This is a genomic window from Flavobacterium ovatum, assembly GCF_040703125.1.
GTDB lineage: Bacteria > Bacteroidota > Bacteroidia > Flavobacteriales > Flavobacteriaceae > Flavobacterium > Flavobacterium ovatum.
On the sequence record NZ_CP160035.1, the window covers coordinates 3,613,700 to 3,671,370 of the forward strand.

Below are 57,671 nucleotides of genomic sequence, written 5' to 3' on the forward strand. Positions count from 1 at the left end.
TAAAAAAGAATTTATGGCAACAAACCATTAGTGCCAAGATTACGAACCAAGCAGGCTTACTTAGAGAAAAAGGTATTCCCTGTCGTAAAATGGAAATTTGGGCCAAAGAAGTAAGTTCTGGAGATGCTCTCAATCACGAATCAAGAGCAGCTGTTTTCTACTGGGCTAATCTGTTTACAATTGAAAATTTCACCAGAGGTCAAAAAGAAATGGCACCCAACAACTTGCTTAACTATGGATATGCTATTCTACGAGGAATTACAGCTCGGGCATTAGTAAGCTCGGGAATGCTACCCACTCTAGGCATCTTTCATCGCAACAAGTACAATGCTTATTGCTTAGCCGATGATATAATGGAGCCCTATCGCCCGTATGTAGATTTGATTGTGAGTCATATTATCGAAAATGAAGATACTATAGAAAAACTTACTATCGATATGAAAAAACAATTATTGAGTATTGCTTCTATCGATGTTTGTATTGATGGTAAAAACAGTCCGTTGATGGTTGCGATGAGTCGAACAACAAATTCATTAAACGAATGTTTTGAAGGCTCCTCTCGAAAACTTTTATACCCTGTTTTTTAATTTAATATAAGGAATGTTAAATAACGTATTATGTATGATGAACATTACACACGTTTAAACCAATATAGAAGTTTGTGGATATTAGTATTTTTTGACCTGCCGACAGAAACCCGTAAGGAACGTAAGATAGCTTCTGGATTTAGAAAGAAACTATTGGACGATGGATTTTCTATGTTCCAATTTTCGATTTACATGCGCTTTTGTGCGAGTAGAGAAAACGCTGAAGTACATACGAAAAGAATAAAAAGCAACCTCCCCGAACATGGAAAAATTGGAGTGATGCAAATTACCGATAAACAGTTTGGAATGATGGAATTATTTTACGGGAAAAAGCCTATAGCCCCTGAGAAACCATCTCAACAATTAGAACTTTTCTAAAATAGAATTACAAAACTCCTAACCTACTCTATATCAGCAACTAAAAGCCACCCATTTTTACAATTCAAAATAAACTCATAACTCACAACATATCAAACGATTAAACCGCGGTATGTTGGGAATTATAAGCTAAAATACAATTTTGAAAGCAATTCACAACTTTATCCATTTATAGTGAAAGTCGTAAGAGGTTGGGAATTATAAGCTAAAATACAATTTTGAAAGCAATTCACAACTTATATCATGTGTTAGGGAATCGGCTTTTTGTTGGGAATTATAAGCTAAAATACAATTTTGAAAGCAATTCACAACTCAAAACCAAAATTCAATAACCAATCCTCAGTTGGGAATTATAAGCTAAAATACAATTTTGAAAGCAATTCACAACTGATACTTTATTTTTGTTTTGTTTATTTCAGTTGGGAATTATAAGCTAAAATACAATTTTGAAAGCAATTCACAACTAACGTGTCGGTTAAATCCTTTTTACATTCGTTGGGAATTATAAGCTAAAATACAATTTTGAAAGCAATTCACAACAAGCAATAGAACAACCTAAAAAGACATCAAGTTGGGAATTATAAGCTAAAATACAATTTTGAAAGCAATTCACAACAAGAGAATTGTCGATATTGCGACCTTCGAGGTTGGGAATTATAAGCTAAAATACAATTTTGAAAGCAATTCACAACAAAAAGGGCATCATCCCGCAACTTTTCAGGGTTGGGGATTATAAGCTAAAATACAATTTTGAAAGCAATTCACAACTTCACCAAAGCAATGAATTTAGAATCATCCGTTGGGAATTATAAGCTAAAATACAATTTTGAAAGCAATTCACAACCATCGATGACGTTCTTTTTGATGAACAAGGGTTGGGAATTATAAGCTAAAATACAATTTTGAAAGCAATTCACAACTCAATCTCATGGTTAATTAAAGCAGTCTTTGTTGGGAATTATAAGCTAAAATACAATTTTGAAAGCAATTCACAACTCTTGATTGTGAATAGTCCATAAATACATAGTTGGGAATTATAAGCTAAAATACAATTTTGAAAGCAATTCACAACGATACTATCAAAAGTAAACCACAAATCTTCGTTGGGAATTATAAGCTAAAATACAATTTTGAAAGCAATTCACAACTAAATTAATCGACCATCCCACAATTGAATAGTTGGGAATTATAAGCTAAAATACAATTTTGAAAGCAATTCACAACGAATAGCGTTTTTTAAAAAAGTTTGCATTGGTTGGGAATTATAAGCTAAAATACAATTTTGAAAGCAATTCACAACTAGAGTTTTTAATCAATGCAAATATTACGTGTTGGGAATTATAAGCTAAAATACAATTTTGAAAGCAATTCACAACTTCCAAATCATAATGTTTGTCGTTATAAAGGTTGGGAATTATAAGCTAAAATACAATTTTGAAAGCAATTCACAACGCTCAAATACCACAAGGCGGTTTCCCGACGTTGGGAATTATAAGCTAAAATACAATTTTGAAAGCAATTCACAACAAGGGATTTTTTTTGGCTCAAATGTTAAAGTTGGGAATTATAAGCTAAAATACAATTTTGAAAGCAATTCACAACTATTGAATACTGTTTTTGTGCAATCCAACCGTTGGGAATTATAAGCTAAAATACAATTTTGAAAGCAATTCACAACTTTTGCATCCAAAGTAAGCTCTGAGTTATTGTTGGGAATTATAAGCTAAAATACAATTTTGAAAGCAATTCACAACACCGCCACTAAATGGAATATCCCTACCCATGTTGGGAATTATAAGCTAAAATACAATTTTGAAAGCAATTCACAACTGCCCAAGTTCTAGTTTTTGATTTATTAGAGTTGGGAATTATAAGCTAAAATACAATTTTGAAAGCAATTCACAACTCTTGCCCTGTTCTTTTACAGTATCCGTTTGTTGGGAATTATAAGCTAAAATACAATTTTGAAAGCAATTCACAACATATTGATTTAACGACCTGAGCCATTACATGTTGGGAATTATAAGCTAAAATACAATTTTGAAAGCAATTCACAACACCAATGGTGAATTCAATAAATATCTTACTGTTGGGAATTATAAGCTAAAATACAATTTTGAAAGCAATTCACAACTCCCTGACGAAAATCAAACTATTATCTACAGTTGGGAATTATAAGCTAAAATACAATTTTGAAAGCAATTCACAACATTGCATAATCTTTATTTTCGAAATAATGAGTTGGGAATTATAAGCTAAAATACAATTTTGAAAGCAATTCACAACTTTCCGGAACGAAGGATTTCAACGTCTTGAGTTGGGAATTATAAGCTAAAATACAATTTTGAAAGCAATTCACAACTCAAAGAGCGGTCTTTATGACTTTTACGAAGTTGGGAATTATAAGCTAAAATACAATTTTGAAAGCAATTCACAACATGATATCATTCATAATTTTATTTATTTTGTTGGGAATTATAAGCTAAAATACAATTTTGAAAGCAATTCACAACTTATTAGATAATGTATTACGTTGTTTGGAAGTTGGGAATTATAAGCTAAAATACAATTTTGAAAGCAATTCACAACATAGTGGCCATGTTCGTGATTTGCTTGATCGTTGGGAATTATAAGCTAAAATACAATTTTGAAAGCAATTCACAACGTACTAAGTGAATAAACACCGTCAAAAACAGTTGGGAATTATAAGCTAAAATACCATTTTGAAAGCAATTCACAACGTTTTTTGGGTTTCAGCAAAAACAACTACTGTTGGGAATTATAAGCTAAAATACAATTTTGAAAGCAATTCACAACTAAAAAAGATAGTGTCCTGCTTAGTGGACACTATCTTTTTTAGTTGTGAATTGGATGTATAAGAGTTACGAAAAACAATAAACTTTATTAAAAATCTTTAGTCCTACTTCGGTGTGACTTTTCATTTTACAACTATTCTTCTTTCCACACCAATCCCCTAGCCCTGATTGCAACGGAATTCCTTATGCCATAGCCTTGAATTTTTTTCTTGACTATAAAGAGCGACTGAAAGAAGCTCCTTTAGGGTCTTAGAAAAAACAAGGCTATAAATAAGAATGGAGTGTAAAACGGGAAATAGCTTCTTTTAATTTAAAAAAGCGATACAGACTGGCGAAATTAGCTCTTGGGTCTGTTGAATAGGATGACAAAGTCCATTGATGTCAATTTTATACGTAATGGTGTCGTTTGAGTTTTGATGACAAGCAATTAAAAACTGACCGTTTGGGGTAATATTGAATTCTCGCAGTTCTTGACCTTGGGTTTGAAAACAATCTACTAAAACTAACATATTAGCCTGAATTTTAAAAATCGTAATGCCGTCAAAACCTCTATTGGCTACATATAAAAATTGTCCATTGGGATGCAATCGAATAGCGGAGGCACTAGGTAAACCGGTGTATGAATTGGGTAAAGAAGGATAAATGACTATTGTTTGCCATTGATTGGATTTGAACTCTAGGACGGTAACCTCTCCTGTTAATTCATGAATTAGATAGGCTAATAAACCTGAGCTGTTAAAAACGATATGCCTGCAACCTGCACCTGGTTGAGTAATGATATCCAATGTTGGTTTAGGATACAATAGAGCTCCGTTAAACTCATAAACTTTTACCCTATCGATTCCTAGATCGGGAACATAAACGGTTTTTCCATCTGAATGCAAGACAGCTTGATGCGCATGAGGTGCTTCTTGGCGAATCTTATTTAGACTTGAACCAGAATGCTTATGATGAGTCAAAGAAGTTAAAATCTGTCCATTATCGTTAACCGGAAATTGTAACACATTTCCAGAACCATAACAAGAAACAATAAGATTAGCATTGCAATAGGCAATATGACAAGGCAAACCCCCTTTTATAGTTTGTTTATTTAAAAAAGTTAGCGAATAATCCGCATTAATCTTGAAGGCCTTTATCACCGCATTTTCGATCGTTTCAGTAATAGCGTATAAAAAATGGTTATCATTACTCAGTGTTACATAAGCAGGGTTTTCTGAGGGCATGGTATGCAAAAGTTTAATTGCCCCAGAGTCATCTATTACTGCACTATAAATTCCTTTTCCTGCACCACCAAATGTTGGTGATATCATATTGGTATAACATCCTATAAAAAAGTGCATCCTCGTAAATATTAAGTTAAACTCCTCATTGTTGTAAATGCTAAAATACTATTTCGAAAGCTAATCGCCTTATATTTTACAACTTTTAAGAATCTTGACTTGAGCCAATTCTGAGTATTAGTTGAAGGACTCGATTTGACAAATGAGTTGTAGCTGAAATTGCCTTTTGCCTTTTGAAATTGCTTTTTTGCTTTTTGAACTGAAATATATGTACTTTTACTTTTTATAAAAAACTCACATTATATGCCTACAACTGTTTCTTTTTTATTGATTTTTATAATTGCGCTTGCAATTGGTTTTGTGATTGGCAAAATACTTTCTTCGGCGGGATTCAAGGCGGATGAGAGCAGCTTAAACGAAAGAATTTTTGGTCTCCAGTCTCAATTAGAACAAGGAAAAGAACAACTAGTTGACGAACGAGCTAATTTTGAAAAGCAACTATTATCTAACCAAACTGAGAAGGAACAATTACGAAACGAAAAAGAAAGCCTAGTCATTCAGCTATCAAAAAAGGAAGCCGACTTTGAGAACCTTTGGGAACGCAACAAGGATCAAAAAGAAGAGGTAGAGAAATTACAGGAAAAATTCACCAAGGAATTTGAAAACCTAGCCAATAAAATTCTAGACGAAAAGTCAAGTAAATTTACAGAGCAGAATAAAGAAAACATGAAAAACATCTTATCACCACTACAAGATAAAATTCAGTTGTTTGAGAAGAAAGTAGAAGATACCCATAAAGAAAGTATTGATTATCATGCGGCGCTGAGACAGCAAATTATGGGGCTACGTGAAATGAATTTACAAATGAGCAAGGAAACCTTGAACTTGACCAAAGCGTTGAAAGGCGATAGCAAAATGCAAGGAAACTGGGGCGAGTTGGTATTGGAACGTGTTTTAGAAAAATCAGGTTTGGAAAAAGGCCGTGAATATGAGGTACAACAAAGTTTTACTACTGAGGAAGGCAACCGTGTGTTTCCAGATGTTGTGATTAACCTACCTGATGGCAAAAAAATGATTGTCGATTCTAAAGTCTCCTTAACGGCTTATGAAAAATACATCAATGAGGAAGAGGATGATTTAAAAGCTAGTTATTTAAAAGAACACGTCAATTCGATCAAGCGACACGTGGAGCAATTGGGCAACAAAAACTACCAAGATTTGTACCAAATAGAGAGCCCTGACTTTGTGCTACTATTCATTCCTATTGAACCTGCTTTTGCAATGGCATTGAACGAAGACACTACGTTATACAATAAAGCATTTGAAAAGAATATTGTCATTGTTACTCCCGCTACCCTACTCGCTACCTTACGTACTATTGATAGTATGTGGACGAATCAAAAGCAACAAGAAAATGCTTTTGAAATTGCTCGTCAAGCTGGAGCTCTTTACGATAAATTTGAAGGTTTTGTTGCTGATTTAATGAAAATTGGAAAAAAACTAGAAGAAACAAAAACAGAATACAATGGTGCCATGAATAAACTGGTTGATGGAAAAGGAAATCTAATAACTAGTGTTGAAAAATTAAAAAAGATGGGGGCTAAAGCAAAGAAATCACTTCCTGAAAACATTTTGTCAAGAGCAGAAAAAGATGAAAACAAACTCCTCAACTAACTTTAATCTACTCTGTTAAAACTTAAATTTTCGAAACGTTAAAAAAGAACTAAAATTCGTATTTTTTAGTTCTTTTTTATTTTATAATCATTTAAAAAATCGTAACTTTAAGAAGATCCCAAAAGTATTTCAATCATGAAAAAATCAATACTTTATTTCTTCCTATTTTTCACAATTACTACTTATTCTCAAAAAATATTGACGGTCAAGAATGCTATTGTTTTATTTGAAGCATCAGTTCCTTTCTTCGAACCTGTAGCAGCAAAAAACGAAGTTGTTCAAGTGGCTCTAAATACAAAAAAAGGGTATATCAGTTTTGAAATTCCAATGAAAAAATTTCAATTTGAAAGAAGTTTGATGGAAGAGCATTTTAATGACAATTATTTAGAGACCAAACGGTATCCAACTGCTACTTTTAAAGGGCTGATTGAAAAATTCGACCTACAAGTTATTTTCAAAACAGCAAAGTTTTTTTTGATTAAAGGGGAAATCACAATCCATGGGAAATCTAAAAATATTACTGTCGCAGCTAATCTCAAAAAAACAAAAGAAGGAATCACACTCTTGTCTGATTTTCAACTTTATACAGATGACTATGATATTGAAATTCCATTCTTAATAAGTAATAAAATATCTAAAACAGTAAATGTTACAGTGAATGCTTTTTTTCTTACTAAATCAACTGAATTAAGTACCCTAGCTATTTCTACGAAACCTTAAAATACTCTTACCAGATTAAACCCAAAAGAAATTTCTCCTTTTGACCAATCGCCTGTGGTTTGCCCTAAGAAACCTGATTCGTGCATTGCGCGTGCATTGGTAAAATGCATTTGAAAGACATGTCCTCCCGTTTCTAAATCTACCCCTACAGAAAGTGGGTTTTTATAAATAGATTGAGAAGCTCTGTTTAAATGTGCTCCATAATCCATATTTAAAGACCAGCGTTTAGCCAATTTGTATCTACCGCCTATTCCTAGTGCAAATTGATTATTATCTTGTGGATTAGGTAAAATAACATTGTTACTGGAATCCAGAATATCTCTAACTACATTTTCATGAAAGAAAGTAGGTGCTAGTTCAAGTGAGAACTTATCGTTTAGTTTTCTTGAAATTAATAATTGGCTCACATAAGTTAAACGATGTTTAAATTCTAGCAAGGGATAAAATTGTTTTTTCATCTCTGAATTAATTGCAACACTATTAAACCCAACAATTGTAAACGGAAACCCATTCGAGTCTTGAGACATTAAGCGATATTTTACGGCAAAATCGTAGGTCTTTTGAAAGCCACTTCTCGAGGCATGAACTGTGACTCCATCAGTCAGTCCGTAGGCGAATTTAATTTGAGTAACAGCGTCATCAATACCAAAGAAATCTTCAAAACCATTTTTAATGTAATCGAATCGATGCGCAACCACAAAAAACAAATCTCCTTTACCAACTAATTTGGTTGATTCAAAATTGACTATTTTAAGCGATTTAAAAGCTGACATTGTTTTCGTATCTTCTTTTATATCATCAATTTCATCCAATAAATTATTTTGTGAAAACATACAAATAGGCAACAACAAAGCGATCCAAAGATTTTTCATAGTATCCTTTATTTAATTAATACACATTGATCCATTTTTAACTCTTCAAGTAGTGAGTCAAATCCAATCAATCTTCCTTTAATCTCAACTTCCTCCCCAATTTTAATTGTTCCGGGTAGGTTATCTACAAATACAGCATGTAATTGATGCTCTAATGCTAATGTTTTTGTTTCATGTTCAAATGAACTAATAAAGCCTTTTACAATAATGGTTTTATCTAAATATTTCAAATTGGCATCTATTTCATTTTCTTTGTATGATGTGAACAAGTTTTCAATTTGTCCGTTATACACTTCGTTTTCATTTTCTATATTTCGATGGACTTTATATATATAGAAATAACCTCCAACCATTACCAAAACCAATATCGTTAAAATAACTACATATTTTCTCATAATTTTCAATTTAAAATATAAATTTATTACAAAATAATTAAACTTTTAATATTTATTACTAAATTTAACGTACTATTCTTCAAGATCTATTTATGAAAACTTATCAATTCCTTTTTATTGCTATTGGCTCATTAATAAATGTAAACTGTTCGAATAATTCGGAATCAGATATTACAACAGGTTCTAATCCAGATCCTATCCCAACAACAATAACTTATACCAATACAATTCAAACTATCATAACATCAAACTGTAATTCCTGTCATGGTACTACTCCTACTAATGGAGCTTCTTTTTCATTAAATACATATACCAAAGTTAAAAATGCGATTATTAATGAACAACTTATAGAAAGAATTTCTAAAGCACAAGGTACAAGCGGTATGATGCCCGATAACGGAACTCGTTTACCTCAAGCAACAATTGATAAAGTAATCAGTTGGAAAAATGATGGTTATAAAGAACAATAAAATGAGATACTTAAATTTATATATTATAATACTATTAACCGTTACAAGTGGTTTTTCTCAAAATAGAAAAATCACTAAAACTGGTGAATTAACTTTTGAAGCTTCAGTACCCGCCTTTGAAGAAGTGAAAGCTACAAATAAATCTGCGAGTTGTATTTTAAACACGCAAACTGGAGAAATTGCTAGCTTAGCATTAGTAAAAGGATTTCGATTCAAAGTCGCTTTAATGGAAGAGCATTTTAATGAAAACTACATTGAGAGCAATCGTTTTCCAAAAGCAATATTTAAAGGTTCAATCATTGATTTTGATCTAAGTACCCTCAAAAATAACGCCCCTAAAATATATAACTTAACAGGCACATTACAACTTCATGGAAAGATCAAGGAAATTAACACTAAAATTATACTTCAAAAAAACGGGGAGGATATTCAAGTAAATTGCGAATTCACAGTAAAACCCTCCGATTTTAACATTACGATACCAAAAGTAGTAAGTAAAAAAGTAGCTGAATCAGTTATGATTAAAGTTGATTACGTACTTAAATAACGACGCTAGATACACTGACGAAGTGCTAAAGACAAATCCTTAAATTGAAAATGAAATCCTAGATTTTCTATTTTATCAGACGAAACTCTTCTGCCTTTCAAAATAATTTGAGACATCTCACCCATAGCTAATTGAAGTATAAAAGAGGGAACATTAGGTAACCAAATTTTATAACCTAAAACTTTAGCAAGCGTTATTGAAAAAAACATATTCGTCGTATTATCGTTTATAGCAGCATTGTAAGCTCCATCCATTTCCGAATTTGTAATTGCTTCTAAATAAATACCACACAAATCATCAATATGAATCCAAGGCATGTATTGTTTCCCGGAACCTAATACAGCACCTAATCTCCATTTAAAAACGGGCAACATTTTTTTTAAAAAACCTTCATTCTTTCCCAACACTAAACCCGTTCTTACTTTCACAATTCGGTTTGAAAATGGACTTAAAGAATCAGCTGTATCTTCCCATTTTTGACAAGTATGACCTAAAAAATCATCGGCTAATTTTATGGTTTCGTCACAAATTTCACTTCCGTTTACAGCACCATAAACACCAACACCTGAAGCTGAAATAAAGGCTTCTAATTTTTTATTGCGTTTCTTTAAAATAGACCCAATAAGTTGTACGGGTTGTACCCTACTGTCAATGATTGCTTTTTTTCTTTGGGAAGTCCACTGCTTTCCAGCTATATTTTCTCCTGCCAAATGAATTATATAATCGGCTTCAAGTACGGCTTGTTCATCAATAATTTGTTTATCTATATCCCAAATACAATACGAAATTGATGGTTTATTTTCTCTTTTCGATCTGCTCAAAACACTCACCTCATAACCATTCTCAACCAATAATTGTGTTAGACTACGTCCTACAAAACCAGTTCCTCCTGTTATTAAAACCTTCTTTTTCATCCTTATGTTATTTAACAATTCCTGCTTTATAAGTTGCTATGGCACGGTCACGAGCAAAAGCATGTTCAACCATTGGTGCTGCGTAGCCTAAATCAAATTCGGGAATCCATTTACGAATATAAATTCCTTTTTCATCAAACTTTTTCATTTGAATTTCAGGATTAAACACTCTAAAATACGGTGCAGCATCACAACCTGTTCCAGCTGCCCATTGCCAGTTTCCTACATTGGCAGACAAATCAAAATCCAATAATTTTTGAGCAAAATAAGCTTCCCCCCATTGCCACGAAATCAACAAATGCTTGCACAGAAAACTAGCTACAACCATACGCACTCTATTGTGCATATAACCCGTTGCATTCAATTCACGCATACCCGCATCCACCATGGGATACCCCGTATTTCCTGAACACCAACGTTCAAAATCAGCTTCATTATTGCGCCACTGAATCCCGTCATAAGAACTTTTGAAATTATGTGTCACTACTTTCGGAAAATGAAATAGAATTTGCATAAAGAATTCTCTCCATATCAATTCACTTAAAAAAACGGCATTAGTTTTTGAAGCCCACACTACTAATTTACGAATACTTACTGTACCAAATCGTAAATGAGGAGACAAATAAGAAGTTGTATCCAAAGCTGGAAAATCTCGGGTATCCTGATAGGTTTTGATTTGGCTTAAATTATGAGCATTAACCTTAATTGTACTTTTCTCAAACCCGATTTCTTCAATGGAAGGAAATGTGAAAAAATATTTAAAAAAATTAAAAAAATAATCTTCCGTTGTATATTCTATTATTGGCAAACAAGATTTGTGTTTTACCAACCACTTATTTTTAAAAGGAGTGTAAACCGTATATGGCAAACCATCTGCTTTGGTAACTTCGTTTTCTTCAAAAATGACTTGATCTTTGAAGGAATGACAACTGATGTTTTTCGCCTTTAATTTGGTAGCTATAGCCAAATCTCGAGCAATTCCAAAAGGTTCGTAATCTTTGTTCCAAAATACTTCTTGTACATCAAACTCTTGTAACAAAGATTCCCAAACAATTTTGGTTTCTCCTTTTTTTATCAAAAGGGAACTTCCCACAGCGTCTAGCTCTGCATTTATCTCAGTCAATGATTCATAAATGAATGTCACTCTAGCGTCATCCTTTGGTAAATTTTCTAAAATAACATCATCATAAATAAATATTGGGATTACTGGGTAAATGGAACGCAATGCATGAAATAACCCTACATTGTCATCTAACCTCAAATCCCTACGGAACCAAAAAAAAGAAACTTTAGTTTTACTCATGAGAGACTATTAAAAATTTCATTGACCGCTTTTTCGCGGTAAGCAAATATTTCTGTCAGTTTGTTTTTGACTACCAATGTATTCATAATACGGCCTAAAAAACCTAAAGGCAAACCGTAATGAACGACATCAGTCATTTTTACCCCTTGTGCTGTAGCTTCAAAAAAATGTTTGTGATGCCATAATGCATAAGGCCCAAAACGTTGTTCATCAATAAAGTAACTTTTATCTTTTACGACTGTAATTTCAGTTACCCAAGGTAATTTGACACCTAAAACTGGAGATACTTTATATTGAATAATTTGACCCGCATACATTTTTTTACCATCATAATCTGTGATTTTAAATCCCATGGTTTCCGGTGTAATCTTTTGTAGATTTTGTGGACTAGAAAAAAAAGCCCAACATTCTTCTAGACTAGCATTGATGATTTGTACTGATTCTTTTTTATATAATTTCATAATATGTGGAATTTATTTCTCTAATTTTTTCATAATTACCAAAGTCATTAATAACATCGAAAATGCATAACCAATATCTTCAATAGGAATTGTTCCTAATCGAATGCCTAAATTTTCTGCATCATTATAAAAAACAACGGGTTCGGCTATAAAACTCCCTGTTAGAATTCCATTAACAATTGCAAATGGAATCAAAATAATGAGGAACGTGATAAAAAAAGTATTCAGAATTTGAGGTGCTTTGAGAACGGTATATGTCACTAAAATTAATAAAAGGCTGTAATTAACCGTTGTGTACCATTTGCCCCAATTCCAAATTAATACTGGTAGAACAATTATAACTATGAGTCCATAAATACGAATGACAGTAGTATCGCTCAAGGCTGCTTTTGGCAAAAAATAATGAAAAGCAAAGTGTATAAATAAACTCGCATAGGGAATACAAATAAAGAACAACCATTCTTCAATGGGTAACCCTAAAATTTCAATCCCAGTGTGATACCTTGGATTAAAATGCCAAACACCTATTTTGGTGAAAAATATATCCCAAACTATAAAAAAAGCAGCTGTAAGCAACAACGCTGGAAAAAAAGATTTCCACCGTTTACTGAACTGCATCCTTTTCTCAAAACTGTATAAAAACGGAATGATAAAAGAGGCGATATTTAGAATTAGATATAGTGACATTTTTAAAAATTTGTTTTTAAGTTTAAAGTTTGTTTGGTTTAAAGTCGATTACTTGAATCTTTAAATTTAAAGTTATCAAACTAATTTTAAACCTTAAACAAAAAATCAACTAGATCTTCCAATACTTAAAAGGTACAAATAACATCCCAAAACATTCTCCTTTCTCTTTTCCTAAATGTTTGTGGTGCACTTTATGCGCTTTTCTAAGTCCTATTAAATAAGGATTCTTAGTGTTTTTAAACCACTTAAAACGTTGATGGATCAAAACATCATGAATCATAAAATAGCAAAAACCATAAATGGTAATTCCCAAACCAATGAAAAATAAATAATTGATTCCTCCCTCAACTCCAAAATAGAATAACAAAATACTTGGAATAGCAAAAATGATAAAGAAAACATCATTGCGTTCAAAAATGTTGGCGTATTTTGGCTGGTGATGGTCTTCATGAAAATACCACATAAATCCATGCATTACGAACTTATGAGTGAGCCAAGTAACACATTCCATGAATAAAAAAACAGCTAATGTGATCAAAAATGAAATCATTTTTTTTATGTTTTAAATTATCGGTTTTTAGACTAATTTTAACTTATACGAAACAAAAGATTTGGCAAGCAATCCCATTTTAGAATAATTTGACACTCGGATTCTACTATTTCCAATTTCATGAGAAGGCGTTTTTTCTAATTTATTGAGCAACTTTTTGTAATATACATAAGCAGTATAAACCCCAAACTTGGCTTCAATAGGCAGTTTTACAATTCCTTGATACGCCACTCTAAAATCTTCTTGAATTTCAGTAATAATAGCTTTTTTAGCCTCCTCATCAAAAGAATTCAAATCAACTCCTGGAAAATAATTTCGATTCAAAATAAGGTTATCATCTTTCAAATCTCTTAAAAAATTCACCTTTTGAAAAGCAGATCCCAGTCGCATGGCTTCCATTTTCAAAGATTCATACTTAAGTTCATTCCCTTTGACAAAAACCTTCAAGCACATCAAACCTACTACATCAGCAGAACCATAAATATACTCATTATAGTCTTCTTTATTATCATAATTGAGTTTAACCAAATCCAATTTCATGCTTTTCAAAAAAGCTTGCACCAAATCATCTGTAATGTTATACTCCTTAACAGTATGCTGAAAGGAATTCAAAATAGGATTCAAACTAATTCCAGCTTCATATGCTTTATAATACTCTTTTTCAAAGTCATTAATAAGATATTCTTTGTCATACCCATGAAAAGAATCTACTATTTCGTCAGCAAAACGAACAAAACCATAAATGCTATAAATGGCATCCCGAATACTTGGCGACAACATATATACCGCTAATGAAAATGAGGTACTATAATTTTTAGTGACTAACTTACTGCACTTAAACGATACGGTATCAAATAAATTTTTCATGTTTAAGATTCTAAAAATTGATTAATAATTAATTCTGAAACTAGTTTCCCAGAAATCAATGCCGGCGGAACTCCTGGTCCAGGAACTGTTAATTGTCCGGTGAAATATAAATTTTTCACTTTGCTACTTTTTAACTTAGGTCGTAAAAAAGCTGTTTGCAATAAAGTGTTTGCCATCCCATAAGCGTTGCCTTTATAAGAGTTATAATCTGACACAAAATCATTTTTACAAAATGATTTTTTATACACAATATTCTTCATTACTTTTTGCTGTGTAATTGTCTCAAATCGTGTCATGATTTTATCGAAATATTCTTCTCTTAATTCCTCAGTATCTGTAATTCCGGGTGCTAGTGGAATTAAGAAAAAAGCGGATTCCATTCCTTCTGGCGCTGCCGACTTATCGGTAATGGAAGGAAAATTGGCATAAAACAAAGGATTCTTTGGCCATTTGGGCTCATCATAAATATCCTTGGCATGTGCCTCAAAATCGACATCAAAAAACAAATCATGATGGGCTACGTTCTTTATTTTTTTATTGAAACCAATATAAAATAAAAGTGACGAAGGAGCAAACACTCTTGTTTCCCAATATTTTTCAGAATAGACTCTGTGTTGTTTACCCAACAATGTTTCCGTATGGTGGTAATCAGCACCACTTAAGACCAAATCAGAATTGATTCGACATCCATTGACTACAATTGCTCTAGCTATTCCATTTTCTACGACAATTTCTTCTATTGATGCATTAGTTTTAAAAACTACTCCAAGATCCGTCGCTAAACTTTCCATGGCTCTTACTACATCAAACATTCCTGTTTTGGGATGCCAAGTTCCTAAACCAAAGTCGGCATAATTCATAAAACTATAAAAAGATGGCGTGTCAGATGGTTTGGCTCCTAGAAATAAAACGGGAAATTCTAAAATCTGAACCAGTTTTTGGTTTTTAAACTTCTTACGAACATCTCTTTTGATTGTGCTAAAAAACTGCCCCAATTTCTTGGTTGTTTCTAGGGTCACTAACTCCAAAGGCGAAACTCCTGGTCGATACACTAAGTCTTTAATCGCAATATCATAATTACTTTTGGCTTTGGCAATAAAATCTCGGAGGTGATTTCCACTACCCTTTTCTATTGATTCAAATGTAGTTACGATCTCGTCCAAATTATCTGCGATAGCAATAAAATCTTCCTCCCCATAATATACGTTGTAGGCTGGAGAAAGTTTTATCAACTCATAATAATCAGTTGTTTTTTTTCCAAAATCGGCAAAAAAACGTTCAAAAACATCTGGCATCCAGTACCAACTTGGCCCCATATCAAAAGTGAATCCTTCAGCTTTGAATTGCCTGGCTCTGCCTCCTATGCTATCATTCTTCTCAAAAACCGTAACTTGAAACCCTGCTTTTGCCAAATAACAAGAAGCCGACAATGCCGAAAACCCAGAGCCTATTATGGTGATGTTTTTTTTCATTTGTTTAACTATTATTGAATTATAAGTAAACGCAATTACAATTTTTGAATTAACTCGAGCATTGAATCGAATACCGTGATTTTGTTTGACAAACTACCTCTTTTTAAGTTTTGTGTCATTCGACCCAGCAACCAAATTTCTGAGTTATCCTCCAACAATTGAGTTGTCATTTCATTTACATATCCATCCAAATCATCCATAACAGGCTGTACAGTAAAATAACAAATATAAATGATATCATTAAAATGATTTTTTAAATCTTTTAAGTTTTCAATTGGCATACTTTCACCTAAATAAATCACTTGGTACCCTAAATTAGCTATTTCATAATTCAAATAAAGCAACCCCAAATCATGAATTTCATTTAAAGGTAAAGACAAAACAAAAATACGATCAAATTGAGACCTTTCCTTGAGTTGTGCTTGATGAATATTGAGTATTATTTTTTGTCTAATCAAATGACTAACAAAATGTTCGTGTGCTGGAGTTATGGTATCTGTCTGCCATAAATGACCTATTTCTTCCATAAATGGAATAAACACTTCTACAAAAATTTGTCTAAAGGTTTTTTCTTGGGTCAACCAATCATATGTCTTTACAAAAAGTTGATGATCAAAATTCATCATCGCTATTTTAAAAATATTAATAGCATGATTCTTGGCGTTCTTTTCTGAAACAATAGTACGAACCATAGCGGAAATTTCATCCTCAGAATAGGTCGCTATCTTAGAAATCTTATAACCGTATTGATGTAAAAAATTAATATTCAAAAGCTTTTGCAAACTTTTTAAATCATAGATTCGTATATTGGTATCTGTACGTAGTGGCTGAAACACATCATACCTTTTTTCCCATATCCGAATCGTATGAGCTTTGACTCCTGAAAGATTTTCAAGATCCTTAATACTAAATGTGGTATTTACTTTGTTTAACATATCTGATTAAATATTAAACAAATGTAGTTTATTAATTGACACTAAACAAAAAAGTAATAACATTAGCCTAAAATTCCGTCTAATTTTTTCAAGTTTCATTTATCAATTGAATTTCTTGTTAAGCTATTTTACGTGAAAAATAGTCCAGAAGCGTCGGGAAAAAATCTCTTACTAGAGGCTAATCCACTCTATAATAGAGGCATAGAAAAATAGCTAGACTCGCATTATTAAGCGGAGCATGCCCTAGATGAAATGATTACAAAACAGTAAGTCCTATTACGAGATACTAACCTAAAACGACAGGAACAAATTCATTTAATTTATCTAAATCCAAAACCGTTTTAGAATGATCAAAATTTCGAGTGTACATGGGAACAAACTTAGCACCATAAACAATTTCACTAAAAACATAAGATGTCCGAGCGGCAACAGTGCTACTAAACATATCGTCAAACGTTTTTACATATACCAACAATTCGCCATGAATAGTTTCAAAATCAGTTTTAGTAAATTGATGCAAAGGACTTTGATCATTAATAGGATGTACTAAAGTCCAACTCAAACTGAGAGAGTTTATTTTTTGTAATTCCAAGTCTAGTGTGTAAAATTTATTGATCATTTGACCATTTTCCTCAATACTCATCCCTAAAGTCATTTTAGCTTCAGCATCTGTAAAATTGGTGTTTTTAAAAGGTGTCATTCTAATCATCAATCCCGTTATATTTTCATACGGAGCAATCACAGCATTGTGAGAAAACTTCAAGAAAGCAGTAGGCTTGCTAAATCTCCCAAAAAATAAACCGGTAGCTATAGCAAAACTCAACAATCCTATCAAGGCCTCGGCAGCTGAGAGTGCACTGGTCATAAATCCTTTAGGACTAATATGACCGTAACCTACGGTAGTAAAAGTTTGAGCACTAAAAAAATAGGCTTTCCCAAATTTCCCCCAATCACTATCCGAATTTGATATACCATCCAAATATTCTATACCTATTCCAAAATAAATAGCTGCAAAAACGAAGTTAATACCAACATAAAAAGCCAAAACAATGGTCATAAACTTCCACATAGGCATATCAATCAATGTATGATACCAACTGATGCGATGCAAAATATTCATTCCTTTTTTTTCAATATTGGCTACCCCATTTTTATTGATAAAACGACCTCCATAACTACTAGAATTAGTACCGAAACCAGTATTTTTATCGGTTTTTGCTTTTAAATTAATGTGATCTAATAGTGCCATTATAAAGAAGTTTTTATAGTAAATATAGTTAAAATACAAGAGCTTAAAAAAAGGAGTTTATTGGTAAAAAAACCTTCCTACTAAAAATAGTAACTTAAAAATCGCCAAAAACAACATAAAATACTAAAAATCAGAATTTTACTTAAAAATTAATTAAAAAAAACAGTCTAATCTAGTCATTTTTAACTACCTTTATACTAGTCTTTATTGTAGTGTACTTATATTACAAATAAATCTATTTGAAATAAAATTGAGCCTGGTGGAAATTTTAGAATATCATGAAAATTATTCCAACAATCCTATTTAAAATACAATTTACCTACGCAATGTTGTTTTTAATATAGATTACAATACAAACATACCTCCTCGAATCTTTTTTGCGCGAATCTACATTCCTAAATTATTCTAATTTAATAATAGTCGTCATGAAAAAATTCGAAATGGATATCCCTTTGAAATCCGTAATACTAAAAGGAAATATGGTAATTCCCGACAAAGCAACAGGTATGGTTATTTTTTCTAATGGGAGTGGCTCAAAAAGGTCAAACTCAAGAAATAAAATTCTTGCAGAATTAATCCAAAACAAAAATATTGGAACATTGGTGTTTAATCTTCTTACAGAGGAAGAAGATTTGGTTTACGAAAACAAATACAATATAGATCTTCTTGTTAGTAGATTAATAGAAACAACCGAATGGTTGATACAAAATAAGCACACAAAAGATCTCCCTATTGGTTACTTTGGCGCCAGTACAGGAGCTGCAGCAGCGATGAGAGCAGCTGCATATTTTGGAAAAATAATTAAAGCCGTAGTTTCACGTGGCGGAAGACCCGATATGGTTATAAACACCTTAAGTCAGGTTATATCACCCACTTTATTAATTGTTGGAGGTATTGATGTTCCTATTATCGGCATGAATAAAATGGCATTTGACGAACTACAATCAGTTAAAGAAATGAAAATTGTACCTAAAGCAACTCAACTTTTTAAAGAACCCGGAAAATTACAAGAAGCCGCAGAATTAGCCATTGTATGGTTTAAAAGATATTTTATAAAGAAAGAGCAGTATTCTTTTTAACGCAAATATACCTTTAGGTACATTTGGAATAAATACAATATGAAGAGTCCATCATAGTAAAACGACACCCTAGGTATCGTTTTAATTTGATGGACTCTATTTTTTATCATCAGATAAGTCTAGTTCTAAAACATTTGGAGATGCCGCTTTACGCTTTCCTTTTTATACCTCTAAGGCAACTCAAATGTAGTTTTATCTAAGTTTTTTTATTGAATAGTACCTAAAAATCGATAGCTAATCAACTGAAAAACAAATGTGATTAAATCTTATTTATAAATAATCTAAATAAAGTTTGTGTTTTTAAAATGAGATGCTATCTTTGCAGAAAATTATTCTTATTCATTCTAAATAAATCATAAATGACTCGTTCAAATTTACTTTTCACTGCAATAACAGTAGCCACTTTATCTTTAACTTCTTGTACAAATGATAATGAGGATTCAACTTTAAATTATAATGTCCCAACGCAATACACTTTTGAAAGAAATAGTTCTACTACAGTAGATTTCTCTGGTCAATCTAGTCGATTATTAATGCTGGGGGAAATGGGGACGTACATTAGTACTGCAGCAAAAAACAAAACATTTGCCAGCAATACTGTATTATCTAATATGTATGTTAATTCAAATAATGCTTTTTCGAGCACTGATTTAAATACTTCTGGAAAACAGTTAAAAGACAAAACTGCTGCTTCCAAAGATTATTTTTCTACTTTCTTAGGCGGAGGAGGTACAGCAGAGAAACTTGCAGTACAAGCCTTTTTTGAAACACAATTAACCAATGCTTCTTTTGCAAGTACACTTCCACAGGTAGCTGCATCAGCAGGTGTTGCAGGCGTTTATCTTGATGGTACATCAAGCAGATTATTTGCAGCAAATGGACTAGAGCCGCAACAAGTATTTTTAAAAGGAATGATGGGTGCTTGTTTTATGGATCAAGTAGTGAATAATTACTTAAGCACTGACAAACTAGATGAAGCTTCAAACAGAGAAAACAACACCAATAAGGTAGTGGAAACAGCTAAAAATTATACTACAATGGAGCACACATGGGATGAAGCTTATGGCTATATTTATGGTGCTGATGGAGGGAAATACTGGGATAGCTATATCAATCAAGTGAATGCTGATGTTGATTTTAATACCATAACTGTTGATCTTAAAAATGCTTTTATTAAAGGTAGAGCTGCAATAGTAGCCAATGATTATGAGACAAGAAATGCTCAAATCGATATTATCAAAACAAAATTAGCTTTAGTTCCTGCAGTTCGTGCTGTATTTTATCTTCAAGAAGGAAAAAGTAAACTAACTACTAATAATGCTCCAGCATTTCACGCTCTTTCAGAAGCGTATGGCTTCATCATGTGTCTTCGTTATACCAATAAACCTGGTACAAATGCGCCATATTTTACCAAAGCTGAAGTAGATACAATATTAAGTACACTTATTTCTGGAACAAATCAGACAAATGGTTTTTGGGATGTGGATTATTTAAACACCAAATTAGACGTATTATCATTACAAATTGCAACTAAATTTGGTTTCACAGTTGCTCAAGCAGCAACAGTAAATTAAATCAATAAAATCAAAGCAAGAGCAATAATCCCCTCTTGCTTTTTTTTGTACTTTTGCACAAATTTTGAGAAGGTATTTATTAAGGTTCCAATTTTGGTTTTAAGCACCAAAAGCTAGCAATGAAATAATCATTCGATCAAAAATTAATAAAATTCTATGAAAAAAATATTCTTTTTATTCAGCCTTATTACTCTGATAGCAGCTTGCTCTTCAACTGATGATGGTAGCAGTAGCAACGATGGTTATGACAGAACAGCCCTTTTGACACATTGGGCAAATAATATTATTATACCAAGTTACACCAATTATCAAACGACATTGCAAACATTAGTTACTGATGCTAATACGTTTACCACGAATCCAACAGAAGCTAATCTGTTAACTGTTCGAGCTTCATGGTTAGAAGCTTATAAAGCCTTTCAGTATGTTTCACACTATAGTTTTGGAAAATCGGAAGATATTTATTTCAAAGAAAAAACAAATACTTATCCAACAGATGCAGTTGGAATTGACACCAACATAACAGGTGGAACCTATGATTTTAGTTTAATTTCTCAACGTAACAAACAAGGGTTGCCAGCTTTAGATTATGTACTTAATGGTTTAGGAACTACGGATGCTTCAATTGTTGCTTTTTACTCAGGAAGCAGTGCCGCAAAATATAAAAAGTATTTGACCGACTTGGTTGCTGCTTTAAAAACAAACAATAATACTGTTTTAGCCGACTGGAACGGAAGTTACAAAGCAACTTACATTGCCAACAATGGAAATTCAGTAACGAGTGCCGTAAGTGTTACTGTAAATAAATTCTTAAAAAACTTTGAAAAAGATGTTCGTGCAGGAAAATTAGGGATACCAGCCGGCGTATTTTCTAATGTAACATATCCTGAAAAAGTAGAAGCTTTTTACAAAAAAGATGTATCCAAAACATTATACAACACTGCTATTCAAGCCTCACAAGACTTTTTTAATGGTAAAAACTTTGGCAACAGTACTACTGGCCCTGGATTAAAAGCCTATTTGGATTTCTTGAAATCAGTACGTAGTGGACAAAATCTAAGTGATATCATCAATAATCAGTTTACCACGATTTATGCTAAAAACGACCTCTTGAATGCCGATTTCAGCACGCAAATCACTACGGATAACACAAAGATGATTACCGCTTATGATGCCATACAACAAAATGTAGTGTATTTAAAACTGGATATGATGCAAGCGGTAAAAATCACAGTAGATTATGTAGATAATGATGGTGATTAATATTTTCATCTAATCCTAAAATTTACAACATACAACAATTTCATGTTTCAAAATTATTTCAAACAATATACATCAGCCGCAACGCTAGCTTTCTTTAGGCTAGCGTTTGGTTTAATGATGCTATTGAGTTTGATTCGGTTTGCTAGTTATGGCTGGATTGATAAGTTCTATATTGCTCCACAATTTCACTTTACCTATTATGGTTTTGAATGGGTGAAACCTATCGGGATTTACACTTATCTTATTTTTATAGTTTGCGGTATTGCTGCCCTATTTGTTGCAATAGGCTACCAATATAAATGGGCGGTTTTTAGTTTTTTCTTGAGTTTTACCTATATCGAACTCATGGATAAAACTACTTATCTCAACCATTACTACTTTATTACCATCGTTAGTTTGGTACTGTGTTTTTTGCCAGCCAATTGCTACTTTTCTATTGATGCCTATAAAAATGAGAAAATCCGTTTTCAAACGATTCCTCGTTGGAATACTGATATTTTAAAAGTACTCTTAGCCATCGTTTATATTTATGCTGGTTTGGCTAAACTCAATTCGGATTGGTTATTAGAAGCCATGCCGCTGAAAATTTGGTTGCCTGACAACACCAAAATCCCTGGTTTAAGTTACTTAATGAATCAAACATGGGTACATTACGCCTTTAGTTGGATTGGTGCCATTTACGATCTTGGAATTGTTTTTATGATGTTGAATAAAAGAACCCGAGGATTTGGATTTTTCTTAATCGTAGTCTTTCATTTATTGACTCGTATTTTATTTCCTATTGGAGTTTTTCCGTATGTGATGATTATTAGTTCTTTGATTTTCTTTGAAGCTTCGTTACACAAAAAAATATTAAATTTTGTCGCCAAACTCTTTTCGACCAGCCTCTTTTTATTCGAAAACGGGAAAGAAAAAGTGCAAAGCTTTGATCCTTCTCAACAAATAAAATTGTCGTTTTTAGGGCTTTTTATGGCATTTCAATTGCTGTTTCCTTTTCGTTATTTGTGCTATCCTGATGAGCTTTTTTGGACTGAAGAAGGATTTCGTTTTTCGTGGCGGGTGATGTTAATGGAAAAAGCGGGTTATACTGAATTTACTGTTTCTGACATAAAAAACAATAAAAGCATACAGGTAAACAATACGCTCTTCTTAACTGCGTTTCAAGAAAAGCAAATGTCATTTCAACCCGATTTCATATTAGAATATGCTCATTTTTTAAAAAAACATTATCAAAAACAAGGTTTTGAAAACCCAGAAGTACACGTAGCCAGTTATGTAGCACTCAACGGACGATTAAGCCAAAAATATATAGACCCAACAATCAATTTAGCCAAAGAAAATGAAAGCTTTAAACACAAAACTTGGATTCTCCCTTTTAATGACACCATCAAAGGTTTATAAGGTTCTACTACTTTTATTGATTTCAATAAATAGTTTCGCACAACATAAAATTTCGGGTACTATCACCGATAATAAAGGAAATAAATTAGCAACTGTAGAAGTCTTCAATAAGACAACGGGGGTTAAAGAATTCTCTAAATCAAATGGGGAATTTGAATTTAATTTCAAAAACCAAGGAAGCCATGACTTTGTGTTTTACAAAAACGGATTTAGTATCGTGGAGCAAATCAGCATTACAACAGGAAGTCAATTGACGGTTGTTTTGTCTAAAATCAACAATTTATCTGAAGTTATTATTCGAAAACAAAATGACAGACTACAATCCATTCATAAGCTAAACGACATTGAAGAAACGGCGATTTATGCTGGTAAAAAAACGGAAGTAATCAATATTAGCAAATTGACGGCCAATAAAGCGACCAATAATGCGAGACAGATTTTTGCTCAAGTTGTTGGTTTGACCATAAACGAAAGTTCTGATGGTGGTTTACAGTTGAGTATTGGTGGTCGAGGTTTAAACCCTAATAGAACGGCCAATTTCAATACCCGTCAAAACGGTTACGATATTAGTGCTGATGTTTTGGGGTATCCAGAAAGCTATTATGCAACTCCAACCGAAGCTTTGGAAGAAATTCAAGTGATTCGTGGTGCTGCCTCTTTACAATACGGAACGCAATTTGGAGGTTTGATTAATTTTAAAATAAAAAGCCCAACTACAAAACCTTTTGAACTAGTAACCCGCAATACTATTGGTTCTTTTGGGTTGTTTACCAACTATACCTCTGTAAGTGGTACTAATGGGAAATTTAGCTATTATTCTTTTTTCAATTACAAAAAAGGAGATGGCTACAGACCCAACTCGGAATTTGAAAGTAAAAACTATTTTGCTAATTTGAATTATAAGTTCAATGACAAAACCTCTTTACATTTTGACTATACGTACTATAATTATTTGGCACAACAACCAGGCGGATTGACAGACGAGCAATTTAATGACGACCCAAGACAAAGCAACAGAACCCGAAATTGGTTTGCTGTAGATTGGAATTTATTTGCCTTGCGTTTGAAACACAAGTTTAATGAAGATGCTGATTTCTCCTTACAACTTTTTGGTTTGGATGCCAGCAGGAAAGCTTTAGGCTTTAGGGACAACCGAATCACTACGCCAGACCCTATGGAAGAACGTGATTTAATTATTGGTGATTTTGTCAACTGGGGAGCTGAAGCTCGTTACCTAAAACGCTATTTTATTGGTCAACAAAAAAGTGCTTTTTTGATTGGAACCAAATACTATCAATCGCGCAACACGCAACAACAAGGCCCAGGAAGTTCAGGTAGCGATGCCAATTTTAATTTAGCGACTGACGAATTTCAATATTACCAAAACCAATCGGATTTCACTTTTCCAAATTTGAACGTTGCGGTTTTTGGAGAAAATATATTTAAAATCAACAACAACTTCACCATTACCCCTGGTTTTAGAATCGAAAAAATCATTACCAAAGCAGATGGCTCTTATCGAAAAATCAACCTTGATTTGGCCGGAAATGTAATCCAAGATGACACACAAATTGAAAACACAATTAAGGATAGAAATCTATTTTTGTTTGGTGTTGGTTTAAGTTACAAGCCCAAAAACGGAATAGAAATATACGGAAACGTTTCTCAAAACTATCGTTCAGTGACCTTTAGTGATATTCGTACTGTAAATCCAAGTCAAACTATTGACCCAAACATTAAGGACGAAAATGGATATACTTCTGACATTGGAATAAGAGGTAATATTGCTAAAAAATTGACGTTTGACACCAGTATTTTTGGATTGTACTATAATGATAAAATTGGCGATTATGATGGTACTAACTCTTCAAATCAAATTGTAAAAATTAGAGCGAATACAGGAACAGCAATTACCTATGGGTTTGAAACTTTATTGGATTGGAATATCGCCAAAACTTATTTTGAAGACAAGGAAAATTTGAGCTGGAATCTTTTTACAAACTCTGCTATAACTGGTTCTAGTTACTTAAAATCGGATGTTCCTACTATTTTAAAAGGGTACAAAGTAGAATTTGTTCCGTTGTACAATATCAAATCAGGTACAAGTGTTGGGTATAAAAATTTCTTATCTAGTTTGCAATTCACTTATGTTTCCTCGCAACTATCTAGCGCGAGCAGTAATTCGTCTAATAACGTATTAACAGGTATTTCCGGACCTATCCCAGCGTATTATGTAGCCGATATTTCTACCTCGTACAAATGGAAAAGCTTTAAACTAGAAGCTGGAATAACCAACTTTACAAACAACAGTTATTTTACCCGAAGAGCAACAGGATATCCTGGACCTGGAATCATTCCATCAGATAGTAGAACGTTTTATACAACATTGGAATTTGTTTTTTAAAAATTAAGAAGTTCTATTTTTTTAACCACTTAAAAAATAATTGATAGGATGTACTTATCATTATTTCTTAAGTGGTTTTTTTTTTTGAAGTACATAACCGTAAATCCTATAACTTATTTTCTGAATTGTATAAAATATGGATCTATATCTCAAACTATCTTTGACATAACAACTTTAAAACTAAAAATCATGAACCTCAAAAGAATCTTTGGAACTATATTAACCATATTAGGTATTAGTGGTTTGATCTATACTGCTGTATTATTCAGTACTGCATCTGAAAGTACACATGATATAAAATCTCTGATTATATATGGTGTCTTAGGAATAGTGTTTTTTAGTTCAGGTATTAGCCTAGTTCGTACCACTAAAGACGAATCATAATATCATTATAAATTTAAATTAGAAAATCATGAAAAATACAGGAATAGTATTAATCGTTTTAGGAGCAATTATGATGATTTACACGGGATTTAATTATGTCACAACTGAGAAAATTGTTGACATAGGCCCTATAGAAATTAATCATGAAAAGAACAATCCAGTAACTTGGTCCCCCTTAGTGGGCGGAGTACTATTTTTGGGAGGTATTTTTTTCTTAGTCAAAAATTCAAAAAAATAGTATTCTACTCTTTTATTTTAAACTAGAACGTACCATTTTAAAATACTCCAATGCTTTTAATAACCTTGTACCGTACCAAGAAAACATTTCACCATCGACTAAAATAATTTGAGCGCTAGACAAATCAGGTTGCAACTCATAACCATCTTCTTTCTTGAAAGGATAAGGTTCTGATGACAATAAAATAACTTCCGGATTAGCGTCACTTAATTGAGCTATAGAAACTTCAGGATAACGAGTGATTGCTCTAAATACATTTTCAAACCGATTGAGTTGAAGCAACTCATGAATATAATTATTCGAACCAGCCACCATATATGGATTTTTCCAAATAAAATAGGCCGTTTTTATTGTCGGTTTATCATGGATAAATTGTTTGAAATTGCTCAAGGCAAATGCTAGTTTATCATTCCATTTTCGAGCTTCGACACGACGATTAAAAAGCTGACCGAAATCGGTTATCATTTGAAAATTATCGTCAATTGTCAAAATATCTGTTACCCAAACAGGACATATTTCGCTTAGTTTTTCAACAATTTCTTTGGTGTTTTCTTCTTTATTGCAAATGATAATATCAGGTTCCAATAACCTTATTTTTTCATAATGTACTTTCTTGGTTCCTCCTACCTTAATTTTGGTAGATTTTAGATGATAGGGATGTACACAGAATTTTGTGATTCCAACAATATACGCTTCTAAACCCAAATCATAGAGCAACTCAGTTTGCGAAGGCACTAATGAAATAATTCGTTGCGGTGCTTTCTCAAAAAAATGTTCAGTTCCTAGTTGATCTGTAAAAATATTTTTCTTCAAGTTAATTATTTAAAAAGTTGACCCTAACCTAAAGCTTTGTTTAAAACTCAAACCCTTAAGGAATTTAGAAAAATTAAGTAAATGTTTGAATTTTAATAATACCTCCGTTAAGCTAAATAAAACTTAATTACTTAATGATAAAAAAATAATATTTATCAGTTTTTAAACACTACAACTTCAAGCTCATAATCACTTCCATTTCCTGTTGCATTTTTAAAGCTTCGGCTCTAGCCTTTTCTGCAAAATCAGCTCCTTTAGAAGCATAGATAATTCCTCTTGAAGAATTAATCAATAACCCTATTTTGTCGTTCATCCCATACTTACAAACTTCAGAAAGGCTTCCTCCTTGTGCTCCTACTCCTGGTACTAGCAAGAAACTATCTGGAACAATTTTACGGATTTCTGTAAAATACTCAGCTTTCGTCGCACCCACTACATACATTAAGTTTTGGCTATTGTTCCAAGTTTTAGACGTTTCTAATACATGCTTGTACAATTCTTTTCCGCCTACATTCAAGGTTTGAAAATCAAAAGCTCCTTCGTTAGAAGTCAGAGCAAGCATGATGGTATGTTTGTTTTCAAAAGCTAAAAACGGTTCTACCGAATCTTTCCCCATATAAGGCGCTACGGTCACACTATCAAAATTCAAGTCTTCAAAAAAAGCTTTGGCATACATCGAAGAAGTATTTCCTATATCGCCACGTTTAGCATCAGCAATAGTGAATACCTCTGGATAATTTTCGTTGATATAATTGATAGTTTTATGCAAAGACATCCAGCCTTTGATTCCGTATGCTTCAAAAAAAGCAATATTTGGTTTGTATGACACACACAAATCATGTGTTGCGTCAATAATGGCTTTATTAAACTCAAAAATAGGATCTTCAAGTGCTAATAAATGTTCCGGTATCTTGTTTAAATCAACATCTAAGCCTACGCATAGAAAAGATTTTTTTAGTTGAATTTGGTCAAAAAGTTGTTCTGTAGTCATCTGTTATATGGATTCAGCTGGCAAATTTACAAACTAGAATCTAAATAACTTGAAATTTTATAATAATCCTAAAAAATTGTATAAGTGACATGATACATTACCACAATATCTTTGTAAATCTGGTTTAAATTATAGATTCATTTAACAGCTAATACATAATTATGAATACTACAGAAATCAAAGAAAATTGGAACGAATTAAAAAGAAAATTGAAACAAAAACTTGCTGATATAACAGATGACGATTTATTATTAGCCGAAAGAAAACAAGAAGAAATACTTGGAAAACTTGAAGTAAAACTAGGGAAATCTAAAGACAAAATCAGAAAAGTTATTGCCGAGTTGTAGTTTATACTATTTCAACAAAAAAACTAGAAGCCTATTGGTTATTAATTCTTATTTTTAATGAATTAATAACCAATAGGCTAGCTTATCATTTAATAAACAATATAATTATGTCAGGTAAAAATCATATCGCACTAGATTTATTAGGGGTTGTCTTAATTGTATTTATAGCATATCTTTTACAAGATTTTATAATCCCTCTATTATTTGCCATTATTCTAAGTGTGTTAATTTACCCAATTGTACAATTTTTTGAGTCCCGTTTATGCTTTAATCGTATTATTTCAATCACCATAGCTATAATTATTTTCTCAGCAATAATTTTCTTAGTTTTTGCTTTGATAAGTATGCAATTTGAAGAGATCATGAGCAAAAGCAGTAAATACTATATTCAAATTAAACAAAAAACGATTCCCTTATTTGCACAAATGGAACATGACTTAGGAGTTAGCAGCAAGGATATTGTAGGGAATAATAAACTTGAAGTAAAAGAAATTGTAAAACAAAATTCTAATAAAATAATCCCATTTTTAACCAAATCAGGAGGAGTGCTTAGTGATTTTATTTTATCTCCTTTGTATATGTTTTTGTTTTTATTATATCGAAATTTCTTGGTGAGTTTTATTTATAAAGCTACATCAGGATTTTATAACAAAGCCAAAACAAGACAAATTTTAAGCGAGCTTTATAAAGTGCAGCAAAATTACATGCTAGGCTTAGTGAGTGTAATGGCTATTGTAGGTTTACTCAATAGTATAGGTTTATTGATATTAGGCATTGAATATCCTTTTTTCTTTGGTTTTTTATGCTCCTTATTATTACTTGTTCCATATATTGGTATTATTATAGGTTCTATTTTACCTGCTTTAATAGCCTTAGCAACCAAAGACTCTTATTGGTATGCTGTGGGTGTAATTGGAATTTTTGGATTCATTCAATTTATTGAAGGAAATTTCATAACTCCTAAAATTACAGGCAATAAAGTTTCATTAAATGCTTTTGCCTCAATTTTATCTATTGTACTTTTTTCAATGCTATGGGGAATTCCTGGTATGATTTTAGCATTGCCTATTACGGCTTCGTTAAAAGTTGTTTTTGACAACACTAAGAACTTAAAAGTCATTGGCTTTCTATTAGGTGAAGCTAAAGAAAAGTATTTTAGTAGCAAAGCAAAATACCGATTAAAAATTTGGAATAAAATAAGACTCCAGAAATAGTTAGTGAGTATTTAATTTTAATTAACAAAATAATATCCAATTGATTTTAGATATATATTTGATTAATTTCGTAACAAAAACAAGTAATATGAAGGTTTTTATAAAATTTGATTTTAATAGTATTTGTAATAAAGTTCTTTCGGAAAAACTAGAAAGCTCCCAAATCAAATATAGAGTTTTAGGCTTTGGAGAGGTTGAGTTTTTAAATAATGTATCTGAAGAACAATTAAAAACTTTTTCAGAATCACTAGTCCCTTATGGAATTGAGATCGTAGAAAATCAAAAAACAATATTGGTTCAAAAAATAAAAGATATCATAATTGAAATGGTTTTTTGCGAAGAAGTGAATGTAAACGTGAAAAGCTCTGTATATTTAGCAGAAAAATTAAATCATAGTTATGGTTATCTGTCCAATTTATTTTCTGAAGTAACTTATACTTCTATTGAGAATTTTATTATTCTTCAAAAAATTGAACATACCAAGCAGTTAATTATCAATAGTGAACTTTCATTGACTGAAATTGCATTTAAGCTCAATTATTCGAGCGTAGCTCACCTAAGTTCCCAATTCAAGAATACAACTGGAATTACACCATCGGCTTTTCAAAGAATTATTAAAAAAAGAAGAGAAATCGCTTCTCAAAATTTAAACTAAAAACATATGCAACACGATTCTATAATTATAACTCTGGCAGATGATGATGAAGATGACAGGCTATTTTTCACAGATGCCTTTGATGAGATAAAAATAAATACCGTTATAAACACAGTGAACAACGGGAAGGAGTTGTTGAATTATTTAAATCATCCTGAAACTATTTTGCCTAATCTTATTTTCTTGGATTTAAATATGCCCATTTTAAACGGAATTGGATGTTTAGAAGCAATCAAAAAAAATGATGCCTTTAAGGATATTGCCATCGCAATTTACTCTACCTCTTCTTCTGAAAAGGATATTGAAAACACCTTTGTTTTGGGCGCTAATATCTATATCAAAAAACCGAGTGACTTCAATGACTTAAAAAAAATATTATCCGATGTTGTTGTGATCAATTGGCAATACCATACGAATGGTTTGAATAAAGAAAATTTTTTACTCCGATTATAATTCATGAAAAATAACAAATATAAATCATCCGTTTATCACAAAATTATATTTGCTATAAGCTTAACGGTATTGCTGTTTATTGGTGTCATTACCGTTAAGCATATAAAAAACATTTCGGATTCTTCCAAATTGCTCATGCATACTTATGAAGTGAATCTTGAGTTAGAACATTTATTTTCTAATATAAAAGATTCTGAAAACAGCATGAGGGGTTATTTAATTTCAAAAGATAGTATCTACTTAAAACCTTACCAAACTGCCACTAAAAACATTAATTTCTCTTTCTTACTACTAAAAAAACTTACATCAGACAATCCTATTCAACAAAGAAAACTAGAATCACTATTTGAAATTATCGATAAGCGTTATGAAACTATTTCCAATTATAATGATATAAACAGCAATGTTGATCTAAGTAGAAACTATTACTTCAAAAAAAACTTCAGAGAAAGCAGCGAACTTTTAGTTAGAATCAGAAACAAACTGAATGAAATGATTGCGCTAGAAGAAATGTATCTAAAAAATCGTAATCAACTCTATAAGAACCAAGTTTACCTTACGCCAATACTCACCCTTAGTATCTTATTTATCACTCTACTAGTATTAGTTTTTGCTTATTATAAAACGAATAAAGATGTAGAAAAACTACAAGCCGCTAATATTGAACTAAATAAATCACAATTTTTGAGTTATCAAGCGGAGATACTCTCTGAATTTGGAACCTGGGAATGGGATTTAATTAATAATAAAATAATTTATTCTGACAATTTTTATCGAATTCTTGGCGTTGAGCCACAATCATTTGAAGCAAGTAATGACAATTTCAATCGCTTTGTCCACCCTGAAGACCTAGATATTACAAGTCAAATTGTTCAAAAAATATTAACCAATCAAGACCTACCGTATTCCTATTTTAGAATTATCCGTCCCGATGGAGAAGTACGATTATTAAGAGCTACAGGTAAATTATTCACTGACAAACTAGAAAACCAAACAGTACTTGGGGTTACAGAAGATATTACCTTAGAAGATAATAAAACAAAATTGCTAAAACAGAATTACAACGAACTTAAAATCTTTGAAGAATCCAGTAAGCAGGCAGAAATATTGGGAAAATATGGTAGTTGGGTATTAAACTACGATACATTACAATATCTGTTTTCGGACAACCAATATCGATTACTGGGTTTTGAGCCAAAATCCTTTAATCCTACAGCCGACCAATTTCTAGAATTTGTACACCCAGAAGACAAACACATCATCACAAATGCACATGAAAAGGCACAGGTAGAACAGTATTTCCCAACAATAAGTTACCGAATCATTAGAAAAGACGGTAAAATTAGACGGTTTAAAACGAGTGCTACTTCTTTTATTGACTTGACAGGAATACAAAGCATGATTGGAACAACACAAGATGTTACCGAAGATTTCAATAAAAGTTTACAGCTTAAAGATCGAAACAGAGAATTAGAACAAAATATAAAAGAATTGAACGAATTCAACCATGTTGCTAGTCACGATTTACAGGAACCACTGCGAAAAATTCAAACATTTATTTCCCGAATTAATGATAAGGAAAAAGAAAATCTCTCTAATTTTGGTAAAGAATACCTATCTCGAATAGAAAACGCATCTAATCGAATGCGAGTACTTATCAATGATTTACTACAATATTCTAGGACTAGTAGATCCGATGCTAACTTTGTTGAAATCGATTTAAATGAAGTTTTAACAAATAGTTTACTTGAATTATCTGAAAATATTGAAGACACAAATGCTCAAGTTGGTAAAACTGTTTTGCCTATAATAAAAGGAGTCTCTTTTCAGATGCAACAACTTTTCTCAAATTTATTGAGTAATTCTATAAAATATTCAAAAGAAGACATCGCTCCTCAAATCTCGATTTCCCATTCTGAAATTATTGCTGAAAATGATTCTTTAATTAGAGAGAATAGTACCAAAAAATATCACAAATTTAAATTTACGGATAATGGTATCGGGTTTGAACAAGAACATGCCGAAAAAATATTTTTACTATTTAACCGCCTTCACGGAAAAACAGAATACCAAGGAACAGGCGTAGGTTTAGCTATTTGCAAAAAAATAATTGAAAACCATAATGGATTCATTTATGCAACAAGTGAACCCAACATTGGAACAACCTTTACCTTTTATATCCCTATTTAATACAGAAAATGGAAATTATATAAATATAGAAATGAATCATGTAATTCATTTCAGAGCAATATTTTTAATTTTGTATTAAAATATAGTCATGGAAATAAAATTCCTTTCAAAAATAATCCCCATCACTCTCTTATTTATTTTTGTTATAAGTTTGATTTATTCCTGTGAAAATAAAAAAAAAGATTATAATAACTTCTTCATTCAAGAACCTGCTCAAGATGTAAAATCAACAATCGACTTTAACAGCCTGATAAGTTTAAATGAATCCAATAAAAAAATTATGGAAATTAGTTCCATATTATTCCATCAAAACAAACCCATTCCTAACCTATCACTAATTTTAAAAATAAGGGAAGACCACCGAAAAAACGAACTTAATTTGAAGGTGTTAACCAAAAGGAATTTAATTATAATGCCCAAACCTATTTACAATTTAAATATAAATTCAGATTCCCTCCAAAATAAAAATTCAACTCATTATTTAGCAAAACTTTTAATAAATGAAATTAAAACCCAAATAGAGTTACTTGAAAAAATAAAAAACACCACAATAAGCCCTGATTTTAAAACATATGCTGAAGAAGCTAAAATAATGTTTGATAACAATAATGAAGGTTTAAAAACTAGTTTTAACTTATAGAAATATGCTACTCTCTAAACAATATATAATTTCCTTATGGACGGTCATTAAGCATACTATCAATAGTTTTTCAGAACATAAAGTTTTAAAAATGAGTGCCTCATTAGCTTACATAACCATGTTTTCAATGGGACCTTTATTATTAGTTTTATTATACTTATCTGATTTGTTTTGGGGAAGAGAAGCCATTGAAGGGAGAATATTCTACCAGATAAAAAATTTTGTAGGTCCATCAAGCGCACAGCAAATACAAACTATAATTGAAAACTTATCGCTTTCTCAAAGTGGTACAATGGCTGGATTTATAGGTGTTATTACTCTATTGATTGGAGCTACTTCCGTCTTTGCTGAAATTCAAGATTCAATTAATACGATTTGGGGAATAAAACCAAAAAAAAAATCCGGTTTTTGGTTATACTTTAAATCTCGACTATTATCCTTTGGAGTGATAGGAAGCTTTGGTTTTATCCTTCTAGTTTCTTTAGGGATTTCAACAATTATGGATGCGTTAAGCGACCATATTTTCGCTTCTTATTCCAGTACCTTTTATTATTTTATTTATACATTCAATAGCCTCATTACCTTTATTATAATTTCATTATTATTTGGTTCAATTTTCACCATTTTACCGGATGCACAAATAAAGTGGAAACAAGTTCGGCTAGCATCCTTTGGTACGGCAATCTTATTTATGACAGGTAAATTTTTTATCTCCTTTTACATTGCAAATTCTAATATTCAAGATGTATATGGTACAGCAGGTTCTTTTGTAATTGTAATGGTTTGGGTTTATTACTCCTCTGTAATTTTATATTTTGGAGCAGAATTTGCAAAAAACTATGCCCTACAATTTTCCTCGCCTATTTTACCCTCCAAATTTGCCGAAATAGTACATTCCGTCGAAATTATCTCTAAGGAAAAAACACTACAAGATGCTGAAATAGAACTTTCTAAAATCTATAAAAAAAACTAAAACTTCTCTAATCGAGAAGTTTTTTTTTATCCCTTTTGTACTAAATGGTAATTCTATAAAACACTTCAAATATCTTGTAACAGATAGACTTCATAACTATTGCATCTTTGTAATGTAGAAACAATATAACTCAAGTCACATGAAAAATTCAATTAAAACATTAGCGACCCTGGCAATTATAATCGGACTGGGATCTACTACGGCTCAAGCTCAAATCAATACTGGTAAAGCACAATTTGGAGTAAAAGGAGGAGTAAACTTCTCTAATATGTACACTGAGGATGTCCATGATAACAATGTTCTAACTAGTTTTAATGCAGGTGTATATTTCCTAATTCCCATCACTGAATTTGCTGCATTTCAACCTGAAATAATCTACAGTCGAAAAGGATCTGAATTAACCTATGACAATATTTTTGCAAAAGGGAAAGCACAATTTAATTTAAATTATATCGAAGTACCATTGTTAGTAAAAGGAAATCTGACTAAAAACATAAGCGTACATGCAGGTCCTTATTTTGCTTACCTATTAGATGCGAAGACAATCAACAAATCTGATAGCGGAAGTTACAATTTTGAAGACAATATAAACAATGACAACTTCAACAAAATTGATGTGGGATTATCTGCAGGAATTGGATTAGACTTTGACGCCATAGGAATTGGGGCTCGTTATAATTACGGATTAACCAATGTAGGGAAAGAGAGAAACTCAGGAGGTACTACTTATACTTTACCTGATGGAAAAAACAGCAATGTAAGTCTATACATGACTTTAAAATTAAACTAATCATTAAACCGTAGAAATCATGTCAAATTTATTGTATTTAATCGCACTAATATTTATTATTTCATGGGCTCTAGGAGTCTTTGTATACAGCGCAGGATCATTGATCCACATACTTTTAGTAATCGCCTTGATTGCTATTATTTTAAGAATCATTAAAGGAAAAGGAATTTAATAATTATCAAAAAAAATTAAACTATGAAAACAAATAAAACAATCATCGGAATTTTAGGAGCTGCTGCTATAGGTTCTATTTTAGGAATCTTATTTGCACCAGATAAAGGAGCCAATACACGCAAAAAAATTGCTAAAAAAACTGCTAAAACTACAGATGAAATCAAAGGTAAGATTGATGAATTAAAGGATACAATATCTGAAAAATATAATGCAGCCATGCAAAAAGGAGAGAAGTATATAGAAAATGGCCAAGCAGACATCGACAATATCAAAAAAATTAATAAGGAAATATTGTAAGGAACTATTGCTTCTGAAGAAACCAAAAGGGGGCTGCAATAGAACTATAATAATCTCAAATTTGAAAAAATGAAAAAAGTACACGTAACATTTTTTATAGTCGCAACAGCATTAGTTTTTACATCCTGTAAAAATGAAAGTCAAAAAAATGCTGAAAAGAAACTAAAATCTTATTCGCAATATATTGACTCTGTAAGTAATGTTGCAGAAGAAAAAGCTAGCGAAAATTGGGAAGCCATAGAAATAAAGTTTAACCATATAAAAATGGAAGCTGATTTGGCTTTAACTACTGCTACTGATAAAGAAAAAAATCAAGCCAAACTGGACGAAGCAACAACCAAATACGAGGGTTTCAAGATGAAAATCGTAGCTCAAAAAGAAAACTTGAAAAATCAATATTACAAATCACTATTTGGACCTAATTACATCAGTGATGACATGCAGTTCAACTGGGTAAATAAGGACAATATCCTTGCTGTTTATGACAACTTTGTCACTACAGTACAAAAGAACAAAGATTCTTATTCTCGTGAAGATTGGGACGAAATAAAACTAGTTTATGAAGCTTTAGATAACCGAAAAAACACGGTTGAAAAAGAAGGATTAACAGGAAGTGACAATAGAAAAATTGCACTTTTAAAACTTAAATTTGCCCCAATGTACACAGTAAACCGCATGGGTGCAAAATCAGAAGAAAATGCCGAAGCTAAAAAATAAGTATCTATATATTCAAAAAAAAATGAGGTCCGAAAGGCCTCATTTTTTTATATATTATAGTTTCAAAATTTAGAAAACTTCACTAGCTTCCTTCAATTTTTCCATGTTATTTACCAATTGTAACTCTTCAACAATTTTCTGAATATCACCATTCATAATATTTCCCAAATCGTATAAAGTCAATCCTACACGGTGATCAGTCACACGCCCTTGAGCGTAGTTATAGGTACGAATCTTAGCTGAACGGTCACCAGAACTTACTTGCGATGTACGTTTTGTAGCATCTTCCGCTTGTTTTTTGGCTAATTCTTGTTCGTATAAACGTGAACGCAATACAATAAATGCCTTGTCTTTATTCTTATGTTGTGATTTTTGATCCTGACATTGCGCCACCAATCCCGTAGGAACGTGTGTCAAACGTACTGCTGATTTGGTTGTATTTACCGACTGTCCACCAGGTCCAGACGAACAAAAGAAGTCCACTCGCACATCATTCATATCAATTTGTACATCAAACTCTTCCGCTTCTGGCAAAACCATAACTGTAGCTGCCGATGTATGCACACGACCTTGAGTTTCCGTTTGTGGAACACGTTGCACACGGTGCACACCAGCTTCAAACTTCAACGTTCCATAAACATCCTCACCTGTAACTTCAAAAATTACCTCTTTGAAACCACCAGACGTCCCTTCATTCATATCCACTACAGATGTCCTCCAACCTCTGTTTTCACAGTATTTAGTGTACATACGGAACAAATCACCAGCAAAAATACTCGCTTCGTCCCCACCCGTACCAGCACGAATCTCCACCATGACATTCTTGGCATCTTCGGCATCTTTTGGAATCAACATAAATTTGATTTCCTCCTCCAATTCTACCAATCTTGTCTTAGATTCATCCAGTTGCATCTTGGCCATTTCGGTCATATCTGCATCACTACCGTCAGAAATTATTTCGTTTGCCTCTTCAATATTAGCCATCAAGAGCACGTATTCGTCTCTCTTTTCAGCCAATGCTTTCAAGTCTTTGTATTCTTTATTTAGCTGTACATAACGTTTCTGGTCAGAGATCACATCCGGCTGAATAATCAAATCCGAAATCTCATCAAAACGTTGCTTTACTATTTGAAGTCTATCTAACATATCCTTAGTCCTTTATTTGGAGTGCAAAAATACAAAAAACTATTCAAGTTTCCACTTTCCTAAATTTAGTTTTTTTAAGGAGCTATTTCCAGCTATCCGCTATATCTTTTATTTCGGGATTCCGCTACCACTACATCCCAAAATAAAAGGATGCCGCTTCGATCTGGGCTAGGGATTTTGAAATCGAAAGATGAGTTGTTGATAAAATGAGAGAAAAAAACTTAATTATTGTTTTTAAAATTTAAAAAACAAGGTATAAACTAGCGCTTATATACTAGTTCTATGGCATTTAAAAAAAATCGACATACGGGAATAATCAAGTTAGACTATTTTTTAATTAATTATCAATGTTAGCGCAAGCGTTCCATTTATGCCCGAAATGTCGTCCCTTCCTAAAAATAAATCTATAGATTTACATCTTTTTTTAACTCCAGTTATTTGTTTACAATAACAGGAGTTTTTATGTAAAACATCTTCAATATATTTTTGCACTTAATTACTTTTAGACTTCCTATTCTGCGTACAAATGCCGTTTGCGTGATTGCTTCGTTCTGCGCAAACACTTTGTCGATTTTATTTGCATCATAAAACTTAAATGACTCTTATATGTTTTAAACAAAACCTTTAGAAACCAACGGTGGCACTAGATGTACCTTCAAGACAATGAAAAGAATAAAAAAACTTTCAAAATTATTTTTAAAAACTAAAAAAAAGCATCAACTTGCATATTATGAAATAGTTATAATCGTTTTATAACAACAAATAACTTGATAATATGAAAGTAAAATCTATCTATGTAAACCTACCAGTTAAAGATCTTGACAAAACAAGAGCCTTTTGGTCAAAACTCGGATTTTCATTCAACGAACAATTTTCGGATGACAAAGCATTATGCTTAGTATTACAGGAAGACCTAATGTATTCTATGCTGATAACTCACGAGTTTTTTAGCACTTTTACGAACCGACCAATATCAGATAGTTCAACAACACAAGTTTTGACAGCATTAGAAGTTCACAGCAGAGAGCAAGTTAACAGCATAGTAAGACTTGCTCTTGAAAATGGTGGAACACGATATAGAGAAAGTACTGACCACGGTTGGATGTATTACGACAGCTTTGCCGACATTGATGGACACCAATGGGAAGTTATGTTTACTGACCCAACTCATATACCTCTCTAATTTTATATCCAAAATACATATCTAACAGCTTGCTAGCGCTAGAACCTTTCCAAAAAGAAACACAAGCTTTCGTCTTTATCTCCGATAGAAATAAAATTCTTGTGGGAGCATATCCTGACGCTTTGGGAAGTGCTTCCACAAGATTACTTTACTTAAATATTTAATTTCAGAGGAGTTCAGTGAACTTTGCGTGAAAAGAATTACAGCAACTAAGCTTCTTAAAAAACGAAATCATTCTGCTCCAAAAAACTGTAGCCATTAGAGGGACACGACAAATGTTGTGTAACTTGTTTGTACAAAGCACTTATATCCGTTTCTATTACTGATTGGTTTAAAAAACTTTTCAATACTCGGCAAAACTTAAATGACTTAATATGTAAAAAAAAACTGCCACGTATCGCTTTGAAATAAAAAACATACTGTTAAGAAAAGGCCAATACTTACGTTCTATTCTTATCTTAAATTATGAATGTTACCTTTGCATAAAATAAATTAATGCAATGATTCTATTTGACGAAAAATATGCTTCTATAAAACTTGACCCAACATGGTTAACGGATTTTTTTGGTATTGAACCTCATATTGCTTCATACATGAATCTCCCAATACTTCTTTTTGGTTTAATCCTTGTTTGCTTCATTGCTTGGCTATTAACCAAAAAAATAATTGTAGGTTCAATACACAAACTATTTTTAAAAACTAAGATTACTTGGGACGATATCTTAGTCGAGAAAAGAATATTTGACAAACTTGCATTGATTATACCTGCACTTATTATCATTTTTGCAGTGCCTTCTATTTTTGGACAGTATCCTATAATTTCAAAATATGCCGTTACTCTAGCCACGATTATACTACTTATGGTCATCATCTGGACAATTAATGCTGTACTAGCAGTCTTTAATGAAGCCTTATCTCAGTCACCTATATTCAAAGACAAGCCTATTTCGAGCTACATTCAAGTATTGAATATCATGGTTTATTTTGTCGGTGGAATTCTTATTTTATCTTTACTTTTAGGAAAGAGTCCGTTTTACTTTTTAGGCGCCATGGGAGCGATGACGGCTATTTTGTTATTAATTTTCAAAGATACTATATTGGGTTTTGTAGCCAGTATTCAAATGTCTGTATATGATATGGTACGTGTAGGAGATTGGATTGCGATGCCAAAATATGATGCCGATGGAGATGTAATGTCTATTAATTTAAGTACGGTTAAGGTTCAAAACTGGGATAAAACAATCACCACGATTCCTACTTATGCTTTTATCAATGATTCCTTTAAAAACTGGCGCGGTATGAGTAATTCAGGAGGCCGTAGAATTAATAGATCCATTTACCTCAAGGTCAGTAGTTTTTGTTTTTGTGATGATCAAATGCTGGAACAGTTTAAAAAATACACCCTTATAAAAGATTACATCTTAGAAAAAGAAGCAGAAATTAAAAAATTAAACGCTGCCTTATCTGATGGTGAATCTAATCCTGTTAACGCTATAAGTTTGACAAACATTGGTGTTTTTAGAGTGTATGCTGAAAACTATATTCTTGCAAATCCTCATATCAATACCGAAATGACGAATATGGTTCGACAATTAGAGCCTACTTCTAAAGGATTGCCATTAGAAATCTATTGTTTTACTTATGAAAAAGAATGGGTGAAATTTGAACAAATAAAATCGGATATTTTTGATCATTTACTAACCATTACATCTCAATTTCAACTAGAAGTTTTTGAAGAGCCTACAGGAAAGGATTTTCGAAGTTTAGCTGATGGTAGAAATCAACCAGCAGATGTTCCTCGTTTTTACTCTCAATCGTAATTTAACAAGATATCTTGATTTGAAGTTACTTTCTTATATTCCATTGGAATGACAAACATTGTGGCCTATATTTGTAAAACCACACTTATATAATTTATATTTTTTTTATTCTTTGCGCATCTGTGTGAAATAAGAAAATGTTATCTTCTCTCTAACAATAGTTAAATAAACAATAATCTTTCACAATTAAATTGTACGCAATTTAATTGTGCCCTACCTTTGTGATATCAAATAAAAAAGATGAAAGACCAATTACATATTAGCGAACAAGTTTGTTTTCCAGTTTACGTATTTGCAAAGGAAATTATTAATCAATACCGTCCTTTGTTAGAAGCGTTGCAACTTACTTATCCTCAATATTTGGTAATGCTAGTTTTGTGGGAATACGAAGAACAAACGGTCAATCAAATTGGAGAAAAACTACAACTAGATAGTGGAACGTTAACTCCTTTACTGAAACGAATGGAACATAAAGAGTTTGTTTCTAGAATTAGAAGTACGGTTGATGAACGTTTAGTCAATATATCGTTAACCGAAAAAGGGAAGGCCCTAAAAGTGAAAGCATATTGTATTCCGGGACAATTGATGGAATCTATGAACATTTCACTAGAAGATTTATTAGTCTTAAAAAACATCATTACTAAAATTTCTAACAAACAGGAATAAAACATTGTAAACTACAAAAACTGTCGCTATTGATGGTGAAAACGGAACTGCTAGCAACGGAAATATTGTAATTAAATTGACCGATTAAAACGATTAAATCAAATTATTTTTCAAAACATAAATAAATAAAAATGGCTTTATTAGAAGATTTAAACTGGAGACATGCTGTAAAGGCGTACGATTCTACAAAAAAAGTAAGCAAAGAAAATATAGATAAAATTGTAGAGGCAGCTCGCTTAGCGCCTAGTTCTTCAGGTTTACAACCTTTCAACGTAATTGTTGTTGAAAATCAAGAACTAAAAGAAAAATTAGTAAAAGGAGCTTTGAACCCGGAATGTATGAGAGATTGTTCTCATGTGTTGATATTTGCAGCTTGGGATCGCTACACAGCGGAGAGAATTGATAAAGTGTATGATTTTACCACAGATGAGCGCGGCTTAGAAAGAGGACGTTTTGGTAGCTATACTGATATGTTAAAGAAAATTTATCTTGACCAACCTGCTGAAGAAAATTTTGCACACATTGCGAGACAAACTTATATCGCACTTGGACTTGCTTTAGGGCAAGCTGCTGAATTAAGAGTAGATAGTACGCCTGTAGAAGGTTTTGACAACAGTGTCGTGGATGAAGTGTTAGAATTAAAAAATCTTGGACTAAAAAGTGTTTCTTTAATGTATGTAGGTTACGCTGATACACCAAGTGATTGGATCGCTCCTATGAAAAAAGTGAGAACACCTACAGAGGAATTCGTAATTGAGTTTTAATACGAACTAATTATGATTTGTTGATTTTATTCTTCGTATTCACGTTACTTTTATTAATGAGAAGCCTGGATCAAAACCCATTTTTGGTTTAGGCTTTTCTTTAATAGTAAATCAACCTTTCTTTAAACCTATTACAAATGAAATTAAATAATATGAACGACAAACCTATTGCTTATTCAATTTTAGATCTTGCGGTTGTTACCAAAGGAAGTTCTATTAATGATACCATTAAAAATACGGTTAGCCTAGCTCAAAAAGCGGAAGAATTTGGTTATACACGCTATTGGTTAGCAGAACATCACAATATGCCTGCGATTGCAAGTACTGCTACCGCTATTTTGATTGGTCATGTTGCACAAGCTACCACTACTTTGAAACTGGGTTCTGGCGGAATTATGCTTCCTAACCACTCCCCACTTATTGTTGCAGAACAGTTTGGAACTTTGGGAACAATGTACCCTAACCGAATCGATTTGGGCATAGGAAGAGCACCTGGAACGGACCAAGAAACGGCTCGAGCGATTCGGTCTGATTTTATGGATGCAGCGCATTCCTTTCCGGAAGAGATAGAAAAGATTCAAAAATATTTCTCTATAAACAATCAAAATGCTAAAGTAAGAGCTCCAGTAGCCGAAGGCGTTTCTGTTCCTATTTTCATACTAGGTTCGAGTACTGACAGTGCCCATTTGGCAGCAAGAAAAGGACTTCCTTATGCTTTTGCGAGTCACTTTGCTACGGCACAATTGTTTCCTGCATTGGAAATTTACCGTAAGGAATTCATGCCTTCTCCAGAGCTTGAAAAACCGTATATATTGGCAGGAATTAATATTTTTGTTGCTGATACTGATCAAGAAGCCGAGCGAATGGCAACGTCATTTATCAAAATGATTGTTAGCTTGTTGACAGGTGCAAAAAGAGAAGCTCTTGATGAAGCTTGTGATATGACTCCAGAATTAAGAGAAACGCTAGAACACCCTGCTGTAAAACAAATGACTCTTTATACTTTTATTGGTTCTAAAAGCAAGGTAAAGAATGAACTAAAAGATTTTCTGGATAAAACAGGAGTAGATGAATTAATCGTTACAACCAATTGTCACAATCAAAAATCTAGAATAAAATCATACCAATTAGTGGCTGAGATCATCAATGAACTTAATGATGATAAATAAAACATTTAGTAGGTGGCATAAAAAAAACTCCACCAACTGAATTTGCATTTAGATAGTGGAGCTTTAAATTATAAAGAACTTGTTTTTACAATCGGCTTAATAAATCCACTTTCTTGTTTTCAAACTCTTCTATCGAAAGAATATTTTTATCTTTTAATGCCGCCAATTTTTCTATTTTGACAAAAATGTCTTCTTCAAAATCACTTTTATTATTAGTAAATACTGGAGCTGGTTCTTCAACAATTAGTGCTTGATTTTGAACCTCATTATTATTATTATTATTATTATTATTATTATTTACTTGCTGTGGTTGCGGTCTATCCTCTCCACCTGAAATAATAGGTAATGAACTTAAATTTACCGTACCATACTGGCTTGTAAATGTTACAGAGTAATTACCACCTTGCTGTTGACCTACGCCACCAATATGGTTGTCAAGTGTATCAAAGACAGTTACTTTTCCGTTTTCTTGGATCGCTAAACGACCAATATTCGAAAAAACAGCATAGTTTGTATTATTTTGACTTCCTGTAGAATTAGGAATACCTAAATCTCCCCACCAGTTACTACTAAAACCACATTGAGAACCGTTTTGGCTTTCTAGTCTAGGTAAAGGAACATATTGTATTGCTCCTTGATTGATCAAATTTGATAATTCAATACATAGTCCGTTTACAGTATTTTTAAGTTGATTATTGAACATATCACCAACCATTGTCATTCCGCCTTGCATCCATTGACCTCCTCCACCTAATTCGGGAATGTAAAATTGTGCCATTGTTCCATTACTTTTCATAAGTGCTTGCGTTAAGTCAGTAACAGCATTAGCACTAATTCCATAACGATTTGCTACATTCATCATATTCTGAAAACTAGCATCTGTGAATATTGCATTCATATTATCTCTCTATCATTTAGTTATAAAAATGTTTACACAACAATTTTGATGCAAAGGTAACGTTTACGAATAGCAATAGCCTTCTTTTAAATTGAAGATTTTAATTGTTATGTTAATAAATCTATCTTTAATAAGTGTTCTGCTGTACGAAATCCCACTCTATTTCAAGAATAAAAGGAAAGCGCCTCTATCAAGATTGAAAAAAACCAACTGCTTTTTAAAATTTCAGAAGCGATTTTGTAAAATCAAAATACATCTAAGAAAAATTAATAAATAGATTTTATTTGATATTCTGTTTCATTGAAACTGAATTTATCACCATTTTTGAGTCCTCTCATGGCAGCATAAATAGGAGCTTTGGTTGAGATACCGTAAACCGTGTGCCCTTGAACTTCAATTTGTTCAATTGACACACAAATATAAAGAGTCAATTTATCAGTTACAACTAATGCCCCCGGTTCTACTATTGTACTTTCTTTTTCTGGGTTTAATGTCTTAAGGAATTCCATTTCCCTTAAAGCAAAATCTAGTTCGTTACCAACAGCATTTAAAAGTTCTACTTTACCAGCAGCACGGTCTTCAGTCTGACTAGGCGATTGGTTTGCTTCAAAGACATCTAATTTCATTGAATCCAATCGGTTTTGAAAACTTTCGATCAGTTCATTTTGTTTTTGTACACAAGTATCTAGTATCAGAGTTTTAGGGATATTCATTTAATTTCAAATTTAATATTAATTCAAATAATAATCTAAATGTAGAACATTTTACAAGATCAACCTTAGTTACTGATAAAAAAAAATGAATTTAATTAACCAACTATCAAAGTCTAACTTAACTATCTAAAGTGTCATTTTAATATCCCTATAATTGAAAACTATACCTTAGATAGAAAACAACCCTAATAAAACGAAATCCACTCTTTAGCCGCGATAGAAACAGCATCCTGTTGTGTTGCGACAGCAAAAACAACAGATACAGTAGATAGCGGGAACCAACTTTCCTGAAATACTCAACAGTCTGCTCCAAAAAAAGGCTAACTATTCTCTATCCGAAACCCCAAATATGGTTTAGATTTCGGACAAGTACCTAACATTATTTAAAAAAATAAATTATGCATTTGGTAATACTGTTTGTTTAAGGCCTGAATCATCTTAATATAACGGGGTAATTCACAGAAATAGCTCTATTTTAGACTACAAACCAATTCTTTAGAGCTCTAAATATTACAAAACAAACATTTTGTTATATTTTGTTAGAATTAGCAAAATGCATTGTAAAATCAATAAAGAATAATAAATTTGCCTAAAAAAATTAAAATGCAACCAAAAGACTTACTTCAACTATCTGAACAATTTGGCTCACCACTATATGTTTATGATGCCGATAAAATAAAATCGCAATACAATCGTTTAACCAAAGCTTTCTCTAAAGTAGAAAAATTACGTATCAACTACGCAATGAAGGCTTTATCTAATGTGGCTATCCTACAATTATTAGAAGGAATGGGTTCTGGTTTAGATACTGTTTCTATTCAAGAAGTACAATTAGGACTTCATGCGGGATATTCTCCCGAGCGTATTTTTTATACACCAAACGGGGTTTCACTTGAAGAAATTGAAGAAGTAAATGCACTAGGAGTACAAATCAATATCGATAACCTTTCAATACTAGAACAATTTGGAGCTAAACATCCTAATGTTCCTGTTTGTATTCGTATTAACCCACACGTAATGGCTGGAGGGAATGCTAATATTTCTGTTGGTCATATCGACAGTAAATTTGGTATTTCGGTACACCAATTGCCTCACTTGGTACGTATTGTTGAAAACACAAAAATGAACATCGTAGGTATCCACATGCATACAGGTTCTGATATCTTGGATATTGAAGTGTTTTTATACGCTGCTGAAATCTTATTTGACGCTGCAAGACATTTCAAAAACTTAGACTTTTTAGATTTTGGAAGTGGATTTAAAGTTCCTTATAAAAAAGACGATATCGAAACTGATATTGAAGAATTAGGTAAAAAATTATCAAAAAGGTTCAATGAGTTTTGTACTGAATACGGTAAAAACTTAACCTTAATCTTTGAACCAGGTAAGTTTTTAGTGAGCGAAGCGGGTCAGTTTTTGGCTAAAGTAAATGTGATCAAACAAACAACTTCAACTGTATTTGCTGGAATTGATAGTGGATTCAACCATTTGATACGTCCGATGTTTTACGGTTCATCACACCATATTGAAAACATTTCTAATCCTAAAGGAAAAGAGCGTTTTTACTCTGTTGTTGGGTATATCTGTGAAACGGATACTTTTGCAAACAACAGACGTATCTCAGAATTAAAAGAAGGTGATATTCTAAGTTTTAAAAATGCTGGAGCTTATTGTTATTCTATGGCTTCCAACTACAACTCAAGATACAGACCTGCTGAAGTTTTATGGATGAATGGACAAGGACATCTAATTCGTGCTCATGAGACATTTGAAGATTTAATCAAAAATCAAATTGGCTTACCACAAATAGCTACTGCTCAATAAAAATAAAAAATCCCATTTCGATCGAAATGGGATTTTTGTTTTATAACTATTTTTCTAAAACCTCAGACAATACATTCGCTTCTGTGCCATTAGGGAAAGACACCTTTATTTTTTGAGCAATTGTTGGAGCAATTTGAGTTATCACTTTTTTATCAAAAGACTCACCTTTTTTAATATGCCATCCATAAAAAATCGCTGGTACATGCGTATCATAGACATAAGGAGCTCCGTGAGAAGTACCTTTACCTCCATGTCCACCAGGTTTATCAAGAATAACTAAATCCCCACTCTGTTTAGGATCATAACCTTTTGAAATAAAGCTTAGAAAATAATCTGATCCTGAACCAGCAAGTATTTCTTCCTCTGAATACACTCTTTTTATATGTGGATAAGTCATTAAATACTCTTTAAATAAGGTTTTAACCTTAGTTAATTCAATTCCCTTTTCTTTTATTATTTTTTTATCAAAAAACAAATTATCATTGGAGTAATTTAATATAACATCCACCCCAAACGTATTTTTTGAATATTCACGAAGCCCACTTACCAACTCTTTTGAATTGCCATTTTGTACATTATATTTATGATCTTTCAGGAAACTAGAATTCTCCTCTGCAGCATGATCAGCAGTCAAAAAAAGCAGATAATTACCTTTCCCTACCTTTTTATCTAAATAGGAAAGAAAGTCTGCAATAGTCTCGTCTAGCCGTAAATAAGTGTCTTGTATCTCTCTGGAACGAGAACTTGTCAAATGTCCAACGTAATCGGTTGAAGAAAAGCTAACCGTTAAAAAATCAGTATCACTATCCGCACCTAATTTTTCATTAACAATCGTTTCTTTTGCAAAATCAGCTAAAAAATTATTCCCAAACGGAGTTGATTTTATAACTCTAGGACCATTTTTTTCATACATTGATTTTAAATCATAAGGAAAAATAGGTTTCTTACTGCCAAACAAAAGTCCTTCATAATCATTATCATCCGCCAAACTTTCATTATAAACCGATTCTGGTTTTAACAAATTCCAATCTTTATTTAAATAAGAAACATATTGTTTTTTATCATTAAACTGAACTACCCAATCAGGTAATTGAGAACCATAAAAACTACTAGAAATAAAATTTCCCGTATCGCTAAGCCAAAAAGCCCAATTTGCAAAATGACCAGCTGGCAAAATTGCACCACGATCTTTTATACTAATTCCGATTACTTTACCCTTAAAATTGGTATCCAAGCGCAATTCGTCAGTAATGGTAGTGGTTTGCAAATTAACAGGAGACATCATCCCCTCTTTTTTATTTCCTTCACCTAACAAAGCTACCGATTCGTCTTCTGCACAATACCTTGATTTCCCAACTGATCTATCAAACCAATCATTGGCAAGTATCCCGTGAACAGAAGGAGTAGTTCCTGTATAAACAGATGCGTGCCCTGGCCCAGTATAAGTTGGCATATAATTGAAATGCATGTTATGAAAAACATAACCATTATTCATCAATTTTTTAAAACCATTCTCCGAAAAATCATCTTGAAAACGATATAAATATTCCATTTTCATTTGGTCAACTACAATTCCTACCACCAATTTAGGACGTTCTTGAGCACCTAGCTGAAGTAAAAATGAAAAGAGAGAAAGTGAGAAAAAATTTTTCATGTTTTATATTTAGATTAAAAATCAAAAATAATCAAAATAAAAACTACCAACCTAAACATAGTAATCTTTTAGTAATAAATTAAACTAAAAAACAACTAGTATTTCTAGATATATCTATCATTTCTTGGGCATGCCGCTACTTCCACTCCGTTACAGTAGCGTCGGGCTATTCGTTACAATCTTTTTTGAGGCCGAAAAAAGCCTCAAAAAAGGATTTTCACTACTATCCCTCATGCAAAAAATCAGCTTTCACAACAAAAACGGCTGTAAAACAAAAACCCCCTATCCGATTAGGATAAAGGTTTCTAAATAAAAGCGACGGATCGAGGCTTTGTAGCCGACACGTCGTACCTATAAAACAAAAAACCCTGATTCGGATGAATCAGGGTTCTCTAAAGAAAGGCGACGACATACTCTCCCACATAACTGCAGTACCATCTGCGCAGGCGGGCTTAACTACTCTGTTCGGGATGGGAAGAGGTGAGCCCCGCCGCAATAACCACCTTAAGGTCGTTTTGCAATGGGTAAACTAGCTTTTAGCTAATCAACATTACATAATATCTTAACATACTGAGATAAAGAAAAAAGTATTTATTAGAAAGTTTCCCCAGTGCACTTTCGTGCACTGGAAAGGGTGTACATAAGCTTACGGATTATTAGTACTACTCGACTATGACATTACTGCCTTTACATCTATAGCCTATCAACGTGGTCATCTCCCACGATCCTTAAAAGAAATCTCATCTTATGGTGGGTTTCGCGCTTATATGCTTTCAGCGCTTATCCCTTCCAAACGTAGCTACTCTGCGGTGCCACTGGCGTGACAACAGATACACTAGAGGTTTGTCCAATTCGGTCCTCTCGTACTAGAATCAGATCCATTCAAATTTCTTGCGCCCACAGTAGATAGAGACCGAACTGTCTCACGACGTTCTGAACCCAGCTCGCGTGCCACTTTAATGGGCGAACAGCCCAACCCTTGGGACCTTCTCCAGCCCCAGGATGTGACGAGCCGACATCGAGGTGCCAAACCCCCCCGTCGATATGAGCTCTTGGGGGAGATCAGCCTGTTATCCCCGGCGTACCTTTTATCCTTTGAGCGATGGCCCTTCCATGCGGAACCACCGGATCACTATGCTCTACTTTCGTACCTGATCGACCTGTATGTCTCTCAGTCAAGCTCCCTTATGCCATTGCACTCTACGCACGGTTACCAAGCGTACTGAGGGAACCTTTAGAAGCCTCCGTTACTCTTTTGGAGGCGACCACCCCAGTCAAACTACCCACCAAGCAATGTCCTCCGCATAGCGGAGTTAGGCTTCAGACAAACAAAGGGTTGTATTTCAACAATGACTCCACAACGCCTAGCGACGCCACTTCACAGTCTCCAACCTATCCTACACATCATTTGTCCAAAGTCAATACTAAGCTATAGTAAAGGTGCACAGGGTCTTTTCGTCCCACTGCGGGTAAACGGCATCTTCACCGTTACTACAATTTCACCGAGCTCATGGCTGAGACAGTGTCCAGATCGTTACACCATTCGTGCAGGTCGGAACTTACCCGACAAGGAATTTCGCTACCTTAGGACCGTTATAGTTACGGCCGCCGTTTACTGGGGCTTCATTTCAATGCTTCTTCTTGCGAATAACATCTCCACTTAACCTTCCAGCACCGGGCAGGTGTCAGGCCCTATACTTCATCTTACGATTTTGCAGAGCCCTGTGTTTTTGATAAACAGTCGCCTGGACCTCTTCACTGCGGCCAGCATTGCTGCTGGCGACCCTTCTCCCGAAGTTACGGGTCTATTTTGCCTAATTCCTTAGCCATGAATCTCTCGAGCACCTTAGAATTCTCATCTCGACTACCTGTGTCGGTTTGCGGTACGGGTACTATTAACCTGAAGTTTAGAGGTTTTTCTTGGAAGCCCTTAGGTGCACTATCTCTTTGTCCGAAGACGCCGAGTACTATCGTATTTCCCCAAGCCGCGTGGATTTGCCTGCGCAGCTTATAGGTAGGTACTTCAACGAACTATTCCGTCAGTTCGCGGCACTTTCATCACTCCGTCACCCCATCACAGTTAACAGTAGTACGGGAATATTAACCCGTTGTCCATCGACTGTCCCTTTCGGGTTCGCCTTAGGTCCCGACTAACCCACAGCTGATTAGCATAGCTGTGGAAACCTTAGTCTTTCGGTGTGCGGGTTTCTCGCCCGCATTATCGTTACTTATGCCTACATTTTCTTTTCTAACTAGTCCAGCATACCTTACGATACACCTTCAACCCTGTTAGAATGCTCCCCTACCACTTACAATAAATTGTAAATCCATAGCTTCGGTAATATACTTATGCCCGATTATTATCCATGCTCGTCCGCTCGACTAGTGAGCTGTTACGCACTCTTTAAATGAATGGCTGCTTCCAAGCCAACATCCTAGCTGTCTATGCAGACAAACCTCGTTCTTTCAACTTAGTATATATTTGGGGACCTTAGCTGATGGTCTGGGTTCTTTCCCTCTCGGACTTGGACCTTAGCACCCAAGCCCTCACTGTTAGTGAACATTATATAGCATTCGGAGTTTGTCAGGAATTGGTAGGCGGTGAAGCCCCCGCATCCAATCAGTAGCTCTACCTCTATATAACTTTATAACTAACGCTGCACCTAAATGCATTTCGGGGAGTACGAGCTATTTCCGAGTTTGATTGGCCTTTCACCCCTACCCACAGATCATCCCAAGACTTTTCAACGTCAACGGGTTCGGTCCTCCACTTTGGGTTAACAAAGCTTCAACCTGTCCATGGGTAGATCACACGGTTTCGCGTCTAACACTACTGACTAAAGCGCCCTATTCAGACTCGCTTTCGCTACGGATCCGTGGCTTAACCACTTATCCTTGCCAGCAACGTTAACTCGTAGGCTCATTATGCAAAAGGCACGCCGTCACCCCACGAAAGGGCTCCGACCGCTTGTAAGCGTATGGTTTCAGGATCTATTTCACTCCGTTATTCACGGTTCTTTTCACCTTTCCCTCACGGTACTGGTTCACTATCGGTCTCTCAGGAGTATTTAGCCTTAGCGGATGGTCCCGCCAAATTCAGACAGGATTTCTCGTGTCCCGCCCTACTCAGGATACCACTATCTATTATATTCATTACTTATACAGGGCTATCACCTTCTTTGGCTTTACTTTCCAGTAAATTCTAATTCTTCATACATAAAATGTCGTGGTCCTACAACCCCAACATTGCCGTAACAACATTGGTTTGGGCTAATCCGCGTTCGCTCGCCACTACTTACGGAATCACTTTTGTTTTCTTCTCCTCCGCCTACTTAGATGTTTCAGTTCAGCGGGTTTGCCCACCTATCGGTGTACTAGATCTTCAATCTAGTGGGTTGCCCCATTCAGGTATCTACGGATCAATCGGTGTGTGCCCGTCCCCGTAGCTTTTCGCAGCTTATCACGCCTTTCATCGCCTCTGAGAGCCAAGGCATCCCCCATACGCCCTTATTTTGCTTATTGTACCAATCTTAAAATTAATTAAGACCGTTTTTGTTTGTCTTTTACTATTAATAGTAAAAAACGCTTTCTACTTTTAATATTTTTCTTATCTCAATATGTCAATGAACTTTTTCTTTCTACTTTCGTAGATAGATAGTGGAGAATAACGGAGTCGAACCGTTGACCCCCTGCGTGCAAGGCAGGTGCTCTAGCCAGCTGAGCTAATTCCCCATTTTTTAAGTATGAGTTATTAGTTTTGAGTTATGAATTCATATCTCATACATTCTCAACTTCTAAAATTTCCTTTAAGTTTTTTTAAACTTATAAATTATATTTAATAACTTATAACTTTAAATTAGTTGTCTCGGACAGACTCGAACTGTCGACCCCTACATTATCAGTGTAGTACTCTAACCAGCTGAGCTACGAGACAAGGTGATTTGGGATTTATGATTTTAAATTAACGATTGCAGATCTAAATCTGAAATCAAAAATCGTTAATCAACAATCTTAAATCGTTTATCTTTAACTTAAATTTTATTCAATTTTTTTAAATTAACAGCAAGAGTAATAAATTCTTAATATTCTAAATCCTTTAGATTCTTCGTCTTTTTCCCTACCGTGCTTATTAATAAGCTAACACTAAGGCTCTAGAAAGGAGGTGTTCCAGCCGCACCTTCCGGTACGGCTACCTTGTTACGACTTAGCCCTAGTTACCAGTTTTACCCTAGGCAGCTCCTTGCGGTCACCGACTTCAGGCACCCCCAGCTTCCATGGCTTGACGGGCGGTGTGTACAAGGCCCGGGAACGTATTCACCGGATCATGGCTGATATCCGATTACTAGCGATTCCAGCTTCACGGAGTCGAGTTGCAGACTCCGATCCGAACTGAGAACGGTTTTGTAGATTCGCTCCTATTTGCATAGTGGCTGCTCTCTGTACCGTCCATTGTAGCACGTGTGTAGCCCAAGGCGTAAGGGCCGTGATGATTTGACGTCATCCCCACCTTCCTCACAGTTTACACTGGCAGTCTTGTTAGAGTTCCCGACATGACTCGCTGGCAACTAACAACAGGGGTTGCGCTCGTTATAGGACTTAACCTGACACCTCACGGCACGAGCTGACGACAACCATGCAGCACCTTGTAAATTGTCTTGCGAAAAGTCTGTTTCCAAACCGGTCAATCTACATTTAAGCCTTGGTAAGGTTCCTCGCGTATCATCGAATTAAACCACATGCTCCACCGCTTGTGCGGGCCCCCGTCAATTCCTTTGAGTTTCAAACTTGCGTTCGTACTCCCCAGGTGGGATACTTATCACTTTCGCTTAGCCACTGAAATTGCTTCCAACAGCTAGTATCCATCGTTTACGGCGTGGACTACCAGGGTATCTAATCCTGTTCGCTACCCACGCTTTCGTCCATCAGCGTCAATATATTAGTAGTAACCTGCCTTCGCAATTGGTATTCCATGTAATCTCTAAGCATTTCACCGCTACACTACATATTCTAGTTACTTCCTAATAATTCAAGCCCTACAGTATCAATGGCCATTTCCCGGTTGAGCCGGGAGATTTCACCACTGACTTATAAGGCCGCCTACGGACCCTTTAAACCCAATGATTCCGGATAACGCTTGGACCCTCCGTATTACCGCGGCTGCTGGCACGGAGTTAGCCGGTCCTTATTCTTACGATACCGTCAAGCTAGTTCACGAACTAGTGTTTCTTCTCGTACAAAAGCAGTTTACACACCATAGATGCTTCATCCTGCACGCGGCATGGCTGGATCAGGCTTGCGCCCATTGTCCAATATTCCTCACTGCTGCCTCCCGTAGGAGTCTGGTCCGTGTCTCAGTACCAGTGTGGGGGATCTCCCTCTCAGGACCCCTACCCATCGTAGTCTTGGTAAGCCGTTACCTTACCAACTAACTAATGGGACGCATGCTCATCTTTCACCGTTGTGACTTTAATAATGTCTCGATGCCGAGTCATTATACTATGAGGTATTAATCCAAATTTCTCTGGGCTATCCCTCTGTGAAAGGTAGATTGCATACGCGTTACGCACCCGTGCGCCGGTCTCTAGGTCCGAAAACCTATACCCCTCGACTTGCATGTGTTAAGCCTGCCGCTAGCGTTCATCCTGAGCCAGGATCAAACTCTTCATCGTATATTGTGCGTTTGAATAAATTCAAACTATTAATTGTCGACTCAGTTTCTATCGGTTATTATTCGAATCTCTCGATTCTATTACTCTTATTCTTTTGCTTTAAGATCTCTCTTAAAACGGCTGTCAATTCAATATGTCTAGGAACGTATTCTTATCTTGTTTGTCGTTTCGTTGTCATGTTAAACATGTTTCTCGAAGCGGGTGCAAAAGTAAAAAACTCTTTTGTTTCTCGCAAGAAAAATTTAAAGTTTTTTTTAGAATTTAAATCCTAATTTCTTTATTCTTTCTTACCAGTATCTCAAGGAACTTTCATCGTTTTGCGGGGTGCAAATGTAAAACGTAAATTCTAATCTCACAAGCTTTATTTGATATTTTTTTTGAAGAATTTCTTCCCCTTTATACCTCGTAATCCTTGCCAGTGTGTCAGTGAACGTATTCGTTGTTGCGGGTGCAAAAGTACACAGTCTTCCCCCTTAAACAATACTTTTTAAACGCCTTTTTTTAATCTTTTTTTTTAATGGACTGAAAAAGCGGTGTTTGAGTTTTGATGTTTTTTATGTTTGTAGGATTTTGGAATTATTACGCAGGGTGTTTAGGATTGTGTTCTCCACATACTCCATAGTAATATCACTTATATATAGGTATCCATAAATTTCATTTACTGGACTCATTGCAATTATTGCCGCGTTTATTACATACCTACGGCCTGCTTAAACTGTTTTGACTTGACTCGCTACCTATATATAGTAACTATCGGCATTATAAATAAAAAATGGCTTTGATTTCTATTACCTTATATAAAATGTACTACTACCTATGTATTGTTGTCCATAACTCAAGGTACCATGCTTCTAAACAAACCTAATCTACACTCCTAGCCCCGATAGAAGTGGCATCCTTTGCTTTTTTCTTTAAAAAAAGCAAAGATAGAATGGATAGCGGGACTATCTGTACTGATGAAAACTATTCTGGCTGCTTCTGAAACTTAACTAGAGAATTGCATGGATTGTGATTATTTACTTTCTTGCGCTTTTGCTTGCCAATGATCACTTAAACTCTCCATGTCAACTGGGTTTGCGGGAGGTTGATTTTGCAATCGTCCCGAATTGAATGCACGGAACAAAATTGATTCTATGAGAAAATCTTCGTTGACGTCGTATGGTTGGTACTTTGATTTTAAATTAATATCAAAAACACTAGCTGCGGTGTTTGACCAAAATGCTTTCCAACCGCTTTTTAAATCTTTGATTAGGTCAAAAGTCGTAACACCTGTTTGACGGTGAATTAATTTCACAAGGATTCGTCCTTGACTGCGAGATAATTTTTTGAGTTTGGCTTCGAATTCATTAGTAAGGTAGTCTTCTACGATTTTGAAATACTTTTTCTTTTCTCTAGCAGTAGATAATTTGTCCATTCCTTTTTTTAAACCTACTAATCGTTCTGCTGTTAGTTTTGCATATGGATAGGTTACCAAAACACGGTTTTGCAATATTAGGAATTGCTTTTTGGCTTCGGGGTTTAATTTTTCTTTGGAAATAAGGATTTCCTCCAATTGTATGGTGTCTTTTCCAATTTCATACGATTCATCAATTTCACGGACCATTTTTGACGGACCAACTGGAATTTCTTGTGCAAAAGTGCTTAATGAAAGGACAAAACAACTTATAAGTGTAAAAACAAACTTCATGGGGCAATATTTATTAGGGTAAAATTATACATTATATACGCAAGTCTGATACCAAATTTATAAATTAGCCAAAAAATATTTTTATGAGCACAGAATCTATATTAAAACCCGCGTCATTAGCTTTTTTGGAAAAATACTTAAACAATGCTTCCCCGACTGGATATGAAGCTGAAGGACAAAAAATCTGGATGGATTATTTGAAACCTTATGTTGACACCTTTATTACTGATACATACGGAACAGCAGTAGGGATTATTAACCCAGACGCCCCTTATAAGGTAGTTATTGAAGGACATTCTGATGAAATTGCTTGGTATGTAAATTATATTACTGATGACGGACTGATTTATGTTATTCGTAATGGTGGTTCTGACCACCAAATTGCGCCTTCGAAAAGAGTAAACATTCACACTAAAAAGGGAATAGTAAAAGGTGTTTTTGGATGGCCTGCTATCCATACACGTAACCGTGCAAAAGAAGAACCAGCTAAAACTGATAATATCTTTATAGATTGTGGTTGTGAAACTAAAGAAGAAGTTGAAAAACTTGGTATACATGTAGGTTGTGTGATTACTTATCCTGATGAATTTATGATCTTGAATGATAATAAATTTGTATGTCGTGCGATTGACAATCGTATGGGAGGGTTTATGATTGCCGAAGTGGCTCGTTTGCTACATGAAAACAAAATAAAACTTCCGTTTGGATTGTACATTACCAATTCTGTTCAAGAAGAGGTAGGTTTACGTGGTGCTGAAATGATAACCCAAACGATCAAACCTAATGTTGCTATTGTAACTGATGTATGTCATGACTCTACAACTCCTATGATTGAAAAGAAAATTGAAGGGGAAACAAAAATTGGAAAAGGACCTGTTGTAACTTATGCTCCTGCGGTACAAAACAACTTGAGAGAACTTATATTGGATACTGCCGAGGAAAAGAAAATTCCGTTTCAACGATTGGCTTCTTCTAGAGTTACTGGTACAGATACCGATGCTTTTGCTTATAGTAATGGCGGTGTTGCTTCGGCTTTGATTTCGTTACCGTTGCGTTATATGCATACCACTGTTGAAATGGTACACCGTGATGATGTGGAAAATGTGATTAAATTGATCTACGAAACACTTTTGAAATTAGAGAATAACGAGACTTTCTCTTATTTTAAATAGGAGTTTGTTTGTTGCAAATCAAATTCAAAGTAAACAACCCGATTTGAAAAAGTCGGGTTATTTAAACTACTAAGTATGAAAATTTTATTACTAGAGGATGATTTTACCTTATCAAAAGAGATTAACACCTTTTTTACTTCCAAATTATTTGACTGTGTTCCTTTTTATGATGGTTCATTACTTATAAAAAAGTACAAAGCCTTTGAATATGATTTGATTATTCTAGACATAAATGTACCTGGTCGCAACGGATTTGAAGTTTGCAAGGCTATTCGAGAAACTGATCAAAAAACGCCCATAATCATGCTTACTGCGTTTAATGAAATTGAGGACAAATTGACTTCATTTGATAACGGCGCTGACGATTATTTGGTAAAACCATTTCATTTTGATGAATTATACGCCAGAGTTAATTCATTATTGAGACGAAAAGACATTCCACAACAAAAAAAAGAGTCTATTCTTATTCATGATTTGGAATTGTTTGAGACGGACATGAAAATTTTTCGAGCTGGAATAGAAATAAAATTAA

Annotated in this window: 50 protein-coding genes, 2 tRNA genes, 3 rRNA genes and 1 CRISPR repeat array (2 of these 56 running past the window's edge); of the genes, 31 read left to right on the forward strand and 24 right to left on the reverse strand. The window is 33.7% G+C overall.

Annotated features, from left to right (window positions below; all coding sequences use genetic code 11):
- Window positions 1–587, forward strand: partial view of a type II CRISPR-associated endonuclease Cas1 gene (cas1, locus tag ABZP37_RS15035; protein ID WP_366183914.1) — the 3' portion only. The gene continues 307 nt to the left of window position 1, outside the view; only the last 587 of its 894 coding nucleotides appear in the window; its start codon lies off the left edge, out of view; its stop codon occupies window positions 585–587.
- 30 nt (window positions 588–617) lie between these two features.
- Window positions 618–965, forward strand: coding sequence for a CRISPR-associated endonuclease Cas2 (gene cas2, locus ABZP37_RS15040; protein ID WP_366183915.1), 348 nt, complete (start codon window positions 618–620; stop codon window positions 963–965).
- Between the two features lie 342 nt (window positions 966–1,307).
- Window positions 1,308–3,782: a CRISPR direct-repeat array (repeat unit 46 nt; unit sequence GTTGGGAATTATAAGCTAAAATACAATTTTGAAAGCAATTCACAAC).
- Between the two features lie 304 nt (window positions 3,783–4,086).
- On the opposite strand, the gene ABZP37_RS15045 is transcribed toward cas2, so the two are convergent.
- Complete coding sequence (locus ABZP37_RS15045; RefSeq protein ID WP_366183916.1) at window positions 4,087–5,121, reverse strand: lactonase family protein; 1,035 nt, start codon at window positions 5,119–5,121, stop codon at window positions 4,087–4,089.
- Between the two features lie 243 nt (window positions 5,122–5,364).
- Between ABZP37_RS15045 and rmuC the strand changes: the two genes are divergently transcribed.
- Together rmuC and ABZP37_RS15055 are read left to right on the forward strand one after the other, a co-directional pair.
- Window positions 5,365–6,735 carry a DNA recombination protein RmuC gene (rmuC, locus tag ABZP37_RS15050; RefSeq protein ID WP_366183917.1) on the forward strand — a complete coding sequence of 457 codons (1,371 nt, stop codon included), beginning with the start codon at window positions 5,365–5,367 and terminating at the stop codon, window positions 6,733–6,735.
- 135 nt (window positions 6,736–6,870) lie between these two features.
- Window positions 6,871–7,455 (forward strand): YceI family protein, encoded by a 585-nt coding sequence (locus ABZP37_RS15055; RefSeq protein ID WP_366183918.1) that lies wholly within the window; start codon window positions 6,871–6,873, stop codon window positions 7,453–7,455.
- Here ABZP37_RS15055 and ABZP37_RS15060 read toward each other — a convergent pair.
- Window positions 7,452–8,327, reverse strand: a complete 876-nt coding sequence (locus ABZP37_RS15060) for a DUF5777 family beta-barrel protein (RefSeq protein ID WP_366183919.1) — start codon at window positions 8,325–8,327, stop codon at window positions 7,452–7,454. The two genes, ABZP37_RS15055 and ABZP37_RS15060, sit on opposite strands and share 4 nt — an antisense overlap.
- Before the next feature lie 8 nt (window positions 8,328–8,335).
- Window positions 8,336–8,722 (reverse strand): hypothetical protein, encoded by a 387-nt coding sequence (locus ABZP37_RS15065; RefSeq protein WP_366183920.1) that lies wholly within the window; start codon window positions 8,720–8,722, stop codon window positions 8,336–8,338.
- 92 nt (window positions 8,723–8,814) lie between these two features.
- Here ABZP37_RS15065 and ABZP37_RS15070 point away from each other — a divergent pair, with 92 nt between their 5' ends.
- Together ABZP37_RS15070 and ABZP37_RS15075 are read left to right on the forward strand one after the other, a co-directional pair.
- On the forward strand, window positions 8,815–9,192 hold the full coding sequence (locus ABZP37_RS15070; protein WP_366183921.1) for a cytochrome c: 378 nt from the start codon (window positions 8,815–8,817) through the stop codon (window positions 9,190–9,192).
- A gap of 1 nt (window position 9,193) precedes the next feature.
- Window positions 9,194–9,739 (forward strand): YceI family protein, encoded by a 546-nt coding sequence (locus ABZP37_RS15075; RefSeq protein WP_366183922.1) that lies wholly within the window; start codon window positions 9,194–9,196, stop codon window positions 9,737–9,739.
- 5 nt (window positions 9,740–9,744) lie between these two features.
- Here ABZP37_RS15075 and ABZP37_RS15080 read toward each other — a convergent pair whose 3' ends face one another.
- From ABZP37_RS15080 to ABZP37_RS15120, 9 genes are all read right to left on the reverse strand, one after another.
- A complete protein-coding gene (locus ABZP37_RS15080; protein WP_366183923.1) occupies window positions 9,745–10,653 on the reverse strand; it encodes a TIGR01777 family oxidoreductase in 909 nt (302 codons plus the stop codon).
- A 7-nt stretch (window positions 10,654–10,660) separates the two neighbouring features.
- On the reverse strand, window positions 10,661–11,956 hold the full coding sequence (locus ABZP37_RS15085; RefSeq protein ID WP_366183924.1) for a deoxyribodipyrimidine photo-lyase: 1,296 nt from the start codon (window positions 11,954–11,956) through the stop codon (window positions 10,661–10,663).
- On the reverse strand, window positions 11,953–12,417 hold the full coding sequence (locus ABZP37_RS15090; RefSeq protein WP_366183925.1) for an SRPBCC family protein: 465 nt from the start codon (window positions 12,415–12,417) through the stop codon (window positions 11,953–11,955). The genes ABZP37_RS15085 and ABZP37_RS15090 overlap by 4 nt, the downstream gene beginning before the upstream one ends.
- Window positions 12,418–12,429: 12 nt before the next feature.
- Window positions 12,430–13,104 (reverse strand): lycopene cyclase domain-containing protein, encoded by a 675-nt coding sequence (locus tag ABZP37_RS15095; protein ID WP_366183926.1) that lies wholly within the window; start codon window positions 13,102–13,104, stop codon window positions 12,430–12,432.
- 109 nt (window positions 13,105–13,213) lie between these two features.
- Entirely contained in the window at window positions 13,214–13,654 is a 441-nt protein-coding gene (locus ABZP37_RS15100; protein WP_366183927.1) for a carotene hydroxylase, read from the reverse strand.
- A 27-nt stretch (window positions 13,655–13,681) separates the two neighbouring features.
- The gene (locus tag ABZP37_RS15105) at window positions 13,682–14,521 is read right to left on the reverse strand and encodes a phytoene/squalene synthase family protein (RefSeq protein ID WP_366183928.1); all 840 of its coding nucleotides are present in this window, start codon (window positions 14,519–14,521) and stop codon (window positions 13,682–13,684) included.
- A 2-nt stretch (window positions 14,522–14,523) separates the two neighbouring features.
- Window positions 14,524–15,993 (reverse strand): phytoene desaturase family protein, encoded by a 1,470-nt coding sequence (gene crtI / locus ABZP37_RS15110; RefSeq protein ID WP_366183929.1) that lies wholly within the window; start codon window positions 15,991–15,993, stop codon window positions 14,524–14,526.
- 35 nt (window positions 15,994–16,028) lie between these two features.
- On the reverse strand, window positions 16,029–16,928 hold the full coding sequence (locus ABZP37_RS15115) for a MerR family transcriptional regulator (RefSeq protein ID WP_366183930.1): 900 nt from the start codon (window positions 16,926–16,928) through the stop codon (window positions 16,029–16,031).
- A 286-nt stretch (window positions 16,929–17,214) separates the two neighbouring features.
- A complete protein-coding gene (locus ABZP37_RS15120; protein WP_366183931.1) occupies window positions 17,215–18,177 on the reverse strand; it encodes an ion channel in 963 nt (320 codons plus the stop codon).
- Window positions 18,178–18,602: 425 nt separating this feature from the next.
- Between ABZP37_RS15120 and ABZP37_RS15125 the strand changes: the two genes are divergently transcribed.
- The 6 genes from ABZP37_RS15125 (at window position 18,603) to ABZP37_RS15150 (ending at window position 26,520) form a co-directional block, all read left to right on the forward strand.
- Entirely contained in the window at window positions 18,603–19,256 is a 654-nt protein-coding gene (locus tag ABZP37_RS15125; protein ID WP_366183932.1) for an alpha/beta hydrolase, read from the forward strand.
- 359 nt (window positions 19,257–19,615) lie between these two features.
- Complete coding sequence (locus ABZP37_RS15130) at window positions 19,616–20,830, forward strand: DUF4856 domain-containing protein (RefSeq protein WP_366183933.1); 1,215 nt, start codon at window positions 19,616–19,618, stop codon at window positions 20,828–20,830.
- A gap of 156 nt (window positions 20,831–20,986) precedes the next feature.
- Window positions 20,987–22,093 (forward strand): imelysin family protein, encoded by a 1,107-nt coding sequence (locus ABZP37_RS15135; RefSeq protein WP_366183934.1) that lies wholly within the window; start codon window positions 20,987–20,989, stop codon window positions 22,091–22,093.
- Window positions 22,094–22,135: 42 nt separating this feature from the next.
- Window positions 22,136–23,494 carry an HTTM domain-containing protein gene (locus ABZP37_RS15140; RefSeq protein WP_366183935.1) on the forward strand — a complete coding sequence of 453 codons (1,359 nt, stop codon included), beginning with the start codon at window positions 22,136–22,138 and terminating at the stop codon, window positions 23,492–23,494.
- Window positions 23,433–25,898, forward strand: a complete 2,466-nt coding sequence (locus ABZP37_RS15145; protein ID WP_366183936.1) for a TonB-dependent receptor — start codon at window positions 23,433–23,435, stop codon at window positions 25,896–25,898. The genes ABZP37_RS15140 and ABZP37_RS15145 overlap by 62 nt, the downstream gene beginning before the upstream one ends.
- A gap of 412 nt (window positions 25,899–26,310) precedes the next feature.
- Window positions 26,311–26,520, forward strand: coding sequence for a hypothetical protein (locus ABZP37_RS15150; protein WP_366183937.1), 210 nt, complete (start codon window positions 26,311–26,313; stop codon window positions 26,518–26,520).
- A 12-nt stretch (window positions 26,521–26,532) separates the two neighbouring features.
- Here the strand turns inward: ABZP37_RS15150 and ABZP37_RS15155 are convergent, their stop codons facing one another.
- Together ABZP37_RS15155 and pyrF are read right to left on the reverse strand one after the other, a co-directional pair.
- Window positions 26,533–27,333, reverse strand: a complete 801-nt coding sequence (locus tag ABZP37_RS15155; protein WP_366183938.1) for a helical backbone metal receptor — start codon at window positions 27,331–27,333, stop codon at window positions 26,533–26,535.
- Between the two features lie 169 nt (window positions 27,334–27,502).
- Window positions 27,503–28,324, reverse strand: coding sequence for an orotidine-5'-phosphate decarboxylase (gene pyrF, locus ABZP37_RS15160; RefSeq protein ID WP_366183939.1), 822 nt, complete (start codon window positions 28,322–28,324; stop codon window positions 27,503–27,505).
- A 161-nt stretch (window positions 28,325–28,485) separates the two neighbouring features.
- Here pyrF and ABZP37_RS15165 point away from each other — a divergent pair, with 161 nt between their 5' ends.
- The 11 genes from ABZP37_RS15165 to ABZP37_RS15215 all read left to right on the forward strand — a co-directional run bounded on the left by ABZP37_RS15165 (window position 28,486) and on the right by ABZP37_RS15215 (window position 36,774).
- A complete protein-coding gene (locus ABZP37_RS15165) occupies window positions 28,486–28,671 on the forward strand; it encodes a general stress protein CsbD (RefSeq protein ID WP_366183940.1) in 186 nt (61 codons plus the stop codon).
- 107 nt (window positions 28,672–28,778) lie between these two features.
- Window positions 28,779–29,885: an AI-2E family transporter gene (locus ABZP37_RS15170; RefSeq protein ID WP_366183941.1), complete on the forward strand. Its 1,107-nt coding sequence runs from the start codon at window positions 28,779–28,781 to the stop codon at window positions 29,883–29,885.
- Between the two features lie 88 nt (window positions 29,886–29,973).
- The gene (locus ABZP37_RS15175; RefSeq protein ID WP_366183942.1) at window positions 29,974–30,540 is read left to right on the forward strand and encodes an AraC family transcriptional regulator; all 567 of its coding nucleotides are present in this window, start codon (window positions 29,974–29,976) and stop codon (window positions 30,538–30,540) included.
- 6 nt (window positions 30,541–30,546) lie between these two features.
- The gene (locus ABZP37_RS15180; RefSeq protein ID WP_366183943.1) at window positions 30,547–30,993 is read left to right on the forward strand and encodes a response regulator; all 447 of its coding nucleotides are present in this window, start codon (window positions 30,547–30,549) and stop codon (window positions 30,991–30,993) included.
- Window positions 30,994–30,996: 3 nt separating this feature from the next.
- A complete protein-coding gene (locus ABZP37_RS15185) occupies window positions 30,997–33,183 on the forward strand; it encodes a PAS domain-containing protein (RefSeq protein ID WP_366183944.1) in 2,187 nt (728 codons plus the stop codon).
- Window positions 33,184–33,271: 88 nt separating this feature from the next.
- A complete protein-coding gene (locus ABZP37_RS15190; protein ID WP_366183945.1) occupies window positions 33,272–33,823 on the forward strand; it encodes a hypothetical protein in 552 nt (183 codons plus the stop codon).
- A 4-nt stretch (window positions 33,824–33,827) separates the two neighbouring features.
- Window positions 33,828–34,796: a YihY/virulence factor BrkB family protein gene (locus tag ABZP37_RS15195; RefSeq protein WP_366183946.1), complete on the forward strand. Its 969-nt coding sequence runs from the start codon at window positions 33,828–33,830 to the stop codon at window positions 34,794–34,796.
- 139 nt (window positions 34,797–34,935) lie between these two features.
- Window positions 34,936–35,586: a porin family protein gene (locus tag ABZP37_RS15200; protein WP_366183947.1), complete on the forward strand. Its 651-nt coding sequence runs from the start codon at window positions 34,936–34,938 to the stop codon at window positions 35,584–35,586.
- A gap of 19 nt (window positions 35,587–35,605) precedes the next feature.
- Entirely contained in the window at window positions 35,606–35,758 is a 153-nt protein-coding gene (locus ABZP37_RS15205; protein WP_366183948.1) for a lmo0937 family membrane protein, read from the forward strand.
- A gap of 23 nt (window positions 35,759–35,781) precedes the next feature.
- Complete coding sequence (locus ABZP37_RS15210; RefSeq protein ID WP_366183949.1) at window positions 35,782–36,057, forward strand: YtxH domain-containing protein; 276 nt, start codon at window positions 35,782–35,784, stop codon at window positions 36,055–36,057.
- Between the two features lie 69 nt (window positions 36,058–36,126).
- Window positions 36,127–36,774: a hypothetical protein gene (locus ABZP37_RS15215; RefSeq protein ID WP_366183950.1), complete on the forward strand. Its 648-nt coding sequence runs from the start codon at window positions 36,127–36,129 to the stop codon at window positions 36,772–36,774.
- 69 nt (window positions 36,775–36,843) lie between these two features.
- Here ABZP37_RS15215 and prfA read toward each other — a convergent pair whose 3' ends face one another.
- Entirely contained in the window at window positions 36,844–37,920 is a 1,077-nt protein-coding gene (gene prfA / locus ABZP37_RS15220) for a peptide chain release factor 1 (protein WP_366183951.1), read from the reverse strand.
- Between the two features lie 775 nt (window positions 37,921–38,695).
- Between prfA and ABZP37_RS15225 the strand changes: the two genes are divergently transcribed.
- The 5 genes from ABZP37_RS15225 (at window position 38,696) to ABZP37_RS15245 (ending at window position 43,522) form a co-directional block, all read left to right on the forward strand.
- Window positions 38,696–39,103 carry a VOC family protein gene (locus ABZP37_RS15225; protein ID WP_366183952.1) on the forward strand — a complete coding sequence of 136 codons (408 nt, stop codon included), beginning with the start codon at window positions 38,696–38,698 and terminating at the stop codon, window positions 39,101–39,103.
- A 500-nt stretch (window positions 39,104–39,603) separates the two neighbouring features.
- Window positions 39,604–40,923: a mechanosensitive ion channel family protein gene (locus ABZP37_RS15230; RefSeq protein WP_366183953.1), complete on the forward strand. Its 1,320-nt coding sequence runs from the start codon at window positions 39,604–39,606 to the stop codon at window positions 40,921–40,923.
- A 240-nt stretch (window positions 40,924–41,163) separates the two neighbouring features.
- On the forward strand, window positions 41,164–41,589 hold the full coding sequence (locus ABZP37_RS15235) for a MarR family transcriptional regulator (RefSeq protein WP_366183954.1): 426 nt from the start codon (window positions 41,164–41,166) through the stop codon (window positions 41,587–41,589).
- A gap of 131 nt (window positions 41,590–41,720) precedes the next feature.
- Entirely contained in the window at window positions 41,721–42,353 is a 633-nt protein-coding gene (locus ABZP37_RS15240; RefSeq protein WP_366183955.1) for an NAD(P)H-dependent oxidoreductase, read from the forward strand.
- Window positions 42,354–42,505: 152 nt separating this feature from the next.
- Complete coding sequence (locus ABZP37_RS15245; RefSeq protein ID WP_366187550.1) at window positions 42,506–43,522, forward strand: LLM class flavin-dependent oxidoreductase; 1,017 nt, start codon at window positions 42,506–42,508, stop codon at window positions 43,520–43,522.
- A gap of 85 nt (window positions 43,523–43,607) precedes the next feature.
- Here ABZP37_RS15245 and ABZP37_RS15250 read toward each other — a convergent pair whose 3' ends face one another.
- Both ABZP37_RS15250 and ABZP37_RS15255 read right to left on the reverse strand, forming a co-directional pair.
- Window positions 43,608–44,420 carry an SHOCT domain-containing protein gene (locus ABZP37_RS15250; protein WP_366183956.1) on the reverse strand — a complete coding sequence of 271 codons (813 nt, stop codon included), beginning with the start codon at window positions 44,418–44,420 and terminating at the stop codon, window positions 43,608–43,610.
- Between the two features lie 266 nt (window positions 44,421–44,686).
- The gene (locus ABZP37_RS15255) at window positions 44,687–45,133 is read right to left on the reverse strand and encodes a hypothetical protein (RefSeq protein ID WP_366183957.1); all 447 of its coding nucleotides are present in this window, start codon (window positions 45,131–45,133) and stop codon (window positions 44,687–44,689) included.
- Window positions 45,134–45,736: 603 nt separating this feature from the next.
- Here ABZP37_RS15255 and lysA point away from each other — a divergent pair.
- Window positions 45,737–46,957, forward strand: a complete 1,221-nt coding sequence (lysA, locus tag ABZP37_RS15260) for a diaminopimelate decarboxylase (protein ID WP_366183958.1) — start codon at window positions 45,737–45,739, stop codon at window positions 46,955–46,957.
- A 46-nt stretch (window positions 46,958–47,003) separates the two neighbouring features.
- Here the strand turns inward: lysA and pafA are convergent, their stop codons facing one another.
- The 7 genes from pafA to ABZP37_RS15295 form a co-directional block, all read right to left on the reverse strand.
- A complete protein-coding gene (gene pafA / locus ABZP37_RS15265) occupies window positions 47,004–48,611 on the reverse strand; it encodes an alkaline phosphatase PafA (RefSeq protein ID WP_366183959.1) in 1,608 nt (535 codons plus the stop codon).
- 397 nt (window positions 48,612–49,008) lie between these two features.
- Window positions 49,009–49,118: ribosomal RNA gene (gene rrf / locus ABZP37_RS15270) — 5S ribosomal RNA — on the reverse strand.
- Window positions 49,119–49,247: 129 nt separating this feature from the next.
- Window positions 49,248–52,133 (reverse strand): 23S ribosomal RNA (locus ABZP37_RS15275).
- Window positions 52,134–52,269: 136 nt separating this feature from the next.
- Window positions 52,270–52,343: transfer RNA gene (locus ABZP37_RS15280), tRNA-Ala, on the reverse strand.
- Between the two features lie 128 nt (window positions 52,344–52,471).
- Window positions 52,472–52,545 (reverse strand) — tRNA-Ile (locus ABZP37_RS15285).
- Window positions 52,546–52,766: 221 nt separating this feature from the next.
- Window positions 52,767–54,280: ribosomal RNA gene (locus ABZP37_RS15290) — 16S ribosomal RNA — on the reverse strand.
- Together the 16S, 23S and 5S rRNA genes with 2 tRNA genes alongside form the textbook arrangement of a ribosomal RNA operon.
- Before the next feature lie 1,012 nt (window positions 54,281–55,292).
- Window positions 55,293–55,967, reverse strand: coding sequence for a DUF4294 domain-containing protein (locus ABZP37_RS15295; protein ID WP_366183960.1), 675 nt, complete (start codon window positions 55,965–55,967; stop codon window positions 55,293–55,295).
- 83 nt (window positions 55,968–56,050) lie between these two features.
- Between ABZP37_RS15295 and ABZP37_RS15300 the strand changes: the two genes are divergently transcribed.
- Together ABZP37_RS15300 and ABZP37_RS15305 are read left to right on the forward strand one after the other, a co-directional pair.
- Complete coding sequence (locus ABZP37_RS15300) at window positions 56,051–57,139, forward strand: M42 family metallopeptidase (protein WP_366183961.1); 1,089 nt, start codon at window positions 56,051–56,053, stop codon at window positions 57,137–57,139.
- A gap of 75 nt (window positions 57,140–57,214) precedes the next feature.
- Window positions 57,215–57,671, forward strand: the 5' portion of a protein-coding gene (locus ABZP37_RS15305; RefSeq protein WP_366183962.1) for a response regulator transcription factor. 224 nt of this gene lie beyond the right edge of the window; the window shows 457 of its 681 coding nt (coding positions 1–457); its start codon is at window positions 57,215–57,217; the stop codon falls past the right edge of the window.

Bases quoted from the DNA above. Each gene is read 5' to 3' on its own strand.
- cas2 (WP_366183915.1), top strand. From the start codon at position 618: ATGTATGATGAACATTACACACGTTTAAACCAATATAGAAGTTTGTGG.
- ABZP37_RS15045 (WP_366183916.1), bottom strand. From the start codon at position 5,121: ATGCACTTTTTTATAGGATGTTATACCAATATGATATCACCAACATTT.
- rmuC (WP_366183917.1), top strand. From the start codon at position 5,365: ATGCCTACAACTGTTTCTTTTTTATTGATTTTTATAATTGCGCTTGCA.
- ABZP37_RS15055 (WP_366183918.1), top strand. From the start codon at position 6,871: ATGAAAAAATCAATACTTTATTTCTTCCTATTTTTCACAATTACTACT.
- ABZP37_RS15060 (WP_366183919.1), bottom strand. From the start codon at position 8,327: ATGAAAAATCTTTGGATCGCTTTGTTGTTGCCTATTTGTATGTTTTCA.
- ABZP37_RS15065 (WP_366183920.1), bottom strand. From the start codon at position 8,722: ATGAGAAAATATGTAGTTATTTTAACGATATTGGTTTTGGTAATGGTT.
- ABZP37_RS15070 (WP_366183921.1), top strand. From the start codon at position 8,815: ATGAAAACTTATCAATTCCTTTTTATTGCTATTGGCTCATTAATAAAT.
- ABZP37_RS15075 (WP_366183922.1), top strand. From the start codon at position 9,194: ATGAGATACTTAAATTTATATATTATAATACTATTAACCGTTACAAGT.
- ABZP37_RS15080 (WP_366183923.1), bottom strand. From the start codon at position 10,653: ATGAAAAAGAAGGTTTTAATAACAGGAGGAACTGGTTTTGTAGGACGT.
- ABZP37_RS15085 (WP_366183924.1), bottom strand. From the start codon at position 11,956: ATGAGTAAAACTAAAGTTTCTTTTTTTTGGTTCCGTAGGGATTTGAGG.
- ABZP37_RS15090 (WP_366183925.1), bottom strand. From the start codon at position 12,417: ATGAAATTATATAAAAAAGAATCAGTACAAATCATCAATGCTAGTCTA.
- ABZP37_RS15095 (WP_366183926.1), bottom strand. From the start codon at position 13,104: ATGTCACTATATCTAATTCTAAATATCGCCTCTTTTATCATTCCGTTT.
- ABZP37_RS15100 (WP_366183927.1), bottom strand. From the start codon at position 13,654: ATGATTTCATTTTTGATCACATTAGCTGTTTTTTTATTCATGGAATGT.
- ABZP37_RS15105 (WP_366183928.1), bottom strand. From the start codon at position 14,521: ATGAAAAATTTATTTGATACCGTATCGTTTAAGTGCAGTAAGTTAGTC.
- crtI (WP_366183929.1), bottom strand. From the start codon at position 15,993: ATGAAAAAAAACATCACCATAATAGGCTCTGGGTTTTCGGCATTGTCG.
- ABZP37_RS15115 (WP_366183930.1), bottom strand. From the start codon at position 16,928: ATGTTAAACAAAGTAAATACCACATTTAGTATTAAGGATCTTGAAAAT.
- ABZP37_RS15120 (WP_366183931.1), bottom strand. From the start codon at position 18,177: ATGGCACTATTAGATCACATTAATTTAAAAGCAAAAACCGATAAAAAT.
- ABZP37_RS15125 (WP_366183932.1), top strand. From the start codon at position 18,603: ATGAAAAAATTCGAAATGGATATCCCTTTGAAATCCGTAATACTAAAA.
- ABZP37_RS15130 (WP_366183933.1), top strand. From the start codon at position 19,616: ATGACTCGTTCAAATTTACTTTTCACTGCAATAACAGTAGCCACTTTA.
- ABZP37_RS15135 (WP_366183934.1), top strand. From the start codon at position 20,987: ATGAAAAAAATATTCTTTTTATTCAGCCTTATTACTCTGATAGCAGCT.
- ABZP37_RS15140 (WP_366183935.1), top strand. From the start codon at position 22,136: ATGTTTCAAAATTATTTCAAACAATATACATCAGCCGCAACGCTAGCT.
- ABZP37_RS15145 (WP_366183936.1), top strand. From the start codon at position 23,433: ATGAAAGCTTTAAACACAAAACTTGGATTCTCCCTTTTAATGACACCA.
- ABZP37_RS15150 (WP_366183937.1), top strand. From the start codon at position 26,311: ATGAAAAATACAGGAATAGTATTAATCGTTTTAGGAGCAATTATGATG.
- pyrF (WP_366183939.1), bottom strand. From the start codon at position 28,324: ATGACTACAGAACAACTTTTTGACCAAATTCAACTAAAAAAATCTTTT.
- ABZP37_RS15165 (WP_366183940.1), top strand. From the start codon at position 28,486: ATGAATACTACAGAAATCAAAGAAAATTGGAACGAATTAAAAAGAAAA.
- ABZP37_RS15170 (WP_366183941.1), top strand. From the start codon at position 28,779: ATGTCAGGTAAAAATCATATCGCACTAGATTTATTAGGGGTTGTCTTA.
- ABZP37_RS15175 (WP_366183942.1), top strand. From the start codon at position 29,974: ATGAAGGTTTTTATAAAATTTGATTTTAATAGTATTTGTAATAAAGTT.
- ABZP37_RS15180 (WP_366183943.1), top strand. From the start codon at position 30,547: ATGCAACACGATTCTATAATTATAACTCTGGCAGATGATGATGAAGAT.
- ABZP37_RS15185 (WP_366183944.1), top strand. From the start codon at position 30,997: ATGAAAAATAACAAATATAAATCATCCGTTTATCACAAAATTATATTT.
- ABZP37_RS15190 (WP_366183945.1), top strand. From the start codon at position 33,272: ATGGAAATAAAATTCCTTTCAAAAATAATCCCCATCACTCTCTTATTT.
- ABZP37_RS15195 (WP_366183946.1), top strand. From the start codon at position 33,828: ATGCTACTCTCTAAACAATATATAATTTCCTTATGGACGGTCATTAAG.
- ABZP37_RS15200 (WP_366183947.1), top strand. From the start codon at position 34,936: ATGAAAAATTCAATTAAAACATTAGCGACCCTGGCAATTATAATCGGA.
- ABZP37_RS15205 (WP_366183948.1), top strand. From the start codon at position 35,606: ATGTCAAATTTATTGTATTTAATCGCACTAATATTTATTATTTCATGG.
- ABZP37_RS15210 (WP_366183949.1), top strand. From the start codon at position 35,782: ATGAAAACAAATAAAACAATCATCGGAATTTTAGGAGCTGCTGCTATA.
- ABZP37_RS15215 (WP_366183950.1), top strand. From the start codon at position 36,127: ATGAAAAAAGTACACGTAACATTTTTTATAGTCGCAACAGCATTAGTT.
- prfA (WP_366183951.1), bottom strand. From the start codon at position 37,920: ATGTTAGATAGACTTCAAATAGTAAAGCAACGTTTTGATGAGATTTCG.
- ABZP37_RS15225 (WP_366183952.1), top strand. From the start codon at position 38,696: ATGAAAGTAAAATCTATCTATGTAAACCTACCAGTTAAAGATCTTGAC.
- ABZP37_RS15230 (WP_366183953.1), top strand. From the start codon at position 39,604: ATGATTCTATTTGACGAAAAATATGCTTCTATAAAACTTGACCCAACA.
- ABZP37_RS15235 (WP_366183954.1), top strand. From the start codon at position 41,164: ATGAAAGACCAATTACATATTAGCGAACAAGTTTGTTTTCCAGTTTAC.
- ABZP37_RS15240 (WP_366183955.1), top strand. From the start codon at position 41,721: ATGGCTTTATTAGAAGATTTAAACTGGAGACATGCTGTAAAGGCGTAC.
- ABZP37_RS15245 (WP_366187550.1), top strand. From the start codon at position 42,506: ATGAACGACAAACCTATTGCTTATTCAATTTTAGATCTTGCGGTTGTT.
- ABZP37_RS15250 (WP_366183956.1), bottom strand. From the start codon at position 44,420: ATGAATGCAATATTCACAGATGCTAGTTTTCAGAATATGATGAATGTA.
- ABZP37_RS15255 (WP_366183957.1), bottom strand. From the start codon at position 45,133: ATGAATATCCCTAAAACTCTGATACTAGATACTTGTGTACAAAAACAA.
- lysA (WP_366183958.1), top strand. From the start codon at position 45,737: ATGCAACCAAAAGACTTACTTCAACTATCTGAACAATTTGGCTCACCA.
- pafA (WP_366183959.1), bottom strand. From the start codon at position 48,611: ATGAAAAATTTTTTCTCACTTTCTCTCTTTTCATTTTTACTTCAGCTA.
- ABZP37_RS15295 (WP_366183960.1), bottom strand. From the start codon at position 55,967: ATGAAGTTTGTTTTTACACTTATAAGTTGTTTTGTCCTTTCATTAAGC.
- ABZP37_RS15300 (WP_366183961.1), top strand. From the start codon at position 56,051: ATGAGCACAGAATCTATATTAAAACCCGCGTCATTAGCTTTTTTGGAA.